This is a genomic window from Curtobacterium sp. 179-B 9B NHS (genome assembly GCF_045370965.1).
Classification (GTDB): Bacteria; Actinomycetota; Actinomycetes; order Actinomycetales; family Microbacteriaceae; genus Curtobacterium.
Genome location: NZ_JBIQDQ010000015.1, coordinates 1 through 57,671 on the forward strand (window position 1 = coordinate 1; position 57,671 = coordinate 57,671).

Annotated in this window: 51 protein-coding genes and 1 tRNA gene (1 of these 52 running past the window's edge); 17 read left to right on the forward strand and 35 right to left on the reverse strand. The window is 72.5% G+C overall.

All coding sequences use genetic code 11. From position 1 onward, the window contains the following. From ACH0A8_RS12490 to ACH0A8_RS12585, 20 genes are all read right to left on the reverse strand, one after another. On the reverse strand, positions 1-2,169 hold a 2,169-nt coding region (locus ACH0A8_RS12490), incomplete at its 3' end, for a transglutaminase family protein (protein ID WP_406907300.1). After that, the gene (locus ACH0A8_RS12495) at positions 2,166-3,578 is read right to left on the reverse strand and encodes a DUF58 domain-containing protein (RefSeq protein WP_251155052.1); all 1,413 of its coding nucleotides are present in this window, start codon (positions 3,576-3,578) and stop codon (positions 2,166-2,168) included. The genes ACH0A8_RS12490 and ACH0A8_RS12495, both read right to left, overlap by 4 nt. Further along, a complete protein-coding gene (locus ACH0A8_RS12500; RefSeq protein ID WP_066654604.1) occupies positions 3,575-4,546 on the reverse strand; it encodes a MoxR family ATPase in 972 nt (323 codons plus the stop codon). Before ACH0A8_RS12500 ends, ACH0A8_RS12495 begins: the two co-directional genes overlap by 4 nt. A gap of 48 nt (positions 4,547-4,594) precedes the next feature. Next, positions 4,595-10,438 (reverse strand): Ig-like domain-containing protein, encoded by a 5,844-nt coding sequence (locus ACH0A8_RS12505; RefSeq protein WP_406907301.1) that lies wholly within the window; start codon positions 10,436-10,438, stop codon positions 4,595-4,597. Then, positions 10,435-11,844: a serine/threonine-protein kinase gene (locus ACH0A8_RS12510; protein ID WP_406907302.1), complete on the reverse strand. Its 1,410-nt coding sequence runs from the start codon at positions 11,842-11,844 to the stop codon at positions 10,435-10,437. Before ACH0A8_RS12510 ends, ACH0A8_RS12505 begins: the two co-directional genes overlap by 4 nt. A gap of 151 nt (positions 11,845-11,995) precedes the next feature. Next, positions 11,996-12,817, reverse strand: a complete 822-nt coding sequence (locus ACH0A8_RS12515; RefSeq protein ID WP_406907303.1) for a PP2C family protein-serine/threonine phosphatase — start codon at positions 12,815-12,817, stop codon at positions 11,996-11,998. 52 nt (positions 12,818-12,869) lie between these two features. Next, positions 12,870-13,595 (reverse strand): FHA domain-containing protein, encoded by a 726-nt coding sequence (locus tag ACH0A8_RS12520; RefSeq protein ID WP_406907304.1) that lies wholly within the window; start codon positions 13,593-13,595, stop codon positions 12,870-12,872. A 2-nt stretch (positions 13,596-13,597) separates the two neighbouring features. Further along, positions 13,598-14,209, reverse strand: a complete 612-nt coding sequence (locus tag ACH0A8_RS12525; protein ID WP_251155056.1) for a hypothetical protein — start codon at positions 14,207-14,209, stop codon at positions 13,598-13,600. 108 nt (positions 14,210-14,317) lie between these two features. Next, entirely contained in the window at positions 14,318-15,091 is a 774-nt protein-coding gene (locus ACH0A8_RS12530) for a peroxide stress protein YaaA (RefSeq protein ID WP_308301847.1), read from the reverse strand. Then, complete coding sequence (locus ACH0A8_RS12535; protein WP_058729238.1) at positions 15,085-15,348, reverse strand: F0F1 ATP synthase subunit epsilon; 264 nt, start codon at positions 15,346-15,348, stop codon at positions 15,085-15,087. Before ACH0A8_RS12535 ends, ACH0A8_RS12530 begins: the two co-directional genes overlap by 7 nt. Before the next feature lies 1 nt (position 15,349). Beyond that, positions 15,350-16,804, reverse strand: coding sequence for a F0F1 ATP synthase subunit beta (atpD, locus tag ACH0A8_RS12540; protein ID WP_066654617.1), 1,455 nt, complete (start codon positions 16,802-16,804; stop codon positions 15,350-15,352). A gap of 46 nt (positions 16,805-16,850) precedes the next feature. Next, positions 16,851-17,753, reverse strand: a complete 903-nt coding sequence (locus tag ACH0A8_RS12545; protein ID WP_069710758.1) for a F0F1 ATP synthase subunit gamma — start codon at positions 17,751-17,753, stop codon at positions 16,851-16,853. After that, a complete protein-coding gene (atpA, locus tag ACH0A8_RS12550; RefSeq protein WP_066654625.1) occupies positions 17,754-19,382 on the reverse strand; it encodes a F0F1 ATP synthase subunit alpha in 1,629 nt (542 codons plus the stop codon). A gap of 109 nt (positions 19,383-19,491) precedes the next feature. Continuing rightward, entirely contained in the window at positions 19,492-20,286 is a 795-nt protein-coding gene (locus ACH0A8_RS12555; protein WP_066654626.1) for a F0F1 ATP synthase subunit delta, read from the reverse strand. Positions 20,287-20,288: 2 nt separating this feature from the next. Further along, positions 20,289-20,843, reverse strand: a complete 555-nt coding sequence (locus tag ACH0A8_RS12560) for a F0F1 ATP synthase subunit B (RefSeq protein ID WP_066654628.1) — start codon at positions 20,841-20,843, stop codon at positions 20,289-20,291. Positions 20,844-20,852: 9 nt separating this feature from the next. Beyond that, positions 20,853-21,089, reverse strand: coding sequence for an ATP synthase F0 subunit C (atpE, locus tag ACH0A8_RS12565; protein ID WP_027465781.1), 237 nt, complete (start codon positions 21,087-21,089; stop codon positions 20,853-20,855). A gap of 62 nt (positions 21,090-21,151) precedes the next feature. Then, on the reverse strand, positions 21,152-21,937 hold the full coding sequence (gene atpB / locus ACH0A8_RS12570) for a F0F1 ATP synthase subunit A (RefSeq protein ID WP_144411309.1): 786 nt from the start codon (positions 21,935-21,937) through the stop codon (positions 21,152-21,154). 179 nt (positions 21,938-22,116) lie between these two features. Further along, positions 22,117-22,596, reverse strand: coding sequence for a hypothetical protein (locus ACH0A8_RS12575; RefSeq protein WP_406907305.1), 480 nt, complete (start codon positions 22,594-22,596; stop codon positions 22,117-22,119). Next, complete coding sequence (locus ACH0A8_RS12580; protein WP_066654629.1) at positions 22,593-23,819, reverse strand: MraY family glycosyltransferase; 1,227 nt, start codon at positions 23,817-23,819, stop codon at positions 22,593-22,595. Before ACH0A8_RS12580 ends, ACH0A8_RS12575 begins: the two co-directional genes overlap by 4 nt. Beyond that, complete coding sequence (locus ACH0A8_RS12585) at positions 23,816-24,490, reverse strand: L-threonylcarbamoyladenylate synthase (RefSeq protein ID WP_066654631.1); 675 nt, start codon at positions 24,488-24,490, stop codon at positions 23,816-23,818. The genes ACH0A8_RS12580 and ACH0A8_RS12585 overlap by 4 nt, the downstream gene beginning before the upstream one ends. Before the next feature lie 25 nt (positions 24,491-24,515). Here ACH0A8_RS12585 and ACH0A8_RS12590 point away from each other — a divergent pair, with 25 nt between their 5' ends. Then, the gene (locus tag ACH0A8_RS12590) at positions 24,516-25,175 is read left to right on the forward strand and encodes an HAD family hydrolase (RefSeq protein ID WP_406907306.1); all 660 of its coding nucleotides are present in this window, start codon (positions 24,516-24,518) and stop codon (positions 25,173-25,175) included. Between the two features lie 123 nt (positions 25,176-25,298). Here ACH0A8_RS12590 and prmC read toward each other — a convergent pair whose 3' ends face one another. The 9 genes from prmC to argS form a co-directional block, all read right to left on the reverse strand. Then, the gene (gene prmC, locus ACH0A8_RS12595; RefSeq protein ID WP_406907323.1) at positions 25,299-26,174 is read right to left on the reverse strand and encodes a peptide chain release factor N(5)-glutamine methyltransferase; all 876 of its coding nucleotides are present in this window, start codon (positions 26,172-26,174) and stop codon (positions 25,299-25,301) included. A gap of 19 nt (positions 26,175-26,193) precedes the next feature. Continuing rightward, positions 26,194-27,276 (reverse strand): peptide chain release factor 1, encoded by a 1,083-nt coding sequence (gene prfA, locus ACH0A8_RS12600; protein ID WP_066654635.1) that lies wholly within the window; start codon positions 27,274-27,276, stop codon positions 26,194-26,196. A gap of 3 nt (positions 27,277-27,279) precedes the next feature. Next, on the reverse strand, positions 27,280-29,496 hold the full coding sequence (gene rho, locus ACH0A8_RS12605; protein WP_406907307.1) for a transcription termination factor Rho: 2,217 nt from the start codon (positions 29,494-29,496) through the stop codon (positions 27,280-27,282). Between the two features lie 177 nt (positions 29,497-29,673). Then, entirely contained in the window at positions 29,674-30,630 is a 957-nt protein-coding gene (thrB, locus tag ACH0A8_RS12610; RefSeq protein ID WP_251155148.1) for a homoserine kinase, read from the reverse strand. 32 nt (positions 30,631-30,662) lie between these two features. Then, positions 30,663-31,742 carry a threonine synthase gene (gene thrC / locus ACH0A8_RS12615; RefSeq protein WP_066654638.1) on the reverse strand — a complete coding sequence of 360 codons (1,080 nt, stop codon included), beginning with the start codon at positions 31,740-31,742 and terminating at the stop codon, positions 30,663-30,665. A gap of 50 nt (positions 31,743-31,792) precedes the next feature. After that, entirely contained in the window at positions 31,793-33,112 is a 1,320-nt protein-coding gene (locus tag ACH0A8_RS12620) for a homoserine dehydrogenase (protein ID WP_066654640.1), read from the reverse strand. 56 nt (positions 33,113-33,168) lie between these two features. Continuing rightward, on the reverse strand, positions 33,169-34,569 hold the full coding sequence (lysA, locus tag ACH0A8_RS12625; protein ID WP_066654642.1) for a diaminopimelate decarboxylase: 1,401 nt from the start codon (positions 34,567-34,569) through the stop codon (positions 33,169-33,171). Between the two features lie 87 nt (positions 34,570-34,656). Beyond that, on the reverse strand, positions 34,657-35,412 hold the full coding sequence (locus ACH0A8_RS12630) for a DUF2993 domain-containing protein (RefSeq protein WP_251155060.1): 756 nt from the start codon (positions 35,410-35,412) through the stop codon (positions 34,657-34,659). A 303-nt stretch (positions 35,413-35,715) separates the two neighbouring features. Further along, positions 35,716-37,386 (reverse strand): arginine--tRNA ligase, encoded by a 1,671-nt coding sequence (argS, locus tag ACH0A8_RS12635; RefSeq protein ID WP_251159739.1) that lies wholly within the window; start codon positions 37,384-37,386, stop codon positions 35,716-35,718. 72 nt (positions 37,387-37,458) lie between these two features. Here argS and ACH0A8_RS12640 point away from each other — a divergent pair, with 72 nt between their 5' ends. Further along, positions 37,459-38,031, forward strand: a complete 573-nt coding sequence (locus ACH0A8_RS12640) for a hypothetical protein (protein WP_400429014.1) — start codon at positions 37,459-37,461, stop codon at positions 38,029-38,031. A 134-nt stretch (positions 38,032-38,165) separates the two neighbouring features. Beyond that, positions 38,166-38,237 (forward strand) — tRNA-Arg (locus ACH0A8_RS12645). A gap of 16 nt (positions 38,238-38,253) precedes the next feature. Here ACH0A8_RS12645 and ACH0A8_RS12650 read toward each other — a convergent pair. Further along, positions 38,254-38,559 carry a helix-turn-helix domain-containing protein gene (locus ACH0A8_RS12650; protein WP_209682366.1) on the reverse strand — a complete coding sequence of 102 codons (306 nt, stop codon included), beginning with the start codon at positions 38,557-38,559 and terminating at the stop codon, positions 38,254-38,256. Positions 38,560-38,606: 47 nt separating this feature from the next. On the opposite strand from ACH0A8_RS12650, the gene map reads away from it, so the two are divergent. Continuing rightward, positions 38,607-39,377 (forward strand): type I methionyl aminopeptidase, encoded by a 771-nt coding sequence (gene map / locus ACH0A8_RS12655; protein WP_400338262.1) that lies wholly within the window; start codon positions 38,607-38,609, stop codon positions 39,375-39,377. Positions 39,378-39,472: 95 nt separating this feature from the next. Here map and ACH0A8_RS12660 read toward each other — a convergent pair whose 3' ends face one another. Then, entirely contained in the window at positions 39,473-39,676 is a 204-nt protein-coding gene (locus tag ACH0A8_RS12660) for a hypothetical protein (protein ID WP_058729997.1), read from the reverse strand. A 343-nt stretch (positions 39,677-40,019) separates the two neighbouring features. Here ACH0A8_RS12660 and ACH0A8_RS12665 point away from each other — a divergent pair, with 343 nt between their 5' ends. From ACH0A8_RS12665 to ACH0A8_RS12685, 5 genes are all read left to right on the forward strand, one after another. Then, on the forward strand, positions 40,020-41,951 hold the full coding sequence (locus ACH0A8_RS12665; RefSeq protein WP_406907308.1) for a TPM domain-containing protein: 1,932 nt from the start codon (positions 40,020-40,022) through the stop codon (positions 41,949-41,951). A gap of 79 nt (positions 41,952-42,030) precedes the next feature. After that, entirely contained in the window at positions 42,031-42,756 is a 726-nt protein-coding gene (locus ACH0A8_RS12670; protein WP_066654658.1) for a PspA/IM30 family protein, read from the forward strand. A gap of 45 nt (positions 42,757-42,801) precedes the next feature. Beyond that, positions 42,802-43,623: an arginase family protein gene (locus tag ACH0A8_RS12675; protein WP_406907309.1), complete on the forward strand. Its 822-nt coding sequence runs from the start codon at positions 42,802-42,804 to the stop codon at positions 43,621-43,623. 78 nt (positions 43,624-43,701) lie between these two features. Beyond that, positions 43,702-45,105, forward strand: a complete 1,404-nt coding sequence (locus ACH0A8_RS12680; RefSeq protein WP_400338269.1) for a dihydrolipoyl dehydrogenase family protein — start codon at positions 43,702-43,704, stop codon at positions 45,103-45,105. Between the two features lie 2 nt (positions 45,106-45,107). Then, positions 45,108-45,464 carry a Fe-S oxidoreductase gene (locus ACH0A8_RS12685; protein WP_406907310.1) on the forward strand — a complete coding sequence of 119 codons (357 nt, stop codon included), beginning with the start codon at positions 45,108-45,110 and terminating at the stop codon, positions 45,462-45,464. 204 nt (positions 45,465-45,668) lie between these two features. Here the strand turns inward: ACH0A8_RS12685 and ACH0A8_RS12690 are convergent, their stop codons facing one another. Continuing rightward, positions 45,669-46,442 carry an ABC transporter ATP-binding protein gene (locus ACH0A8_RS12690; RefSeq protein ID WP_066658332.1) on the reverse strand — a complete coding sequence of 258 codons (774 nt, stop codon included), beginning with the start codon at positions 46,440-46,442 and terminating at the stop codon, positions 45,669-45,671. A 62-nt stretch (positions 46,443-46,504) separates the two neighbouring features. Next, on the reverse strand, positions 46,505-47,434 hold the full coding sequence (locus tag ACH0A8_RS12695) for a siderophore-interacting protein (RefSeq protein WP_066654664.1): 930 nt from the start codon (positions 47,432-47,434) through the stop codon (positions 46,505-46,507). A gap of 60 nt (positions 47,435-47,494) precedes the next feature. On the opposite strand from ACH0A8_RS12695, the gene ACH0A8_RS12700 reads away from it, so the two are divergent. From ACH0A8_RS12700 to ACH0A8_RS12725, 6 genes are all read left to right on the forward strand, one after another. Then, a complete protein-coding gene (locus ACH0A8_RS12700) occupies positions 47,495-48,439 on the forward strand; it encodes an alpha/beta fold hydrolase (protein ID WP_066654666.1) in 945 nt (314 codons plus the stop codon). A 60-nt stretch (positions 48,440-48,499) separates the two neighbouring features. Then, positions 48,500-50,020: an ABC transporter substrate-binding protein gene (locus ACH0A8_RS12705; RefSeq protein ID WP_209682347.1), complete on the forward strand. Its 1,521-nt coding sequence runs from the start codon at positions 48,500-48,502 to the stop codon at positions 50,018-50,020. A 115-nt stretch (positions 50,021-50,135) separates the two neighbouring features. Next, positions 50,136-51,089, forward strand: coding sequence for an ABC transporter permease (locus ACH0A8_RS12710; RefSeq protein ID WP_066654670.1), 954 nt, complete (start codon positions 50,136-50,138; stop codon positions 51,087-51,089). Next, positions 51,086-52,066, forward strand: a complete 981-nt coding sequence (locus ACH0A8_RS12715) for an ABC transporter permease (RefSeq protein ID WP_251159733.1) — start codon at positions 51,086-51,088, stop codon at positions 52,064-52,066. The genes ACH0A8_RS12710 and ACH0A8_RS12715 overlap by 4 nt, the downstream gene beginning before the upstream one ends. Further along, positions 52,063-52,875 carry an ABC transporter ATP-binding protein gene (locus tag ACH0A8_RS12720; protein WP_209682344.1) on the forward strand — a complete coding sequence of 271 codons (813 nt, stop codon included), beginning with the start codon at positions 52,063-52,065 and terminating at the stop codon, positions 52,873-52,875. Before ACH0A8_RS12715 ends, ACH0A8_RS12720 begins: the two co-directional genes overlap by 4 nt. After that, entirely contained in the window at positions 52,872-53,654 is a 783-nt protein-coding gene (locus tag ACH0A8_RS12725) for an ABC transporter ATP-binding protein (RefSeq protein WP_209682341.1), read from the forward strand. The genes ACH0A8_RS12720 and ACH0A8_RS12725 overlap by 4 nt, the downstream gene beginning before the upstream one ends. Before the next feature lie 312 nt (positions 53,655-53,966). Here the strand turns inward: ACH0A8_RS12725 and ACH0A8_RS12730 are convergent, their stop codons facing one another. Beyond that, positions 53,967-55,406, reverse strand: coding sequence for an amidase (locus tag ACH0A8_RS12730; protein ID WP_406907311.1), 1,440 nt, complete (start codon positions 55,404-55,406; stop codon positions 53,967-53,969). A gap of 11 nt (positions 55,407-55,417) precedes the next feature. Beyond that, complete coding sequence (locus ACH0A8_RS12735) at positions 55,418-56,332, reverse strand: NmrA family NAD(P)-binding protein (RefSeq protein WP_406907312.1); 915 nt, start codon at positions 56,330-56,332, stop codon at positions 55,418-55,420. Positions 56,333-56,453: 121 nt separating this feature from the next. Here ACH0A8_RS12735 and ACH0A8_RS12740 point away from each other — a divergent pair, with 121 nt between their 5' ends. Then, on the forward strand, positions 56,454-57,425 hold the full coding sequence (locus ACH0A8_RS12740; RefSeq protein ID WP_251159730.1) for a CPBP family intramembrane glutamic endopeptidase: 972 nt from the start codon (positions 56,454-56,456) through the stop codon (positions 57,423-57,425). Continuing rightward, positions 57,412-57,671 carry the 5' portion of a sensor histidine kinase gene (locus ACH0A8_RS12745; RefSeq protein WP_406907313.1) on the forward strand. It continues 1,135 nt past the right edge of the window, so 260 of the gene's 1,395 nt are visible here — the first part of the coding sequence; its start codon is at positions 57,412-57,414; the stop codon falls past the right edge of the window. Before ACH0A8_RS12740 ends, ACH0A8_RS12745 begins: the two co-directional genes overlap by 14 nt.

Genomic DNA, 57,671 nt, shown 5'->3' on the forward strand with positions numbered 1-57,671 from the left:
GCGCCCGGGCGCGCCGGCGACCACCTCGCGCCGCGTCGCTGCGCCCGGCACCTCGTGCCCGCGGTCGACCAGCGCGTCCCGGTACTCCTCCCAGGCTCCGGTGACCCGGGCACGCGGTGTCGGGGCGCGGCGTCGTCGACGTCGGCGCAGCCGTTTGCGCAGCAGCACCACCGCGAAGGGCAGGAGGACGAGCGCGAGGAACCCGAGGGTCGCGAGCACCCACGGCAGGGCTGCGAGCAGCACCTGCAGCCACAGCGGCGGGACGGGCGGTGTCTCGCGGTCGCTCTGCGGCGGGGCCTGCTGGTCCTGGTCCTGCTGCTCGACGGGCGGCGGTGGGACGACGGTCTCCGGGCGCGTGACGGGTTGCGGCGTCTGGTCCTGCTCGTCCGGGATCTCGCGGAGGACGGGGTTCGGGTCGAGGGTGACCCACCCCCACTGCGCGGTGTCCACCTCGACCCGCGCGGTCACGTCCGACCCGCGCAGGGTCGTGGCCCCGCCCGACGGACCGGCTGCCGCCGAACCCGGTTCCGACGAGGACCTCCGGACGTCCCCGCCCGGGGTGAACCCCATCACCACCCGCGACGGGAACCCGATCTGCCGGGCCATCAGCGCGGCGGCGACCGCGTACTGCTCCTGGTCCCCGATCATGACCGGCGCGGTGAGGAGCTCCTGGATCCGGTCAGCGCCGTGCCCGGACCGGCTGGCCCGGTCGTCGCCGACGCCGTGGCTGACGTACCCGGTGCTGGTGAGCCACCGGACGGCCGCGACGAGCTCCTCGCCGGGCGTCCGTGCGTCCGCGGTCGTCGACTCGACCCGCTCCCGCACCGCGTCCGGCACCCCGGTCGCCGACGGCACGTCGGCGGTCCCGGGACGCGCCGACGCGAGCTGCTCGTCGTCCGGCTGGTCGGGCAGCACGGCCTCGAGGTCGTAGCGCGTGTCCGTCCCCACCCCGCCGACCACCGCACCGGTCGACGTCGCGCGGTCGTAGAAGAAGGACCGGCGATCCTGCTCGGCGTCGGCCCCGCGGAACGTCACCGACTCCAGGTCACCGACGGTGGGCAACCACACGCCACGGTAGGCGGCGACGTCCACCCCGACGCGCACGTCGCTGCCGCGCACGTCGCCCACGTCCACGGTCGTGGGGACCCGTTCGAAGGTGCCGGAGGCCGAGGACCCGTCGTCGCCACCCACACGGAAGACGACACCGTCGTACGTGTCGAGGGTCGCGATGCGCACGAACCCGCCCTGCGGCAGCCCGGTGACGCGCAGCTGCGGTGCGTCGGCAGCACCTGGTTCCTCGTACGACCGGAACGCGCTGAGCGGGCTCACCTCGTCCCGCGGGTCGAACGGTCGCACGACGTCGGTGCGCGCGACGCTTCGGCCGACCGTCGGCGGGGCGACCGACCCGAGACCGGTCGCGACGACCGCAGCGGCCAGGACCGTCCCGGTGCCGACGAGCGCCGGACGCGCGACGGACCGCCACACCGGCACACGGGCGCCGACGGTCGTCGCCACGGCGACGGCCCGGCGCGCGTGCCGGACCGTGAGCGCCCACACGAGCGCGATCCCGCCGAGGCCGACGGCGGTCGCGACCGACAGGTCGAGACGGCTCGGACCGACCACGACGCCCGCCGCGAAGAGGACGAGCGCCGGGATGCTCGCGGTCTCCGGCCGGGAGGCACGGACCGCCACGGTCACGGCCGTCACCGTGGCGACGAGGGTCGTCACGAAGTACGGGACGAGCAGCGACTCGTAGGACCCGACCGGCAGGCTGACGGTGACCAGCCGCTTCCAGTCGAGCGCGACGCCGGCGAAGAGGTCGACGAGTCCGGGTCCGGTCGGCAGCAGCCCCGCCGACTCCCCCGGGACCGCGGCGGGCACCCCGGTCACGGTGAAGACGGCCACGGTGAGGACACCGACGACCGCCGCCGGCAGCCGACCCAGTGCACCGGTCAGCGCGACCGCGGTGCCCGCGACCACGGCGGTGACGCCGGCGGTCACCATCGACCCGTCCCGGTGGACCGGCCACCAGGCGGTGCTCGCCACGGCGAGCAGGAGCCAGACGACCAGGGTGCCGCCGACCGAGCGGACCGGGGCGCGCCGGCGAGCCGCTCGGCGCGTGGCGCGGCGGCCCCTGGTCGGGCGGTCGAGCGGGGGTGCGGCACTCACGCGGCGGCCGCCGTCCGGTGCAACGCCTGGCGGAGGTCCTCGAGGTAGCCGATGGTCAGGACGGTGAGCCCTGCCACCCGGAGCACCCGGGGCTGGGCCTCCGGTTCGCAGGTGACGGCGACGACCTCGACCCCGACGGGGAGGCGCGTGGCGGCGAGCCGGAGCGCGGGGAGCCCGACCGTCGACCCGACGACCAGGAACGCGACGGAGATGCCGGCCGTGTCGTTCCCGACGATCCGGGCGACCTCCGCGACGGGCAGGCACGCGTCGGACAGCCCGACGGTCGCGAACTCGTCGAGCAGACGGGTCGGCGTGACGGTGGCGAGCCGGTGCACCGCGTAGGACGGCCGCTTCGCGTACTCCGACGTGCGCTCGGACACCACGACCGAGACGTCCCGTCCGTCGCGGACCGCACGAGCCCCGAGTGACGCGGCAGCGCTCACCGCCAACTCGAACTCGTCGTCGTCCGCGAACTCGGCCCGACGGCTCGCGAGGGCGACGACCAGGTGCGAGCGTCGGGTGTCCTCGAACTGCCGGACCATGAGCGCGCCGGACTTCGCGGTCGACTTCCAGTGGACGGTGCGCGGGTCGTCGCCCGGGACGTACTCGCGGACGGCGTGGAAGGCGATGTCCGCCGGGGAGAGGTCGGTCGTGGCCTGCCCCTCGAGGTCGCGGACGAGTCCCGTGCTCGTCGACGGGATCGCGATCGTCCGCGGGTGGACGATGACCTGTTCGCGGGCGGTCCACACGACCTCGCGCCGCACCAGCCCCACCGGGTCGGCCCGGACGCCGGTGACCGGTCCGACGTCGAGCACCCCGCGCCGGACCGTCGGCACGGGTACCTGTTCCTCGAACACGCCACCCGGGGCGACGGTCGGCACGGCGACGTCCACGAGTCCGTCGCCGACCGGCAGCTCCACCGTGGTCGGGACCGACGGCAACCGGGCCGGGTTCTCCGCGGTGACCACGACGCCGGCGTCGTCGCCGACCGCCACACGGTGCTGCGGCAGACGCATCCGGACCACGAGCCGGGTCCGCCCGACGAGGGCGACGGCGGCCACGACGGCGAGCACCGCCCCGGCGAAGCCCACGACGACGACCTCGCGCAGACCGAAGCGGTACCCCACGGCGAAGGCGACGACCGTGACGACGGCGACCGTCCAGCCCAGGCCGGTGACCACCGCGGCGACCTCGCCCCACAGACGCCGCACGGTCCTCCAGGCCGTCGCCCACGCCTTCGCGACCCCGACGACGGCGTCGGCGGCGACGCCCTCGCGGTCACCGACGAGTCGGGTGCGCACGTTCGTGAGCCCGGCGACCGTCGTCGTCCGCTCGGCGGCGACGGAGCCGCGACGGGACCTCGTGCTGCCGCGTCGCGTCCTGGTGCTGCCGGGACGGCGGTCGGTCACGACGCCGCTCGGTCGGCGGGCGGCGGGGTCTCGACGAGGAGCTGCGCCACGACGCTGGTGGCGCTGACCCCGTCGAACTCCGCCTCGGCGTCGAGCACCAGGCGGTGTGCCAGCACCGGGACGGCCAGGGCCTTGACGTCGTCCGGCGTGACGTAGTGGCGGCCCTGCACGGCGGCGTACACGCGTGCGGCACGGATCAGCCCCATGGCACCGCGGACGCTGACGCCGAGTCGGACCTCGCTCGCGGCGCGGGTCGCGTCGACCAGGCGTGCCACGTAGTCGGCGATCGTCGGGTCGACGTGGACCGTGCGGGCGAGGGCGGCCATCTCGGTCACGGTCGCTGCGGGGACGACGCTCGGCAGCGGCACCGAGGCGGACGGCGCCGAGGACGTCTCGAGGATCCGCACGGTGGCGGCGTGGTCCGGGTAGCCGATCGAGGTGCGCACGAGGAACCGGTCCAGCTGGGCCTCGGGCAGGCGGTACGTGCCGGCCTGCTCGATCGGGTTCTGCGTGGCGATGACCATGAACGGGGCAGCCAGGCGGTGGTTCACGCCGTCGACGGTCACCGTCGACTCCTCCATCGCCTCGAGCAGCGCGGACTGCGTCTTCGGGCTGGCCCGGTTGATCTCGTCGGCGAGGACGACGTTGGCGAACACCGGTCCGCGGTGGAAGTCGAACTCCTGCGTGCGCTGGTCGTAGACGCTGATGCCGGTGATGTCGCCGGGCAGCAGGTCGGGGGTGAACTGGATCCGGTTGGTCGACCCCTGCACGCTCTGCGCCATCGCACGGGCGAGGCTCGTCTTGCCGGTGCCGGGGACGTCCTCGAGGAGCAGGTGTCCCTCGCTGAGCATGGTCGTCACGGCGAGGCGGATGACGAACGTCTTCCCGAGGAGCACCTGCTCGACGTTGGTCACGATCCGTCCGGCGACGTCGGCGAACCAGGCGGCCTGCTCGGGGGTCATGCTCATGCGGTGGGGTCCTCGTTCTGGTGGTGGGATCGCTGCCGGGTCGTGACCCTAGCCTGCGGAGGAGGTACTCGGGTCGGTACCGGACGGCGGGTCGGACGTGCCGGCGTCCGGGGTGGTGACGGCGCCGCGAGCACCGGTCCGGTCCTGCTGCCCGTTCACGGTCGCCTGCACCACGATCGCGCTGGAGCCCGCGGGGACGGGGTCGCCTGTGGTCCACGCCTTGCCGGTCTCCGGGTTCGTGTCGGAGCAGCTCTCGCTCCCGAGCAGCCCGGGTCGGCAGTACGAGATCCGGTAGCCGTCCGGTGCGATGCGTCCGTTGTTGTCCGGCGGGTTGATGACCGGCGCCTGCCCGACGACCGCGCTGACGACGGACGCGCGCGTGGTGAAGGCGGTCTCCTTCTGCGCGCCGCCGGAGGTGCAGTACTGACCGTCGGTTGCGCAGGCGGTGAACACCACCGTGGTGTCGAGTCCGTAGCCCGTACCGGCTCCGATGGACGCCGGCTCTCGGAGACGCACCCGGGGGCCGCCGTTCATCGAGTAGTAGACGTACTGAGACGACGACTCCGCCGAGACTTCGAGATCCCAATTGGCTGGCGTCGCAGCGTTCTGCACTCGCTTCACCGTGCCCGTCGGGGCGTCGGGCGTCTGGTAGCCCTGCACGCTGGCCGGCTGCGACGCCGTGCAGAAGAGCCCGTTGTCGGCGAGGGCGACGTAGCGGTACTGACTCGTGATGCGGTCGTTCGCGGACGAGCCGTTCCAGACCTTCTCGGCTCCGGCGGTCGAGCACCCGGACGGGATCGGGGTGGACGCCGCGTACTTCGCGATGCGCCAACCGGGGGTCCCGCCGGCCCAGTCGGCCTCGGACGCGCTGAGGGCGACCGCGGTCGTCGAACCGTCCGGCTGTCCCGTGGCCGACAGCTCCGGCGTGCCGGGGGCACCGACGGCCGAGCCGGTGGCCGACGCGTCGTTCCACTGCACCGGGCTGCCGTCGCGGTCGGCGGCGTTCCGGGCGGAGACCCGCACCGTGTACTCGGCGCCGCTCTGCGCGCCCGGGAAGGACGTGCTCGTCGCGGTCCCGACGTTCTTCGTCGTCGACAGCCCCGGACCCTGGACGGACACGACGTAGTTCGAGACGGGCGATCCGCCGTTCGGCGTCGCGACACGGTCCCACGCGACGTCGAGCTGGTCTGGCGTCGCGCTGCTCGGCGTGACGCGCACGCCCTTCGGCGCCGCCGGGACGAAGTCGGCGCTCATCGGCGCGGACTGCGGCGAGGGCTCCGAGTCGCCGACGGCGTTCCGAGCGACGACGGAGAAGCGGTACGACGCGGACGGGTCGATGCCCGTCAGGGTGCAGACCGTCGCGGTGCCGCAGTCCTTCGCGACGCCGTTCGTCCCCTGGACCCGGTAGCCGGTGATCGGTGCGTTGTTCGCCTGCGGGGTGGCCCACGTCAGCGTCAGCTGGCCACCCTGGAACGTGCCGGTCCGGGTGGGCGCGCCCGGCGCGTCGGGAGCGTCCTGGACGGCGATGGTCACGTCGCCCCAGACGTACCGGGACGGGTCGTCCGTCGCGTCGGCGACCTGGTACTGCAGGTGCGCGTCGACGGGTTGGGCACGGTCGCCGACGGTGACCTGGAGCCGGGACCGGTCGGCGCTGGGCGTCACGCTCACGCCGGCGGGGAGACCGCCCGAGAGTCCGCGGATGGCGACGACCCGCAGCCGCTGGTCGGGGAACGGGTTCGTCGCCTGGTCGTTCGACAGGACGTCGATGGTCGCGGTCGTGCCACGCTCGACGACCGCCCGGTCCGCCCCGGGCTGCACGAGCGGCCTGGTCGAACCGACGATTCCGACCCGAACCACCCCGGCGCGCCCTGCGTTCGCGTCGTCCGACACCCCGATGCCGATCGAGGCCGTCGTGTCCTTCCGGGCGTCCTCCGCCACCGAGATCCGGAGCTGCTGGCCCTGCACGGTCGCGGTGGTACCGGCGCCCGGGCGGCTGACCACCGAGTACCGGAGCTCCCGGAGGTCGTCCGGGTACGGGTAGTCCGTCAGCTTCGTCAGGTCGAGGGTGCGGGAGTCACCGGGCTGCAGGTCGATCGACGACCCGGTGAACGCCGGCGGCTGGTTCGACCGGGGTGTCACCTTGATCGGGAGCACGAGCGTCGCGACGCGGCCCTTGCCGCCGTTCGCGCTCGACCCGTCGGTGACCTCGAACGAGATCGACGCGTTGCCGTAGTACAGCTTCGAGGACGCGAACTGCAACGTGGACCGGTCGACGACGAGGTCCTGCCCGTTCGCGTGCGTCGCCTTGACGGTCCCGCGATCGGTGATCTGCGCGGTCCGTCCGTTGGCCGTGACCACGTAGCGGTCGAGCGGGATGCGCACGGTGGCCTCGCTCTTCACGGTCACCGCGCCCACGCTGCGGTCCACCTGCGGCAGGGCGTCGTCGAACCCGGGCACGTGGACGAACCCGTAGGCGACGACGTCGGGGTGGTCGCTCCGGGTGACGGAGAACGGCACGACCTGTGACGCGTCCGTCAACCGGATCTCGATCCGACGGTCGCTCGTGACCCGGGCGGTGTCGCCGTAGCCGTCGACCACCCCGACCTCGAGGCGGGAGGTCGACCCCTCGGCGAAGAAGACGTTCTGCAGGACGTCGACGGTGACGCTCTCGCGACGCAGGATGTCCTGCAGGTCGAGCGTGGTGTCCTCGACCTCGGGACGGAGCGGCGGGGCGTCGCGGTCGACCGTCACCGTCAGGAACGCGGTGCTGGAACCGCCGCTCTCGTTCGTGACGGTGTAGAGCACCGCGAAGTCGCCCTCGGTCACCGAACGCGGTGGCGTGACCCGGACCTGGCTGCGGTGGAGCACCTCGGCGGTGACCCCCGGGGCGGTCGGCTCGGCCGCGGTGACGGACAGCTGCCCGCCCTCCGGGTCGGAGTCGTTCTGCAGCACGCGCACGGTCACGGACCCACCGGGGCGGATGGTGACGTGGTCGGCCTGGGCGACCGGGTTCGATGCCTGCTCCGCACGGGGGCTGATGCCGACCCGGACCGTGCCGGTCGCGCGGGCACCCAGCGCGTCGACCACCGTGTAGGTGAACTCGTCGGTCCCGGCGGAGTAGTCCCCGGCGTCGTAGGTCAGCGCATCGGCGGTGACGTCGCTGACCGAACCCTTCTCGGGGTTGTCGCCGACCCCGACGAGCTGCACCGAGTCGCCGTCCGGATCGGTGCCGTTCAACGGCACGGTGATGCGCACCGCCTGCCCCGCGACCGCGCGCGCCGTCACGGTCTTCGGCACCGGCGGGTTGTTCGTCGCGGCGTCACGCTCGCGCACCGAGATCGAGACGGACGCGTCCGCGTACTGCCCGTCCGGACCGTGGACGCGGTAGACCGCGGTGTGGTTGCCGGGTGTGTCCGGGGCGAGGTACCGGAGCCGGTCGCCGGACACGAAGAGCAGCCCGCCGTCACCGGGCACGTTCTGCACGAGCTGCGGGTCGAGCGTCAGCGGCTCGCCCTCCGGCTGGGTGTCGTTCGCCAGCACGTCGATCTCGGCGACGTCGCCGACCCGCACCGTGGCGGAGTCGGACTGCGCGACCGGCGGCTGGATGCGGTCCGGTCGCGGGATCTCGACGACGGTGATCGTCCCGGTGGCGCTGGCCAGACCGTTCGACTCCGTGTACGCGAAGGTCACCGGTGCGTCGAGCGGCGCGGTCAGGGTGACCCGTACGACGTGCTGGTCGAGGATGCTCGCCTCGACCCCGCTGCCGCGGCCGGGGCCGTCGAGCGCCGTGACCATGAGCACACCGCCGGCCGGGTCGGTGTCCGTCGCGGTGACGTCGGTGTCCTTCGTCGAGAGGGTGGTCACGAACACCGTCTTCGGCGTCGTGATCGGTGGCGTCGAGGCGTCGGGCGGAGCGAGCACGGAGACGCGCACGACGCCGCTCGCGGTCTTCGTGCCGTCCGTGACGGTGTACTCGAGCTGGTGGTCCCCCGCTCCGGCCCCCTGGACGCGGAACGTGCCCGCGTCGTAGGACGGGGTGACCGTCAGGCCGCTCGACGAGGAGACGCTGGTGAGCGTGACGGCCCCGTTGCCCCCGCGGACGTGGTCGAGCGGCGTCACCGTGAACGCCTTGCCCGCGTAGCCCTGCACGGCGAACGCGTCGGCGCGCAGCGGCACGCTCCCCTGGGCGGCGACACGCACGGTCATCGATCCGCGGCCGGGGTCGCGGCCGTCGCTCACGACGAGCTGGACGCTGCGGTCACCGGTGCGACCGCTCGCGTTGCGGAAGTCGAGCAGCCCGTCCGGTGTCGTGGAGACGCGGTCGCCGTCCGCCGAGGCGGACTCCAGGTAGACCGGGTCGCCGTCGGGATCGACCCAGTCCGACAGCACGTCGGTGACGACGTGCCCGTTCTGCACGACGTCCGCCGAGGTGCTCCGGACCTGCCGCGGTGGCTCGTTCTCGGACTCGGGGCGGACGGTCACCCGGACGGTCGCGCTGGCCGACCCGCCGTTGCCGTCGGTGATCGTGTACGGGAACGAGAGCGTGCCGCTGGCCTCCGCCGTGAGCGAGACCTGGAGCCGCTGGCCGTCACCGACGACGGCGACGCTGCCCTGGCCGTCGGGGACGTCGCCGACCTCGCTGATGACGAGTGGGTCGCCGTTGGGGTCGTAGTCGTTGAGGAGCACCGGCAGGCTGGTCGTGCGACCCGGTCGTGCGCCGAGGTCGTCGTCCACCGCCACGGGCGGCTTCTGCTCCTTGTCCACCTGCGGGTCGTCGTCCGACACCCGTTCCTGCTGCCGCTCGTCGTCCTGGTCGACCAGGTCCGCCCAGTTGTCGATGAGCTGTCCACTGCGGCCGATGGCCCACGACCGCCCACTGCGCGGGTCGTTCGCCACGACGGTGTCGCCGTTGTGCACGATCTGCAGGTCGTCGGCGTCGGCGGTCTGCGCGAGCCGCTGGAGGCCGGTGCCCCGACACGAGTCCATCGCCTGTCCGCCCGCCCACGCGGCGTAGGTGCAGGAGCCGACGACGGTCGGTCGTGCCGCTCGACCCGACACCCGGAGCGCGGTCCGGTCCACCTGACCGGAGGCGGAGACGCGCACCAGCCCGGCCGTCCCGGCGACGAGGACCGTGGACGAGGAGTCCGAGGACCGCTGCAGCGCGGGCGATCCACCGACGCGGTCGCCGAGGTCGACGCTGTCCCCGTCGACCGAGAGCTGCCCCGAGGTGCGGTCGAGCACGGCGACGTGGTCCCCGAACGACGCCACCTGGAACTCGTGGCTGCGGTCGAACCGGACCTCCCACCGCCGCTCGACGGTCAGCTCGGTGCCGACGTCGACGAGGGAGGCGCGGCCGGTGCGCGGCGAGTACACCGCGACCCGCTCGTCGGAGGCGTCGAGGACGGCGTCGGCGCCGAGGCTCAGGTCGGCCTTCGTGGACGCGTCGAAGTCGGACAGCTCGGCCGCCGGGGTCGCCCAGAGCTCGCCCGTGTCGCCGTTCCCGACCACCGCGGTGTCCCCCGCGAAGAAGACCTGCGGCGAGCCCGCCGGCAGCGTCACGGCATCGCCCACGGTGGCGTCGGCGACGTCGACCTTCGCGACGGTGCCCTTCGTGCCGTCCACGCTGTACACCTCGGAGCCGCGCTGCACGACCGAGAGGTCGTCGCTCGGGGTGTCGACGGCGGTGTTGAGCTCGAGCACGCCGGTGTTCGCGCGCCCGACGGCGCCGTACTCCGCCGACGGCACCCAGACGGTGCCGTCCCCCAGGTCGACCCGTTGGGTGTGGTACCCCGTGGACACCACCGCGGCGGTCGCGACGACGGCGCCGACGAGGATCGACGCGCAGGCCGTCACCGCCGCGGAACGGTGCTCGGCGAGGAACGCCCGGATCACCCGGCGCTCCCGATCGTGCCGCACTGTTCGGGACTCGCGGCCCCCGTCCTGCCGTCCCGGTTCACCGCGACCGTGATGCACTGCTCGGTACCGGGGTCCCCGGACACGACGAAGGTGGTGCCGGTCTGCTGGCTCGTCGCGCCGGCCGACGTGATGACGTAGGTGTCCCCGGCACGGAGCCCGGGATCGTCCCAGCTGAAGGACACCGAGTCGCCTCCCCCGCGTGCGGTCACGTCGCGCACCGTCGGGACGGACCCCGTGCCGGCGCGCGTCACGAGCAGGACGCTCACCACGGCGAGGGCCGCGACCACGACGACACCGGCCGCGCCGGCGACCACGAGGGTCGAGCGCTTCCGGCGACGCGCGATCGTCGCCGACCCGGTGCGGTGCACGGTGCCGACGCTCTGGACGCCGACCGACGTCCCGCCCTGCACCGCCCGCCGTGTCCGTCGGCGGGCCGCCGCACGCGAGGGTGCCTGCAGTTCCCGCACGACGGTCCGGTCGCCCTCCGACGACGGGGTGGCCACCGCCCACGACTCGACCGCCACGTCGGCCGGGGTCTGCGGGATCCCGAGCTCCGCCTCGACCTGTTGGAGCCCGCGGACGAACTCCATCACGGTGGCGGGACGAGCAGCCGCACGACGGGCCATCGCCGTCGCGAGCAGCCGTTCGAGCGACGGGGGCACGTCGGTCCGGCCGGTCGACCCCACGCCGCCCTTGTCGATCCGGTCCATCAGGTCTGCCGCCGAGTTCCTGCCGCCCGGGACCTCGAACGGAGAGCGCCCCGCGAGCAGCGAGTACACGGTCGCTGCGAGCGAGTAGACCTCGGACTGGACGGTGCCGCGGGACTCGTCCCCCAGCACCTCGGGCGCGGACCACGGGATGGACATGCCCACCGGCTCGTCGGGGTCGGCGCTGCCGATGGTCGCGGCGATGCCGAAGTCGGAGAGGACGGGGCTGCCGTACGCGGTGCGCAGGATGTTCGAGGGCTTCACGTCCCGGTGGAGCACGCCCTCGCGGTGGGCCGTCTCGAGCGCGGAGCCGATGCGGACACCGACGGCCAGGACCTCGGACACGGGGAGCGGCTCGCGTCGGTAGCGCTGGCTGAGCGACGACGAGCACAGCTCCATGACGAGGTAGGGACGGCCGTCGGCCGCGATGCTCGCCTGGAACACCGTGAGGATCGCGGGGTGCGTGCTGAGCCGCGCCATCAGGTTCGCCTCGGCCTGGAACATCTGCCGCACGCGCTCGTCCACGACCTCGTCGAGGAGCACCTTCACCGCCACCTGCCGGCGTGGCATGTCCTGCTCGTAGAGGAAGACGTCGGCGAAGCCCCCGGAGCCGAGGACGTGGACGGGGGTGAACCCGGCGATCACCGGCGGGTCGGACGGCAGGCGTCGGGCCATCAGCGTCGTTCCCTTCCCCGGCCCGCGGCCGGCCCTTCCGTTCGTCGCGGCCAGGCCATTCTACGAAGGGCGATCCGACAGCCGGCGGCCGCGGGCGTCCCTGTGGAGGACGACCATCCCCCACTTCGGGGGTGGTCGTACGGTGCGACGCTCAGTGGCGCGGGAGGGTGTCCTCGACGTCGGAGTCCTCCGGTGCGGCGTCGACCTGCACGACCACCACGGTGACGTTGTCACGACCGCCGGCGACCACCGCGTCCCCGACCAGACGTTCCGCCAGTGCCTGTGCCGCGGGCACCCGGGCCGCGATCCGGGCGATGCCGACGTCGCCGAGCTCCTTGGTGAGGCCGTCGGAGCAGACGATGTAACGGTCCCCCGCGCGGAGCGGCAGCGTCCACCAGTCGGGCTCCGGGGGCTCGCCGAAGCCGACTGCCCGCGTGATGACGTTGCTGTCGGGGTGCTGCTCGGCGTCCTCGGCCCGGAGCAGCCCGGCGTCGACCATCTCCTGCACGACCGAGTGGTCGATCGTCACCCGACGGAGCGCGCCGGACTCGATCCGGTAGGTGCGGGAGTCGCCGACGTTGAAGACCAGCGCTGCCGGCTGCCCGTGGGACGCGACGAGTGCGACCCCGGTCACGGTCGTGCCGGCGCCGAGGGCGTTGCCACCGGCAGCGCGCTCGATGTCGGCGGTCGCGAGCAGCAGCGCGCGCTGGATGTCCTGACGGCTGGTGAAGGCACCGGTGGTGACCTGGTCGAGACGACGGACGACCGCGTCGCTCGCCCGGTCACCCGCGAGGTGTCCGCCCATGCCGTCGGCGACCACGAAGAAGGGTGCGCCGACGAGGTAGCTGTCCTCGTTGTGGTCGCGACGGCGACCGACGTCGGTCGCCGCTCCCCACGAGAGCGTCAGGGGTGTGCCGGCAGCGCCGGGGACGTCGATGGCGTGCTCGGTGGCAGTTCGGCCGAGTTCGGTCACGGTTTCAGGGTCGCTCTCTGGGAGTGGAGGGGCGTGCCGGACGATGGGTCCGTCACGGGGTCGGCGGGAACGGTGGGAGGCCGTCGTCCGGTCCGGCCCGGAGGTGCGGCGACAGGACCTCGATGACGTTGCCGTCACCGATCTCGACGAGCGTACCCGTCAGGACGACGATCGATGCACCCGCCGTCATCCGGAACGGCGCGGCGCCGGGAGGGCGGACGACGGTCCCGTTCGTCGACCGCAGGTCCGCGACGACGGCGGCCTCGCCCTCGGCGTGCAGGAGCACGTGCGACGACGACACCTGGCCGCTCGGTGACGGGACGGTCACCAGGACCGGCCCGCCGTCGACCACGACGCGCGGCGCGGCGGGCCGACGACCCACCACCAGGGGCCGGTCGAGGCGGACCACCCGGCCGCCGACGAGGACCGACGGGGTCCGTCGGACGAGCGGCCGGTCCCCGGCACGTGGTGCTGCCGCTCCGGGCGGCGCCACCGGTGGTGGACCACCGGGTCGAGCGCGCAGGACCGTGTCCTCGTCGGACGGCCCGGCCCCCGGTCGCGCACCGCGCCCGGGCCGGACGACCGTGTCGCCGTACGGGTCGCCGTACGGATCGTCGTCGAGGGCACCGTCGGCGGCCGCAGCGGCGGCGCCGAGGGCACGGAGGCCGGCGCTCCCCGTGCGGGACGGGTCACGACCTGCGTCGGTCGGCAACGGTCGGGCACCGGGGCGCGCACGGATGACCGTGTCGTCGTCCTCGCGCACCGGTTCCCGCACCATGGTCATCCAACCGTAGACGATCCGGTCGACCCCGTGGGGGTGCCCCACGCCGGTCCGTGGCCGGACCGGACCGCGCGCAGGACCAACCACCCGAAGGGGTCGTCCGGTCGGGAGTCGAGGGCGTGCCGGGCACGGACCTCCGCACGGGCGGACGACCCGAGCGCCCAGGCGCACCAGGCGCCCAGCGCCAGCGCACCGGCCGCCCCCACCGCGACGTCGCCGCCCGGGGCTCCGTCCGCACGCCAGGTCCGCCATGCCGAGGCACACCGGTCGCCGGCCAGCCGGAGTCGCGCGCGGTCCGGCTCCGGACCCGACCCGCCGAGCGCGGGCGGCGTCGGATCGCGGAACGGGTCGAACGGCACGACCGTCCGGGGGTCCGGCCGGTCACGCGCGGCCAGGAAGCCGACCAGCGCGAAGCGGGTCGCGAGGGCGCCGCACGCCGTCGCGACCGCGACCGCCTGCGGTCGGGCGAGCGCTTCCGCGCCGGTGCCTCCACCGGTCGCCGCCTCCGGCGCCACGAGGGCGACGCAGGCGGCACGCAGCGTGACCGCGGCCGCGATCTCGCGCGGGTAGCGCACCAGGGTGGGTGGGAGTCCGTGTCTCGTCGAGGTCATGCACGAGATCGTGACGGGAGGAGCGCCTCCAGACCGGCGCGCCCCGACCCGTCTGTGGACGGCCACGGCCGTCCGGGAGGTTGTGCAGGAGCGAGCGCTGCTCCGCCGTCAGACCCGCGCGGGCTCGAGGCTCTCCGCGACCAGGTCCCAGCCGTCGTCGGTCCGCTCCACCACGACGCCGTGCTCGCCCGCCCACCGCAGGAGCGATGCCGGGTCGCCGACGTCCGCACCGGTCCGTGCGAGCAGCGCGGTCAGTCGACCCTTCGCCGTCTTGTTCCAGTGGTTGAGCGCCCGACGTCGTCCGCCGCCGTCGACACTGACCACCCGTAGGACGACCGCGTCGTCCACGGGTCCGAGCGACCGGTAGCCCTCGGAGCGCAGGTCGAGCACGAGACCGCCGGTCCGAGCGCCGAGCACGTCGCTGGACGGTCCCGGCCAGTGCTTCGCGAGCCGGAGCGCACCGAGCCTCGAGTCGTGCGAGAGCCGGTACGCCGGGATGTGGTCGCCCGCACCGATCGGTCCGAACATCGCGGACTGGACCAGCACGTGGTCCGTCCACCAGCGACGTGTGGCGTCGTCCGCGCCCGTGGCGTCGAGCGGGTCGTAGAGCACGCCCGTGTAGCGCTCGACCGCCGGCAGTGTCGGCGCGGTGTCGAGCTCGAGGTTGCGGAGGCGCTCGGCCACCGACTTCGGTCCGAGCTTGAGGGCCGTCCGTGCCGTGGACTCCTCGGAACTGACGGAGCGGGCCGCGGTGATCACCGCGGCCCGCTCGTCGGCCAGTTCCGGGAAGGACAGCGCACCCAGGTCGAGGGTGCGTGCCGTGTCCCCGCCCTCCCGCTTCGTCTCGGACGGCGGGAGGAGGACGGTCAGTCCGGTCAGGATGCCAGCGCGGCCTGCCGCGCCACGATCGTGACCGTGTCGTGCTCGACCGACAGGAAGCCGTCCTCGGCGTCCGCCGTCACCGTCGAGCCGTCGGCCCGGGTGATGCGGACCTGGCCCTGCGCGAGGGTGGCGAGCAGCGGCTCGTGCCCCGCGAGGATGCCGATCTGGCCCTCCGTCGTGCGTGCCACGACCATGGTGGCGTCGCCCGTCCAGACCTCACGGTCCGCCGAGACGACGCTCACGGTGAGTGCCGCCATGTCAGCGGTTCTCCTTCTGGATCTGCGCCCACTTCTCTTCGACGTCGTTGATGCCACCGACGTTGAAGAAGGCCTGCGTCGCCACGTGGTCGAACTCGCCGTCGGCGATCGCGCGGAAGGACTCGATCGTGTCCTTGAGCGGGACCGTCGAACCCTCGACACCCGTGAACTTCTTGGCCATGTAGGTGTTCTGCGAGAGGAACTGCTGGATGCGACGAGCGCGCTCCACCGTGATCTTGTCCTCTTCGGAGAGCTCGTCGACACCGAGGATCGCGATGATCTCCTGCAGCTCCTTGTTCTTCTGCAGGATCTGCTTGACGCGCGTCGCCGTCTCGTAGTGGTCGGCACCCAGGTACCGGGGGTCCATGATCCGCGACGTGGAGGTCAGCGGGTCGATGGCCGGGTACAGACCCTGCGACGCGATCTCACGCGAGAGCTCGGTCGTGGCGTCGAGGTGCGCGAACGTGGTCGCCGGAGCCGGGTCGGTGTAGTCGTCGGCCGGCACGTAGATCGCCTGCAGCGAGGTGATCGAGTGACCACGCGTCGAGGTGATGCGCTCCTGGAGCACACCCATCTCGTCGGCGAGGTTCGGCTGGTAGCCCACCGCGGACGGCATGCGACCGAGCAGCGTCGAGACCTCGGAGCCGGCCTGCGTGAACCGGAAGATGTTGTCGATGAAGAGGAGCACGTCCTGCTTCTGGACGTCGCGGAAGTACTCCGCCATCGTCAGCGCCGACAGGGCCACGCGCAGACGCGTTCCCGGCGGCTCGTCCATCTGGCCGAACACGAGGGCGGTCTTGTCGAAGACACCCGCCTCTTCCATCTCGCCGATGAGGTCGTTGCCCTCACGGGTGCGCTCGCCGACACCGGCGAACACCGACACACCACCGTGGTCCTGCGCGACGCGCTGGATCATCTCCTGGATGAGGACCGTCTTGCCGACGCCCGCACCACCGAAGAGGCCGATCTTGCCACCCTGCACGTACGGCGTGAGGAGGTCGATCGACTTGATACCGGTCTCGAACATGGTGGTCTTCGACTCGAGCTGGTCGAAGGCCGGGGCCTTGCGGTGGATCGGCCAGCGCTCGGTGATCTCGAGCTTCTCGTCGGTGTTGAGCACGTTGCCCAGCACGTCGAAGACCTTGCCCTTGGTGACGTCGCCGACGGGGACCGAGATCGGGGCGCCCGAGTCACGGACCTCCTGACCACGGACCAGGCCGTCGGTCGGCTTCAGCGAGATGGCGCGGATCAGGTCGTCGCCGAGGTGCTGCGCGACCTCGAGGCCGATCTCCTGCGACGAGTCACCGATGGTGATGGTCGTGTACAGGAGGTTGTACATCTCCGGGATGGCGTCGTGCGGGAACTCGATGTCGACGACGGGACCCGTGACACGGGCGATCCGGCCGACACCGGGCGCCGACGACGTCTCGACCGCGGTGGTGGCGGTGTCGGTCATGGCTGGTGCCTTCCTGAGGGGTTCTGTCCGCGAGCTTCGCGGACCACTACTTCTTCTTCGACGAGAGGGCGTCGGCGCCGCCGACGATCTCGGAGATCTGCTGGGTGATCTCGGCCTGACGCGCGTTGTTCGCGAGACGGGTGAACTCGCTGATGAGCGAGTCGGCGTTGTCACTGGCGGACTTCATGGCCTTCTGCCGGGCGGCGTGCTCGGAAGCAGCCGACTGCAGCATGGCGTTGAAGATGCGGCTCTCGATGTAGACCGGGAGCAGCGCGTCGAGGACGGCGTCCGCATCGGGCTCGAACTCGTAGAGCGGCAGGGGCTCACCGTTCGACGGCTCCTCCACACCCTCGACGACCTCGAGCGGGAGCAGGCGCACGACCTGCGGCTCCTGGGTCGCGAGGCTGATGAACCGGTTGAAGACGATGTGGATCTCGTCCACGCCGCCCTCCGCCGTGTCCTGGAGGAACTTCGACACGACCGCGTCGCCGATCTCCTTCGCCGTCGAGAACTCCGGCTGGTCCGTCCCGCCGATCCACTGCCGCTCGGACGGGCGCTCGCGGAACGCGAAGTACCCGACCGACTTGCGACCGACGAGGTAGAACACGACGTCCTTGCCCTCGCTGCGGAGCAGGGAGGCGAGCTCCTCGCCCTGCTTGAGGACGTTCGAGCTGAACGCGCCGTTCAGGCCGCGGTCCGAGGTGAACAGCACCACGGCTGCGCGGGTCGACGACTCGGGCTCGGTGGTCAGCACGTGGTCGACGTTCGAGAACGTCGCCACGGCCGACACGGCCCGCGTCACGGCCCGCGAGTACGGACCGGACGCGGCCATGCGCGCCTGTGCCTTCTGGATCCGCGACGCCGAGATCAGCTCCATCGCGCGGGTGACCTTCTTCGTGGTCTTCGCCGACTTGATGCGCTGGCGGTAGACCCGGACCTGTGCCGCCATCTAGCGACGACCCTTGACGATCTGCTCCTGGTCGACGTCCTCGGCCTGGGCCGCGTCGAACGACTCCGAGCCGAGCGTCTTGCCGTCGCTCGTCTGGAAGCCCTTCGTGAAGGCGTCGATCTCGCGGTCCATCGCGGCGACGGTCTCGTCGCTGAGCTGGTTCGTCTCACGCAGGGTGGTCAGGACGTCGGAGTTGCGACGCAGGTGCTCGAGCAGCTCGGCCTCGAAGCGGAGCACGTCGGGGACGGGCACCTCGTCGAGCTTGCCGTTCGTGCCGGCCCAGATCGAGACGACCTGCTCCTCGACCGGGTACGGCGAGTACTGCGGCTGCTTGAGGAGCTCCGTCAGGCGCGCACCACGGTCCAGCTGGCGACGCGACGCCTGGTCGAGGTCGGACGCGAACATCGCGAACGCCTCGAGCGAGCGGTACTGCGCGAGCTCGAGCTTGAGCGTGCCGGAGACCTTCTTGATCGACTTGACCTGGGCGTCACCACCCACGCGGGACACCGAGATGCCCACGTCGACGGCCGGACGCTGGTTCGCGTTGAACAGGTCCGACTGCAGGAAGATCTGGCCGTCGGTGATCGAGATCACGTTGGTCGGGATGTAGGCCGAGACGTCGTTCGCCTTGGTCTCGATGATCGGGAGACCCGTCATCGAACCGGCACCGAGGTCGTCGGACAGCTTCGCGCAACGCTCCAGCAGGCGGGAGTGCAGGTAGAAGACGTCACCCGGGTAGGCCTCGCGGCCCGGCGGACGACGCAGGAGGAGCGACACCGCACGGTAGGCCTCGGCCTGCTTCGACAGGTCGTCGAAGATGATCAGGACGTGCTTGCCGCCGTACATCCAGTGCTGGCCGATGGCCGAACCGGTGTAGGGGGCGAGGTACTTGAAGCCGGCCGGGTCGGAGGCCGGGGCGGCGACGATGGTGGTGTACTCCATCGCACCGGCGTCCTCGAGCGCACCCTTGACGGAAGCGATCGTCGAGCCCTTCTGGCCGATGGCGACGTAGATGCAGCGGACCTGCTTGTCCTCGTCGCCCGACTCCCAGTTGGCCTTCTGGTTGATGATCGTGTCGATCGCGATGGCGGTCTTGCCGGTCTGGCGGTCACCGATGATCAGCTGACGCTGACCGCGGCCGACGGGGATCATCGCGTCGATGGCCTTGATGCCGGTCTGCAGCGGCTCGTGGACCGACTTGCGGGACATGACGCCCGGGGCCTGGAGCTCGAGGGCACGGCGACCCTCGGCCTGGATCTCGCCGAGACCGTCGATCGGGTTGCCGAGCGGGTCGACCACGCGGCCGAGGAAGCCGTCGCCGACGGGAGCCGAGAGGACCTCGCCGGTGCGGGTGACCTCCTGGCCCTCCTCGATGCCGCCGAACTCGCCGAGCACGATGGCGCCGATCTCGTCCTCGTCGAGGTTCTGCGCGAGACCGAGGGTCCCGTCCTCGAAGCGGATGAGCTCGTTCGCCATGACGCCGGGCAGGCCCTCGACGTGCGCGATGCCGTCGCCCGCGTCGGTGACGTGCCCGACCTCGGCCGTGGAGGCCTTCGTCGGCTCGTAGTTCGAGACGAAGTCCTTCAGGGCATCACGGATCTCATCGGGGCTGATGGTGATGTCTGCCATGGGATTTTCCTTGTTGGTTTCCGGGGCCCTGCGGCTCCGAGAGGGTGATGCTGCCCGGTGATGGACAGTTCCCGTTGTGGACTTGGAGGGGTCGGCTTCGACGGTACGCTCAGCCGGCCAGCTGGAGCCGGAGCTCCGACAGGCGCGTGGACACCGTGCCGTCGATGACGTCGCCACCGACCTGCACGCGCATCCCGCCGACGACCGCGGGGTCGACGACCTGGTTGACGCTGATGTCCTTGCCGTACCGCTCGCTGATGCCGCGGGCGACGCGAGCCGCCTGACCGTCCGAGAGCGGGGCCGCGGTGGTCACCGTGGCGACGAGCTTGCCGGCCTGGTCGGCCACGATGCGCGAGGCATCGCGGACGATCTCACCGATGCGGCGGCCGCGCGGCTGCTGCACGAGGTGCTCCAGGATCGCGGTGGTCTGCGCCGAGACCTTCGAACCGACGAGCCGCTGGACGAGCGCAGCCTTCTCCGACGGGCTGCCGAGCTTCGTGCCCAGTGCCAGCTCGAGCGCCGCGTCCGAGCGGACGGCGGTCTCGAAGGAGAACAGCTCGGCCTCGATCGACGTCTCCGACGATGCGGTTCCGGCGACGGCGCGGATGCCCGCGTCCTCGACACCCGCGAGCAGGTCCGACGGCGAGGACCAGCGCGAGCCGGCCACCGCGGTCAGCACCGCACGCGTCGCCTCGGACTGACCGGCGAAGACGCGGTCGATGAGGACCTTCTTGCCGACGACGTCCGCGGTCGGGTCCGCCAGCAGTCCGAGCAGCTGGGACGAACCGGCGATCGCACGCCCGGTGGAGAGGATCTCGATGCCCGTGGCGAGGTCGACCGACCCGCCGAGGTCAGCGAGGACCGCCCGCGTGGACGAGAGTGCGGACCGCGTGGCGCTCCGCATGCTCAGCGCTCCCCGGCCGGCTGGCCCTGGGACGCCTCGAGGTCGGCGATGAAGCGGTCGACGACCGCAGCCGACTTCGCGTCGTCCCGGAGGGACTCACCGATCACACCGGAGGCGAGGTCGAGGGCGAGGGTGCCCACCTCGCTCCGCAGCGACTGGAGCGCGCTCTGCCGCTCGGCCTCGATCTGCGCCTGGGCGTTGGCGGTGATGCGTGCTGCATCTGCCTGCGCCTGCTCGCGGACCTCGTTGCCGATCGCGGTCGCGTCGGCACGGGCCTGCTCGCGGATGCGCGAGGCCTCGGCACGCGCGTCGGCGAGCTGCTTGTTGTACTCGTCGAGTGCAGCGGCGGCCTGCTCCTGAGCGGCCTCCGCCTTCTTGATGCCACCCTCGATGGCCTCGGTGCGCTCATCGAGCATCTTCGTGATGCGCGGCGTCACGACGCGCCACATCACGAGGAAGATGATGACGAAGGCCACCGCGGACCACACGATGTCGTACACCGGTGGGATCAGCGGATTGTGGGTCTCCTCCGCCGCGATGATGAGTGCAGTCTGCATCGAGAAGCCTTAGTTGGTGAAGATGAAGTACGTCGCGATACCGATGAAGGCCAGGGCCTCCGTGAAGGCGATACCGATGTACATGAGGGTCGTCAGACGGCCCTGGAGCTCGGGCTGGCGAGCGACGGACTCGATCGTCTTGCCGACGACGATGCCGACGCCGATGGCCGGACCGATCGCAGCGAGGCCGTAGCCAACCGTCGCGATGTTGCCGTTGATCTCCGCGAGAACGGTCGTTGCGTCCACGTGTTTTCCTTTCGAGTGCGGCCCGACGGATGTCGTGCCGTATGGGGGTCAGAAGGGGTCGGTCAGTGCTCGTCAGCCAGCGCGAGCTGGATGTACACAGCGGTCAGCAGCATGAAGACGTACGCCTGCAGCAGCGCGACGAGGATCTCGAAGAAGCTGAACGCGATGCCGAACGCCAGGGTCCCGATGCCGAAGAGCTTGAAGAGGCTCTCGGCGTCGAAGAAGAAGAACCAGGTGGCCGAGAAGAAGAGCACCAGGAGGAGGTGACCCACGACCATGTTCATGAGCAGTCGCAGCGTCAGCGTCACCGGACGGAGCACGAAGGTCGAGACGAGCTCGATCGGCGTCACGATGATGTAGAGCGGCCACGGGACACCGGGCGGGAAGAGCGCGTTGCGGAGGAACGTGCCCGGGTGCTTGCGGAGGCCCGCGTAGATGAACGCGACGTACGCGACGATCGCCAGGATCATCGGCATCGCGATGCGGCTCGTACCGGCGATGTTCATGAACGGGATGAGACCCGTCAGGTTCATGAACAGGACACCGAAGAACACCGTGGCCAGGAGCGGCAGGAAGCGCTTGCCGTCCTTCTCACCGAGGTTGTCGAAGGTGTTGCGGCGGACGACGTCGAACGCGTACTCGATGAAGGCCTGTCCGCGGTTCGGGACGAGCTTCAGGGCACGGGTCCCGACGAACGCGAAGACGAGCAGCACGGCCACCGCGAACAAGCGGATGAGGACGATGCGGTCCATCTCGATCGGGGTCCCGGCGAAGAAGATCGGGTCCGGGAAGAACTCGTTGATCGACGGACCATGGAATTCGGCGGCCTTGCTGCTCCCCGCCGCCACGGTGTTGGCCGCGGCGGTGAGGGACAGGGGAAGAGCGTGGGATAGCAGCGCTGTCTCCTGTGTCGGCGCGCGCACACACGGCACGCGATGGTGGACTTTGTGGAGGCTCGTCCGCTCCGAGCGAGGCTCCGGACGCGGACTTCGAGAAGCCTATCAGGTGCGAGAGGCTTCTCGGGCTCTCAGGGCCGTGGGGTGTCGTTCCCAGGATCGACCGCGTCGCCGGGCAGGTGCACCCCGATCGGGATGCGGGCCTTGGCGACCGCCACCACGTCGATCACGAGCGACCCGACGACGCCCGCGATGATCACCACGGCGAGCACCGGGAAGTCCACCCAGGCGCGGTCGCGCAGTGCGAGCAGGACCACCAGGAAGAGCACGAACTTCAGGATCCACGTCCCCATCACGATCCCGAAGAAGGCGCCCGAGATCATCTGCCCCTTCGACACCCGGAGGGCGACGAGCACCGAGACCGCGGTGAGCCCGAGGAACACCACGCTCAGCACGGCGCCGAGCAGGCCACCGGCGAGTCCCGGCGTCCCGGCGACGACGAGCCCGACGGCTCCCCCGACGACGGCCAGGCCGACGGCGAGGAGGGCCGCCCAGAGGAGGATCCGGCGGAACACCGGCCGGACGTGGTCGAGGGCGTTCGGTGCGGTCACGAGGGGTCTCCAGGGATCGTTCGGTCGTTGGCGGCGCGGTCGAGCGGATCGAGGCTGGCGTCGACGACGGTGTTCGAGCGGGTGGCGGCCTGCGCGGCGAACTCCGCGCGCTTCCGGCCGAGCGGGGCGAAGGTGGCGATCGCGCACACGGTGAAGCCGATCGCGACGACGGTGACCACCCAGTACCACTCGACGAAGAGGAACAGCAGGCACCCGACGGCGACGGTGGCCGTCCACGCGTAGAAGATCAGCACGGCGTGGAAGTGGGAGTGCCCCATGTCGAGCAGACGGTGGTGCAGGTGCTTCCGGTCGGCCGAGAACGGCGACTTGCCCGCGCTGAGCCGACGGGTGACGGCGAGCCCGAAGTCGAGGATCGGCACGATCAGGATCGCGAAGGGCAGCAGGATCGGGATGAACGCCGGCAGCAGGGCCTGGCGTGTCGAGATGACCGCGGGGTCGATGTTGCCCGTCACGGACACGGCGCTCGTGGCCATCAGGAACCCGACGAGCAGCGCGCCGGCGTCGCCCATGAAGAGCTTCGCCGGGTGCCAGTTGAGGACGAGGAACCCCGTGCAGGCACCGACGAGCACCGCCGTGAGCAACGAGGGCAGGTTGAAGAAGAACTCCGTCTGCACGACCACGCGGTTGATGAAGAACGTGTAGAGGAAGAACACGCCGCCGGCGATGATCGCGACCCCGGCGACCAGGCCGTCCAGACCGTCGATGAAGTTGACGGCGTTCATCACGAGCACGACGGCGAGCACGGTGAAGATCAGGCTCATGTAGGACGACCCGACCCCGAGCGTGTTGCCGATCGGCAGCGACACGATCGCCACGCCCTGCCAAGCCAGGATCCCCGCAGCGATGATCTGCCCGGCGAGCTTCGTCATCCAGTCGAGGTCCCAGATGTCGTCGGCGACACCGAGCACCACGATGATCGTCGCACCCGCGAGCACCGCGATCACGCGCCCGGGTTCCGAGAACACGAGCCGGAAGTAGTCGGTCCCCGCGATGGAGGGGAAGAGGAACCAGGCCGCCAGCAGCGACACGATCACGCCGAGGTACATCGCGATCCCGCCGAGCCGCGGTGTGGGCGTGCGGTGCACGTCGCGCTCGCGGACCTTCGGGTACCAGCCGTAGCGCAGGCCGAGCTTCCACACGGCCCAGCTGCAGACGAAGCTCACCACGGCCGCGATGGCCCCGGCGAGCAGGTAGTACTTCACGTGACGAGGTCGGCTCCGACGACCCGGACGATGTCCTCGTCGGCGATCACCCCGTGTCGGACGATCGTCAGCTTCCCGCCGGTCGAGAGGCCGGTCGCGTCGACGATGGTCGACCCGGTCGAGGCGGCGAAGCCGTCGTGCACCGCGAGCGGTCCCCCGTCGAGGTAGACCGACACGCTGTCGCCGAGCATCGACTCGGCCCGGTCCACGTCCATCGCGGCAGGGTCACCGGTCGAGTTCGCGGAGGAGACCGCGAGCGGTCCGACCTCCTGCAGCAGCTCGAGGGCGATGCGCGAGTCCGGCATGCGGAGCGCGACGGTCCCCCGGGTCTCCCCCAGGTCCCAGTCCAGCGACGGTTGCGCGCGCAGGATGACGGTGAGCCCGCCGGGCCAGAACTCGTCGACCAGGTCGCGGACCTGCTGCGGGATCTCGGTCGCCAACGCCTCGAGCGTCGGCGGTCCGGGGATCAGCACCGGGGGCGGCGACTGGCGGGTGCGGCCCTTGGCGTCGAGCAGGCGCTGGACGGCGGTCGCGCTGAAGGCGTCCGCCGCGACGCCGTAGACGGTGTCGGTCGGGACGACGACGAGTTCTCCCCGGCCGAGGGCGGCACGTGCGAGCCGCATCCCGGTCAGGAGCCCGTCGGGGTCGGTGCAGTCGTATCGGGAGGCCATGACTCGACGATGATAGTGCGACACAATGGACGGCATCGTGAACGAGACGCCCGCGCCCCGACTCCTGTTCCTCTTCGACATGGACGACGTGCTCGTCCGGTACGACTGGCGGGTCCGGATGGCGGCCCTCGGTGAGTACACCGGACACTCCTTCGAGGAGCTCCGCCGACGCTGGTGGGACTGCGGCCACGAGTCCCGTGCCGAGGCCGGGCACTTCCCCGACGGGGACACCTACCTCGCCGCCTTCGCCGAGGCGATGGGGTGTGCGGTGCCCGAGGCGGACTGGGCGCGCATCCGCGGCGCGGCGATGACCGAGCTGCCCGAGCGCATCGAGGCCGTCCGGATCGCGTCCGAGCACGGCCGTGTCGGCCTGCTCACGAACAACGGTCCGCTCGCGGGCCGGTGGATCGGGAGGTGGGCACCGTCGTTGCCGCCGCTCTTCGGCGAGCACCTGGACACGACGAGCAACTTCGGCGCGCGCAAGCCCGAGCCCGAGGTGTTCGAACGGGCGCTCGCGCACCACGGTGTGCCCGCCGAGCGCGCGTTCTTCGCCGACGACATGCCGGTCAACGTCGAGGCGGCCCGCTTCCTCGGCATCCACGCGGTCCTGGTCGAGGAGCACACCGACCTGCGCAGAGCGGTCCGCGCCTTCGTCGCAGCCCAGCAGCGGGTCGCCACCGCCTGACCCGTCACGTCCGCGACAAGCGACGAGCGCGGTTCCTCGCAGCGCTGTACCGCTGCGCAGCTCCGCCGAGGTCGCGTCGTGCGGGCACCGGGACGACGGCCGGGAGGCCCGGAGCCACCCCGCCTAGCGGGTGGCGGTGGTCGTGCGGTCGCGCCCCGTCAGGTCGACGTGCGTCTCCGGGGACCGGAACCCCCGCCGTGCGAGCACGTCGCGCACGCCGGCGCCCTGCTGCTCGGCGTGCTCGATGACGAGGAGCCCTCCCGGGACGAGTAGCCGCCAGGCGGTGTCGGTGAGTGCCCGGACGGCGTCGAGCCCGTCGAGTCCCCCGTACAGCGCGAGCGCCGGGTCGTGGTCGCGGACCTCGGGGTCGACGGGCACCATGTCGTCGGGGACGTACGGCGGGTTCGAGACGACGACCGAGACCGTGCCGTCGAGCTCCGGGAGCGCGTCGGCGAGGTCGCCCTCGACCAGTCGGACGGTGCCGCCGTGCGCGTCGATGTTGCGCCGGGTCCAGGGCAGCGCCTCGGGTGACCGCTCGACCGCGTAGACGAGGGCGTTCGGCACCTCGGTGTCCATCGCGACGGCGATCGCCCCGCTGCCGGAGCCGAGGTCCACCGCCACCGGCTCGGCCACCGCGGTCGCACGCAGTGCGTCGATGCCGAACTGCACGACGCCCTCGGTCTCCGGCCGGGGCACGAAGACGCCCGGCCCGACGGACAGCGTCAGCGCCCGGAAGTGCGCCTCGCCCGTGATGTGCTGCAGCGGCTCGCGGGTGGTGCGACGGGCGACGGCGTACCGGAAGCGCTCGACGTGCTCCGCCGCGATGGCGCCGCCCGTCAGGGCACGGGCCTGCACGGCACCCCGCGACGTGTCGGTCGCCCAGGCGAGCAGGAGTTCGGCGTCGACGCGCGGGGTCGGGACACCGCGCGCGACGAGCGCAGCGGTCGCCTCGTCGAGGAGGCGATCCGCTGCGGACGTGGGACGACTGTCGGAGGTGATCCGTGCCTCCAGACCGGGCCTAGGCGTCCTGGTCGCCGATGGCGGCCAGGCGTGCCTCTTCGTCCGCCTGGATGGCGGACCGGACGACGGGCTCGAGCGCACCGTTCATCACGCGGTCCAGGTCGTACGCCTTGTACCCGGTGCGGTGGTCCGCGATGCGGTTCTCCGGGAAGTTGTACGTGCGGATGCGCTCCGAACGGTCCATGCCGCGGATCTGCGACTTGCGCGCGTCCGAGGCGATGGCGTCGAGCTCCTCCTGCTGTCGCGCGAGGATGCGGGCGCGCAGGACGCGCATGCCGGCCTCACGGTTCTGCAGCTGGGACTTCTCGTTCTGCATCGCCACCGTGATGCCCGTGGGCAGGTGGGTGATGCGGACTGCGGAGTCGGTCGTGTTGACCGACTGCCCGCCGGGGCCGGACGACCGGTAGACGTCGATCTTGAGGTCGTTCTGGTTGATCTGGACCTCCTCGGGCTCGTCCACCTCGGGGAACACCAGCACGCCGGTGGTCGAGGTGTGGATGCGTCCCTGCGACTCGGTCGCCGGCACGCGCTGCACCCGGTGCACACCGCCCTCGTACTTCAGGTGCGCCCAGACGCCCTGGGACGGGTCGGTCGCGTTCGACTTGATCGCGACCTGCACGTCCTTGTAGCCGCCGAGGTCGCTCTCGGTCCGCTCGAGGAGCTCGACCTTCCAGCCCTTCGTCTCGGCGTAGTGCGAGTACATGCGGAGGAGGTCGGCCGCGAAGAGCGCCGACTCCTCACCGCCCTCACCGCCCTTGATCTCCATGATGACGTCGCGGCCGTCGTCCGGGTCCCGCGGGATGAGCAGCCGGCGGAGTCGCTCCTGGCGCTCCGACAGCTGCTCCTGGAGCGCCGGGACCTCGTCCGCGAACGCCTCGTCCTCGCGGGCGAGCTCCTGGGCGGCGGCGAGGTCGTCCCCCGCCGCCTGCCAGGCCTCGTACGCGGCCTTGATCTGGTTGAGCTCGGCGTACCGCCGGTTCACCTTCTTCGCGCGGGCCGCATCGGCGTGGAGCGCGGGGTCCGACAGCTGCTGCGTCAGGTCCTCGTGTTCCGCCAGCAGCCCGGCCACCGACTCGAACACGCGTTACTCCTGGTGGCCGTCGTGGCGACCGCCGGTCGTGGGGACCGACTTCTGCACCTGGACCAGGAACTCGACGTTCGACTGCGTCTCCTTGAGGTTGCGGAGGACGACGTCGAGCGCCTGCTGCGGGTCGAGCCCGGCGAGGGCACGGCGCAGGCGCCACGTGATCTTGACCTCGTCGGCGGAGAGGAGCTGCTCCTCGCGCCGGGTGCCGGAGGCGTTGATGTCGACGGCCGGGAAGATCCGCTTGTCTGCGAGGTGCCGGTTGAGGCGGAGCTCCATGTTGCCGGTGCCCTTGAACTCCTCGAAGATGACCTCGTCCATCTTGGAGCCGGTCTCGACGAGCGCGGTGGCGAGGATGGTCAGCGAGCCGCCGTCCTCGATGTTGCGCGCAGCGCCGAAGAACCGCTTCGGCGGGTACAGGGCCGCCGAGTCGACACCACCGGAGAGCACGCGGCCGGAGGCCGGCGTCGCCAGGTTGTAGGCGCGGCCGAGACGGGTGATCGAGTCGAGGAGCACGACGACGTCGTGGCCCAGCTCGACCAGGCGCTTCGCACGCTCGATGGCGAGCTCGGCGACCGTGGTGTGGTCCTCCGCCGGACGGTCGAAGGTCGAGGCGATGACCTCGCCCTTCACCGAGCGCTGCATGTCGGTGACCTCTTCGGGCCGCTCGTCCACGAGCACGACCATGAGGTGCGCCTCGGGGTTGTTCTTGGCGATCGCGTTGGCGATGGCCTGCAGCACGACGGTCTTGCCGGCCTTGGGCGGCGAGACGATGAGGCCGCGCTGACCCTTGCCGATCGGTGCGACCAGGTCGATGATGCGCGTGCTGAGCTTCGCCGGCTCGGTCTCGAGGCGGAGACGCTCGTTCGGGTACAGCGGGGTCAGGTCGTGGAACTCGACACGGGCCGCTGCCTCGTCCGCGGTCTGGCCGTTGACCGAGTCCACCTTGACGAGCGCGTTGTACTTCTGGCGCGCCTGCTGCTCGTTGTCGCGCGGCTGCTTGATCGCACCGACGATCGCGTCGCCCTTGCGCAGGTGGTACTTCTTCACCTGGCCGAGGGACACGTAGACGTCGCTCGGTCCCGGCAGGTAGCCGGTCGTGCGGACGAACGCGTAGTTGTCGAGGACGTCGAGGATGCCCGCGATCGGGATGAGGACGTCGTCCTCGGTGATCTCCGGCTCGAACTCGTCGTTCTGGCCGCCGCGGCCGCGCTTGCGGTCACGCTGACGACGACCGCGGCCGGCCTCGGCCTCGTCGGCGTGCTGCTGCTGCTGCTGCTGGGCGTTCTGCTGCTGGCCGTTCTGCTTCTGCTGGCCGTTCTGCTTCGGCTGACGGTCGTCCTGCTTCGCGTCGCCGGACTTCTGCTCGTCCTGCTTGCCGTTCTGCTTCTGCTGCTGACCGTTCTGCTGGCCGGCGTTCGCCTGGCCGCCGTTCTGCTGGCCGCCGTTCTGCTGGCCGCCCTGCTGGTCACCGCTCTGCTGTTCGGTGCCCTCGGCGTTCTGCCCGCGGCCACGACCGCGACCACGGCTGCGACGTCCGCGGCGCGAACCGCCCTCGCCCTGCTGGTCGGCCTGGTCGCCCTGGTCCGTCGCCGAGGTCGGCTGCGCGCCGGTCGCCTCGTCGGTCTCGGGGGCAGCGGCCTGCTCGGCGCCGTCCCGCTGCTGGCCGCCGTCCTGCTGGCCGGCGTCCTGGTTCCCGCGGCGGCCGCGGCGGCGACCGGACTGCGCGGCCTCCTCCGCGTCCTTCTCGGCACGGACCTGGTCGAGCCCCGCGAGCAGGTCCTCGGTGCCGGTGTGCCCGTGGTTCGTGTGCTCCGCGGCCGAGGTCTGCGCGGTGTTCACCGTGCCGGCCGAGGAGGCGCGGCGCGAGCGGCGACCGCGGGGCTCCGGAGCCGACTCCGTCTGGTCGGCTGCGGCGTCGTCGGCGGCCGGCGAGGTCGCCGGTGCGGCCAGCGTCGGCTGCTCGGCGGGGGTCTCCTGCGCCGCGGGTGCGGCCTCCGCGGCGGCGGGTGCCTCGTCGGCCGGCGTCTCGGCAGCGGGGGCGGCGTCGTCGGTCGCGAGGCGCTTGTCCTCGATCGACGCGATGAGGTCGCCCTTGCGGAGCTTCGAGAGCCCCGTGATGCCGAGCGAGGAGGCGATGCGCTGGAGCTCCGGGAGACGGAGCGCGCGCAGGTCGCTGGGGATCTCCACCGGGGTGGAGTCGTTGACGTTCGTCAAGGTCGGTGTTTCCTTTCGAACCGCAGAACGCGGAGAGTTTCCACCGTCCCGGCGCATGGGTGCGCTGCGACCGCCGTTCAGACGACGGACCGGGATTCGGTGATCTGAAAGAGAGTGCCCCCGCGCACCGGACCCTGCGCCAGCGCCGACGGATCCGGTTCGGATCGGTCTGTGCGCCTACGCTGGATCGGCTTCGAGCGCCGAGTGCGGCACCACTGTAGCACCACCGAGGTCCACGGCCAGCATGAGCGCCCGCCAGTCGGACTGCGCGTGTCGCGCCACCAGGTCGGCCGCGGTGAGGCGCTGTGCCGGGTCGCTGCCCAGCACGAGCAGGCTCGGCCCGGCGCCGGAGACCACCGCGGCGAGCCCGTGCTGCCGCAGCAGACCGATCAGTGCGTCGGTCTCCGGCATGGCGCTCGCACGGTACGACTGGTGCAGCCGGTCCTCGGTCGCGGCGAGCAGCAGCTCCGGGCTCTGGATGAGGGCGGCGACGAGCAGCGCCGAGCGCGACACGTTGAACGCGGCGTCCTCGTGCGGCACGCTCGCGGGCTGCAGGGACCGCGCGAGCTTCGTCGAGAGCGTCGACGTCGGCACGAAGACCACCGGCGAGACGCCTCGGTGCACCAGCAGGCGCTTGACCGCGGGACCCTCGGCGGTCATCCACGCGATCGTCAGACCACCGAAGAGCGCCGGAGCGACGTTGTCGGGGTGGCCCTCCATCTCGGTGGCCAGGGTGAGCAGGGTCGACGCGTCGAGGTCGACGACCCCTTCGAGCAGGCCGCGGGCCGCCATCAGCCCGGCGACGATGGCGGCGGCCGACGAGCCCATGCCGCGGCCGTGCGCGATCGCGTTCACGGCGTGCAGCTCGAGTCCGGGCTGCTCCACACCGGCGTGCTCGAGGCCACGACGAACGGCCTGCACCACGAGGTTCGACTCGTCGGTGGCGACCTCACCGGCACCGACGCCCTCGACGATCACGGTCGCGCCGGGCTCCGGGCGGACGCGGACGACCACCTCGTCGTAGACCGACAGCGCCAGCCCGAGCGAGTCGAAGCCCGGGCCGAGGTTCGCGGAGGTCGCCGGGACCCGCACACGGACCGCCCGTCCGGCCGGTACAGCGCTGCGGGCGGTCACGCCCTCCCCCGGTCCGGACGAGCGGTCGACGCTCACGCGGAGCCGACCAGTCCGAGCACCTCGGCGACCGACTTCGTGTCGACCGGGACGCTCGTCGGTGCGACCTCGCCGCCGTCCTCCGTGCGGAGGGCCCACTGCGGGTCCTTCAGGCCGTGGCCGGTCACCGTGATGACGACCTTCGCGCCCTGCGGCACGACACCGGCGTCCGCACGCTCGAGCAGCCCGGCGACGCCGATGGCCGACGCGGGCTCGACGAAGACCCCGACCTCGGCGGACAGGATGCGGTGCGCGGCGAGGATGCCCTCGTCGGTGATGGCACCGAAGTAGCCGTCGGTCTCGTCACGCGCCTCGAGCGCGTACTGCCACGACGCCGGGTTGCCGATGCGGATGGCGGAGGCGATGGTGTCCGGGTGGCGGACGACCTCGCCGGAGACGATCGGGGCGGAGCCGGCGGCCTGGAAGCCGAACATGCGCGGCATCCGCGTCGAGCGGCCCGCGGCGACGTCCTCGCGGTAGCCGCGGGAGTACGCGGTGTAGTTGCCCGCGTTGCCGACCGGCAGGAAGTGGAAGTCCGGGGCGTCGCCCAGCACGTCGACGACCTCGAACGCGGCGGTCTTCTGTCCCTCGATGCGGTCGTTGTTCACCGAGTTGACCAGGTGCACCGGGTAGTTGGCGGCGAGGTCGCGCGCGATGTCGAGGCAGTCGTCGAAGTTGCCCTGCACCTGCAGCAGCTGGGCGTCGTGCGCGACGGCCTGGCTGAGCTTGCCCATCGCGATCTTGCCCTCGGGCACGAGCACCGCGGCGGTGATGCCCGCGTGCGTGGCGTAGGCGGCCGCCGAGGCGCTGGTGTTGCCGGTCGACGCGCAGATGACGGCCTTCGCGCCGTGCTCGACGGCCTTCGAGATCGCCATCGTCATGCCGCGGTCCTTGAACGACCCGGTCGGGTTCATGCCCTCGAACTTGACGTACACGTCCGCGCCGGTGCGCTCCGACAGGCGTCGGGCCGGGATGAGCGGCGTGCCGCCCTCGCCGAGGGTGACGACGGGCGTCGCCTCGGTGACGTCGAGACGGTCGGCGTACTCGCGCAGGACTCCCTGCCACTGGTGGGCCATCAGGCTCTCCTTGTTCGGTGTTGTGCAGTCGGGTTGCTGACGGTGCGGGGCTAGGCCCCGACCACCCGCAGGACGCTGGTGATCTCGACGACGACGTCCTCGCTCCGGAGCGCGACGACCGTGGCGGCCAGGTCGGACTCGCGGGCGAGGTGCGTCCCGATGACGAGGTTCGCGGTGCCGGCCGTGCCGTCGCCCGGGTCGGTCGCGGCGGACTGCTCGACGGTCTCGACGCTCACGCCGTGCTTCGCCAGGACGCCGGCGACGGTGGACAGCACGCCGGGGGCGTCGGCCACGTGCAGCGTGATCTGGTAGCGGGTGCGGACCGTCCCGATCGGGAAGACCGGCAGCGCCGACTGGGTCGACTCCGCGATGCCGGGGCCGCCGATGACGTGACGACGGGCGGCGGACACCAGGTCGCCGAGCACGGCCGACGCGGTCTCGACGCCACCGGCACCGGCGCCGTAGAACATCAGGTCGCCGGCGGCCTCGGCCTCGACGAACACGGCGTTCTTCGCCCCGTGCACACTGGCGAGCGGGTGCGACTCCGGCACGAGCGCCGGGTAGACACGGGCGCTGACGCCCTCGACGCCGTCCTCGTCGGTCAGGCGCTCGGCGGTCGCCAGGATCTTCACGACGTAGCCGGCCTTCCGCGCGGCGCGGACCTGCTCGATCGTGACGGCGGTGATGCCCTCGCGGTGCACGGCGGCCAGGGGCACGGAGGTGTGGAACGCGAGCGAGGCGAGGATGGCGGCCTTCTGCGCGGCGTCGTAGCCCTCGACGTCGGCGGTCGGGTCGGCCTCGGCGTACCCGAGCTCCGTGGCGGTCGCGAGGGCCGCCTCGAAGGTCGAGCCCTCGCGGTCCATCAGGTCGAGGATGAAGTTCGTCGTGCCGTTGACGATGCCCATGATCCGCTCGATGCGGTCGCCCGCGAGCGAGTCGTGCAGCGGCCGGATGATCGGGATCGCGCCGGCGACCGCGGCCTCGTAGTAGAGCTGTGCGCCGACCTGCTCCGCCGCGGCGAAGAGCTCGGGGCCGTGCGTGGCGAGGAGCGCCTTGTTGCCGGTGACGACGTCCGCACCGGACTGCAGCGCCTGGAGCACCAGCGTGCGCGCGGGCTCGATGCCGCCGATCAGCTCGACGACGATGTCCGCGCCGAGGATGAGCGACTGCGCGTCCGTCGTGAAGAGCTCCTTCGGCAGGTCCACGTCGCGCGGAGCGTCGAGGTCCCGCACCGCGATGCCGACGAGCTCGAGTCCGGCACCCGCGCGCGAGGCCAGCTCGTCGCCGTGCTCGAGGAGCAGGCGCGCCACCTGGGAACCGACGGAGCCGGCTCCGAGCAGCGCGACGCGGACGTTGCGGTATTCGATCATGTGGTGCGCATTCCTGTGGGGCGGGCGGCAGCCCGGTCGGGTCGGGGTCAGCGGCGTCAGCCGGCGACGACCCCCGTGTCGCGGGCGAGCAGGTCGTCGATCGACTCGCCACGGACGAGGATACGGGCTGCGCCGTCCGCGACCGCGACGACCGGCGGACGGCCCACGTGGTTGTAGTTGCTGGCGAGGGACCAGCAGTAGGCACCGGTCGCCGCGACGGCGAGCAGGTCACCGCGGTGCACGTCGCCCGGCAGGTACTCGTCGTTCACGACGATGTCGCCCGACTCGCAGTGCTTGCCGACGACCCGGGTCAGCACCGCCGGGGCGTCCGAGCTGCGGGCGAGCCGGGCCGTGTAGTCGGCGCCGTACAGCGCCGGACGGGCGTTGTCGCTCATGCCGCCGTCGACCGACACGTAGGTGCGGGTCGCCGAGGAGCCGTCCTCGGTCTCCAGCGAGACGGGCTTGACGGTGCCGACGCGGTACAGCGTGGTGCCGGCCGGGCCGACGATGTAGCGACCGGGCTCGACGGCGATCTCCGGGACGGGGATGCCCCGCTCGGTGCAGGCGTCGGCGACGATCGTGGCGAGGGCCTCGGCGACGTCCTCGGGCGCGAACGCCTCGTCTGCCTCGGTGTAGTCGATGCCCCACCCGCCGCCGAGGTTCAGCTCCGGGACCGGACCCGTCGCCACGAGTTCGGCGTGCACGTCCATCAGTCGCCGAGCTGCCTCACGGAACCCGGACTCGTCGAAGATCTGGGACCCGATGTGCGAGTGGAGCCCGACGAAGGCGAGCGACGGCTCTGCCCGGACCGCCGCCGCGGCGGCGACGGCCTCGCTCAGGGGGATGCCGAACTTCTGGTCCTCACGCGCCGTGGCGAGGTACTCGTGCGTCGAGGCGTGCACGCCGCTGTTGATCCGGATGCGCACGCGCTGGACCGTGCCGGCGTCGGCGGCGGCACGCGCGACGCGGCCGATCTCCTCGTGGCTGTCGAGGACGATCGTGCCGAGGCCGACCTCGACCGCGCGGGCGATCTCGGCGTCCGACTTGTCGTTGCCGTGGAAGCCGAGCAGCGCGGGGTCCGCTCCCCCGGCCAGCGCGACGGCGAGCTCACCGGCGGTGCACACGTCCAACCGCAGTCCGGCCTCGGTCATCCACGCGGCGACCTGGGTCGTGAAGAACGCCTTGGCGGCGTAGTACACGTGGGCCCGCGTGCCGATGCGGGCGAACGCCTCGGTGAAGGCCGTGCGGACCCTCGACGCGCGTGCCTGGACGTCCCGCTCGTCGACGACGTAGAGCGGGGAACCGAACCGGGCGACCAGGTCCGACGCCGTGATGCCGCCGACGGCGAGCTCACCGTCGTCCGTCCGCGTGGCCGAGGCCGGCCAGATGCGCGCGGTCAGCGCGGAGGCGTCGGCGGGGAACCGCAGCCGCGGCGGGGCAAGGGGGTTGGCGCTCACGGGACCCGATCCTACCGAGCCGCCACGGGCCTCCAGGCCGGTGTTACGCCCGTCGACCGCGGTGGTGACGCGCCGGGATCGACGGCGTCAGCCGCAGTCGCCGACCGTGCGCAGGCCCTGCTCGGTCAGCGGCAGCGAGTCGGCGGTGACCCGGACGGTGGCCTCGGCGGAGGTCACGTCGACGGACCGGACCCGGAGCTGCTCGGGCAGGAACTGCGCCGTGCAGACCTGCACCGGGACGCCCGTGACGCCGGGGATGCGGTCGACCTTCAGGCCGAGGTCCGAGTTCGTGATGCGGACGCTCTGCGGGGTGATCGTGACGCCACGGCCGTCCTGCTGCGCCACCACGTCGCCGGTGGCCGCGTAGCCGATGTCGTACCCGAGCACCGCGGTCGAACCGGACAGCTCGACGCCGCCGTCGACGAGCCGGAGCCGCTCGAACAGCGGGCTGTACTTCGCCAGGTCCTGCACGCTCGTCGCGGCGAGGGTGACGTGGCCGTCGACGTCGTGCACGTCGCCCTTGCCGTCCACCGGGACGTCGCGAGCGGTGACGTCGGCGGCCAGCGGGACCCCGTCGACGGTCAGCCGGTCCGAGGTGATGTCGACCCGGTCGAGCGTGCCGGCGAGCAGCTGCGGGACGACGATGCCCTCGGCGTGTGCGGTGACCTCGCCGGTGGCGCCCTCCGGGAGGGACTGCTCGACCTGGTCGGCGATGATCCGGTCGACGACGCCCCGGAGCACGAACTCCGCGACGACGACGAGCGCGGCGAGCACGAGCACCAGGACGACGAGGACGACGGGCCAGCGACGGCGCTTCCGGGAGGGCTCGGTGGCGACGGACATGCGTCCCACCCTGCCAGGTGCTCCCCGCAGCCGGCCTGGAGGCGCGGTGTGCGCCCGGTGTGCGCGCTGCGGCGGGCGGGGCGCGCCGCAGCGCGACGTGCTCGCGCACGAGCGGAAGCACGTCGCGCCACGTGATCACCTGGCGCGACGTGCTTCCGGTTGTGCGGACGCGTGCAGGGCGCGCCGGCGACGAACCATTGAAACGACATCGAACCAGGCGGATCGCCTGGTTCGATGTCGAGAACGTGGTTCGACGCGACGCGACGCGACGCGACGCCGCGCAAGCGCGCGCCGCGCGCCGCGCTACATGCGCTCGGGCGCGCTCACCCCGAGCAGGCCGAGACCGTTGCGGACGACCTGCCCGGTCGCGTCGTTCAGCCACAGGCGCGTGCGGTGCAGGTCCGACACGGCCTCGTCGCCGAGCGGCGTCACCCGGCAGGAGTCGTACCAGCGGTGGTACAGCCCGGCGAGCTGCTCGATGTACCGCGCGATGCGGTGCGGCTCGCGGAGCTCCGCGGCCTGGCGCACCACGCGCGGGTACTCGGCGAGGGCTCCGAGGAGGGCGCTCTCCGTCTCGTGCGTGAGCAGGGACGCGTCGAACGCGGAGCGGTCCACGCCCGAGGCCGCAGCGTTGCGGGCGACCGACTGCGTGCGGGCGTGGGCGTACTGCACGTAGAAGACCGGGTTGTCGTTGGTGCGCTTGGTGAGCAGGTCGAGGTCGATGTCGATCGAGGTGTCGCTCGCGAACCGCACGAGGGCGTAGCGACCGGCGTCGACACCCACGGCGTCGACGAGGTCCTCCATCGACACGATCGTGCCGTTGCGCTTCGACATGCGGAAGGGCTGGCCGTCCTTGAGCAGGTTCACCATCTGGCCGATGAGGATCTCGAGGTTCTTGCCGGGCTCGTCACCGAACGCCGCGCACATCGCCATCATGCGACCGACGTAGCCGTGGTGGTCCGCGCCGAGCATGATGAGGTTGCGCTCGAACCCGCGCTCGCGCTTGTCGAGGTAGTACGCCAGGTCGCCCGCGATGTACGCCGGCTGCCCGTCGGACTTGATCACGACGCGGTCGCGGTCGTCGCCGAAGTCGGTCGTGCGGAGCCAGAGCGCACCCTCGGCCTCGTACATCTTGCCGAGGGACTGCAGCCGCTCGATGGCCCGCTCGACGGCCTTCGACTCGTGCAGCGAGTTCTCGTGGAAGTAGACGTCGAAGTCCACGCCGAAGTCGTGCAGCGAGGACTTGATGTCGGCGAACATGAACTCGACGCCCTCGCGGCGGAACAGCTCCTGCGCCTCGTCGCGCGGCAGGTCACGCACGTCGGTGCCGGCGGGCAGCGTCGCGATGACCCGCGCGGCGATCTCGCCGATGTAGGCACCGCCGTAGCCGTCCTCCGGCGTGGGCTCCCCCAGCGCCGAGGCGACGAGCGACCGGGCGAAGCGGTCGATCTGTGCGCCGTGGTCGTTGAAGTAGTACTCACGGGTGACGAGGCCGCCCTGCGCCTCGAACACGCGGGCGAGCGAGTCACCGACGGCGGCCCAGCGCACACCGCCCATGTGGATCGGACCGGTCGGGTTCGCGGACACGAACTCGAGGTCGATGGACACGCCCTCGTACAGGTCGCCGTGTCCGAACGCGTCGGCCTGGTCGACGATCGTGCGGGCGATCTCACCGGCGGCGGCGGCCTCGAGCGTGATGTTGATGAAGCCGGGGCCGGCGACGTCGACGGACGCGACACCGTCGAGCTCGGTCAGCTCGCCGGCGATCTCGGTCGCGAGCTCGCGCGGGTTCGTACCGAGGCGCTTCGCGAGCTGCATCGCCGCGTTCGAGGCCCAGTCGCCGTGCGCACGGTTCTTCGGCCGCTCGAGGGCCACGTGGGACTCCCCGATGGTCACGGTGTCGGACGCGCCTCGTCGCTCGACGATCCCGGTCAGGATCGACAGGTACGCGGCGGAGAGTTCGGCAGGAGTCACGAGGGTCGAGTCTACCGGGACGCCCAGGTGCCTCGCGGGCCGGTGCCGGACGGCGTGCAGCATCATGGCTGGATGACCTCCCGCAGCCGTGTCCGGGCGATCACCGTCGCCCTGCTCTCCGTGTCCGCCGCCGTCGCCCTGTCCGGCTGCACGGGCGGGTCCGACGACGCGGCCCCGAGCGCGAGCGCCACCCCGATCGGCACCGCCGTGCGGCAGACGTGCGCCGAGCTGCTGCCCACGAGCGTCCTCGCCGTCTACGGCAAGACCTTCGAGCAGGACACGACCTGGACGCCCGCGAAGGGCACGCCGGCCGCGACGATCGCCCGCCAGCGCGGCCGGGTCTGCCACCTCGTCGCCACCGACGACCCGTCGACGACGATCACGCTCGCCGTGGCGCACCTGCCTGAGAAGTCGCTCACGACGCTCAAGGACGCCCTCTACGAGCGCGGTGGGTCCGTCCCGACCTACCGCGTCGAGGGCTACTACGCGCTGGACGACGGCGTCGGCCGCGCGGACGCCTTCCCGGATCCGTACTGGGTCACCACCGAGTCGACGCTGTACACCGAGCCCGGCGGGGCGCAGCCCGTCGTGGACGCGGTGCGCTCCGTGCTGCTGCCGTCCGCGTCTGCCAGCCCGGCGGGCTGACGGCACCGCAGCCGGACGGGAGGCACGGTGCGGGCCCGTGCCGCGCCTCCCGTCCGACGGCGGTCGCGACACGGACGCGACACGCGCTGTCGGGACCGGCTCGCGTTACCTGCTACGGTTGATCTCACCCACGAGCCCCCATAGCTCAGGGGATAGAGCACTGCCCTCCGGAGGCAGGGGCGGAGGTTCGAATCCTCCTGGGGGCACATCGAGCCCCCGGCGTCATCGCCGGGGGCTCTCCTCGTGCACGGGGTGCGTCGCCCGGTCCGGGGCCACCCGTTCCGCCTCGGGGTGCACCTCGTCCCAGAGCGCGTCGAGCGACAGTCGAACGACGCTCGCGACCGCGGCGATCGTGGCGAACGACGGCGTCGCGATGCGACCGGTCTCGATCTTCCGCAGGGTCTCGGGCGACACGCCCGCATCGAGGGCGACGTCGAGGATCGAGCGCTCACCCCGAGCGCGACGGAGCAGTGCGCCGAGCCGGCGACCGCGTTCCAGCTCGGCGGGGCTCAGCGGGAGTCGGACCATGGCGCCGATACTAGTACCGGCCAGACAATACCGGTACGATCATCGGCATGATCGAGATCCTCTCTCCAGCCGAGGTCGACCGGGCCCGCCGCACCGGCGCCCTCGTCGGCACGATCCTGCAGACCCTCCGGGAGCGGACGACGGTCGGCACGAACCTGCTCGAGGTGGACGGGTGGACCCGGACGATGATCGAGGACGCCGGCGCGGTCTCCTGCTACGTCGACTACGCCCCCTCGTTCGGTCGTGGCCCCTTCGGTCACCACGTCTGCACCGCGGTGAACGACGCGGTGCTGCACGGCCTGCCGCACGACCGCGAGCTCGCCGACGGCGACCTGCTCACCCTGGACCTCGCGGTGACCCTGGACGGGATCGCCGCCGACGCGGCGATCAGCTTCGTCGTCGGGCGCGCCGACCCGGCGGACACCGCCCTGATCGACGCCACCGAACGGGCGCTGGCCGCCGGCATCGCCGCCGCGGGCCCCGGCGTCCGGACCGGGGACGTGTCGCACGCCATCGGCGAGGTCCTCACCGCCGCGGGCTACCCCGTGAACACCGAGTTCGGCGGGCACGGCATCGGCTCGACGATGCACCAGGACCCGCACGTGGCGAACACGGGTCGGCCGGGGCGCGGCTACACCCTGCGACCGGGGCTGCTCCTCGCGCTCGAGCCCTGGGTGATGGCGGACACGGACGAGCTCGTCACCGATCCCGACGGGTGGACGCTGCGGAGCGCGACGGGGGCGAGGACCGCGCACACCGAGCACACCGTCGCGATCACCGAGGACGGCGTCGAGGTGCTCACCCGTCCCGGCAGCTGACGCGGTCGAAGCCGGCCACTGCGCCTCCGCGTCAGCGTCTCCGCGCCTCCACGTCAGCGCGAGGCTGGAGCGGTCGCCGCGGACCCGGCGCGGGCTCAGGCGTGCGTGAGCGCGATGAGCGCGACGTTCATGGTGCTGTAGGCGCCCTCGGAGCGCGTGGCCTGTCGGACCCGGCCCCGGAGGACCTCGTAGCGGCCGTCCTGCTCACGGACGAAGCCGATGACACCGCTCGCCGGTGTCGAGACGCGGTGGTAGCCGTCCTCCAGTGGGACGACCTCGGTGCTCGTCGTACGCTCCATCGCTTTCCCCTTCCGCTCGTCGTCGAACGATGGCCTCCACCATACCCCGGTCCGGGGTACAAGTCCTCCACATGACCGACGTCGCCGGGGGTCGTCCGAGGATCCACCCGCTGTGTGCGTGCTCTGGATAGCATCGGGGCGACGGCGCCCGTGCGGGGGCCGTCGGGGGCGCAACGTGGGCTCCCGGACGACGGATGGAGGACGGATGCGAGCGGCTCACCACGGATCGCGCACCGACGATGGATCGGCCCCTCGGGCGCTCGGTCGGCATCGCGAAGGCCCCCACGCGGCCGTCCGCGGCGCCCGCTCGGCGATCACACGCGCCGTGGGTCGGATCGGTGCCGTGCTCCTCGCGGCCGGACTCGTGATCACGCCCACCGCAGCAGCCCACGCGACGGACCCGGTCGACCTGGGCGGCGCCTACGTGGTCGACGAGGCCGGTGCCCTCAGCAGCGGTCAGCGGACCCAGGTCGAACGGGCGGTCCAGGACCTCTACGACCGGACGCAGACGCAGCTCTACGTGGTCTACGTGCCGACCTTCACGAACCCGACCGACCACGCCGCCTGGGGTGACGCCCTGATGGAGCGCAACCAGATCGACTCCGACGCGATCGTGCTCTCCGTGGCGGTCGACGACCGGATCGCCGACATCCAGCAGACGAACGCGACCGCACTGTCGAGCAGCGACGTCGAGTCCGCCTACCAGCAGGACGCCGTCCCGCAGCTGCGGGACGGCGACTGGGCGGGCGCCGCCGTCGCCCTCGCGGACGGACTCGTCTCCTCGCAGGCCCCGCCGGACCTCACCTGGCTGTGGGTCCTGCTGCTCGTGGTCGTCGTCGGTGCGGTCGTCGCCGTCATGGTGATCCGCACCCGCAACAAGCGACGCACCGCCGAGGCCGCACGAGCGCAGGAGGCGTCCCTCGCCGGGCTCGAGCGCAAGGCGGGCGCGGCGCTGGTCACCATCGACGACGAGCTCCGGACGGCCGAGCAGGAGGTCGGCTTCGCCACGGCACAGTTCGGCGAGGACGCGGCGAAGCCCTTCGCCGAGGCCGTCGCGACCGCGAAGCGGAACGTGCGGCAGGCGTTCTCCTACCAGCAGCAGCTCGACGACGAGGTACCGGACTCTCCGCAGCAGCGCGCGCAGTGGGCGAACCAGATCGTCGCCATCTGCGAGCAGGCCCACGCGTCCATCGACGAGCAGACCGAGGCCTTCGACCACCTGCGGTCCCTCGAGGACGGGGTCGAGGACGCCGCGACCGCCCTCGCCTCCGCGGTCGCGGCAGCCCCGGTCGAGCTCGACGCCGCCCGCCGCGCGCTCGACCGGGTGCGCGGGTCGTACGGCGGCCGGACCCTGGCGACGGTCTCCGACAACGTCGACCAGGCCGAGCAGGTCCTCGGCTACGCGACGGAGCGGTCGCAGGCGGCGACCGCGGCCATCGCGTCCGGGGACAAGGGCGAGGCGGTCATCGCCGTGCGCGACGCCCAGCACGCGCTCGCACAGGTGCAGCAGCTGACCGCGAGTGCGACCGGCGCCGAGCGCACCTTCGCCGAGGCGACCGCCCGGGTCCAGGCGATGCGCGCGGACATCGAGGGAGACGTCGCCGCAGCCCGTTCGATGCGGTCCGGCGACCCGGCCCTCGCGGCCGCGGTGACCCGTGCCGACACCGTCCTCCGCCAGGGCTCCGACCCGCGCGACCCGATCGCCGCCGTCGACGCGCTGACGAAGGCGAACACCGAGATCGACGCCGCACTGGCCGCCGCGCGCGGTGCACAGGAACAGCAGCAGCGCGCACGCCGCGCCCTCGACGACGCCCTGCGCGACGCCCGGGCCCGGATCAGCCAGGCGCGCGACTTCATCTCGCTCCGCCGGGGAGCCGTCGGTACGACGGCCCGGACGCGCCTGTCCGAGGCCGAGCGCGCGCTCGACGACGCGGTCGACCTCGCCACGAGCGACCCCGCCCGCGCCCTCGGGGCTGCACGCGCCGCCGAGCAGTACGCCGCCGCGGCGATGGACGCGGCGAACGACGACATGGGCGGATGGCCCGGGCAGGGCGGCGGCGGCAACGGCGCACAGCTCGGGGGCCTCGTGACCGGGATCGTGCTCGGCGGCCTCCTCGGCGGACGCGGCGGCAGCTACGGGGGCGGCTCCTTCGGCGGTGGGGGCTTCGGCGGCGGCGGGGGCTTCAGCGGCGGTGGGGGCTTCGGCGGCGGCGGGGGCTTCGGCGGAGGCGGCGGAGGCGGCGGCGGGGGCTTCTCCGGCGGCGGCCGCTTCTGACAGCCGACACCACCCCCTCGGGACACACGACCACCAGGACCAGCAGCACCACGAGAGACCTTCCACGAAAGGGAACACAATGGCAAAGCAGACGATTCTCGGCCGGATCTCCTCGCTCATCCGGGCGAACGTGAACCAGCTCATCGACGACGCCGAGGACCCGCAGAAGATGCTGGACCAGCTCGTCCGCGACTACACGAACAACATCGCCGACGCGAAGACGGCGATCGCGCAGACGATCGGCAACCTCCGTCTGCTCGAGCAGGACCACGAGGAGGACAAGCGCGCGGCGACCGAGTGGGGTCAGAAGGCCGCCAACGCCTCGGCCGCCGCCGACAAGTACCGCGCCGAGGGCAAGACCGCGGACGCGGACAAGTTCGACAACCTCGCGAAGATCGCGATCGGCAAGCAGATCGCGGCCGAGCAGGAGGTCAAGGACAACGAGGGCCCGCTCGCCACGCAGAACGAGCAGGTCGAGAAGCTCAAGTCCGGGCTGGCCGGCATGGAGCAGAAGCTCGAACAGCTCAAGGCCAAGCGCGACTCGCTCGTCGCCCGTCAGAAGACCGCCGAGGCGCAGTCCAAGGTCAACGACGCCATCGGCAACATCGACATCACCGATCCGACGAGCGACCTCAACCGCTTCGAGGAGAAGGTCCGCCGCGAGGAGGCGAAGGTCCTCGGGCAGCAGGAACTGCAGTCGTCGAGCCTGGACGCGCAGTTCGAGAGCCTGGAGGACGTGGGTCGCGACGCCGAGGTCGAGGCACGTCTCGCCGCGCTGAAGAACGGCGGGTCCGCGGGTATCTGACGCGGAACTGCGGACGGCGCCGGACCCTGCTGCCAGACTGAGACGATGCAGTTCCTCGTCGTCGGTCAGTGGCAGGGTTCGGCGTCGTCGCGCGCGATGCGCCTCGGCGACGGAGCACAGGCCATCGCAGCCGATCTCCCCCGCGCCGCCACGACCGTCGTCGACGTGCCGGCCGGCGCGGGCGACCGGCTCGAGACCGCCGTCGCCCGCTACACCTCGGTCCGTGCCGTGGCCGACCGCGTCGCCGAGGAGACCGGCGTCGCGAGCGAACCCGTCCTGGTGGTCGGTGGTGACGGGTCGAGCGTGCTCGGCGCCTCCGTGCTCGTGCGTCCGGACACCGCGTTCGTGCGCATCGCCGGATCGAGCGGCTACCGGTCGCTGAACCGCGCACAACCCGTCGCAGCCGAGACCGCCGTCCTGCGCCTGCTCGTCGACCGCCCGGAGGACCTCTTCCCCGACCTGCCGGTCCTGGACCCGGCCAGGGTCGTGCTCGCCGGGGTCCGCGGAGTCGAGGACGCCGAGATCGCCGCCCTCGACCGGGTCGGGATCACCCACCTCGACGTGGACGCGGCGACGCCGGACGCGATCGCGGCCGCGGTCGGGTCCACCGGTGCCGAGCGCGTCTTCGTCCACGTCGACCTCGACGTGCTCGACCCGGCCGAGGTGGACGGACTGCTCGAGCCGGTGCCCTTCGGGCTCGACGCCTCCGGTCTGGTCGAGCGCATCCAGGCCGCGACGCGGGGACGGCGACTCGTCGGGGCCGCGCTGACCGGCTTCGCACCGGTGGATCCCGACCGAGCGGTCGACGACCTGGGCGTGATCCTGCGTGCGGTCGGTGCCCTGACGACCGCGTCCCGCACCGCCTGACCAAGGCTGACCGGTCCTCCGGATCCGCGCCGCGCCGCACACGGCCGACGCCCCGCCGCTCCGCGTAGGTTCGGGAGCATGACGGACTACGACCTCATCGTGATCGGCGCCGGCGCAGTCGGCGAGAACGTGGCGGACTACGCCCACAAGCGCGGCCTGTCGGTCGCCGTGGTCGAGGCCGAACTGGTCGGCGGTGAGTGCTCCTACTGGGCGTGCATGCCGTCGAAGGCGCTCCTCCGCAGCGGCCACGCGGTCGCGGCTGCGAAGCGCGTCGACGGTGCCGCGCAGGCGGTCACCGGGCACGTGGACGCCGCGAAGGTGCTCGCGCGCCGCAACTCCTTCACCTCCGACTACCAGGACGACAGCCAGGTGGCCTGGCTCGAGTCCGCCGACATCGCCCTGATCCGCGGCCACGCCCGCATCACCGGCGAGAAGACCATCGAGGTCGGCGGCGAGACGCACGCCGCACGCGCGGCCGTCGCCGTCGTGACCGGTTCGCTGCACCAGCTGCCGGACGTCCCCGGTCTCGCGGACGCGCAGCCGTGGGGAACCCGCGAAGGCACCAGCGCCCAGCAGGTCCCGGAGAGCCTGCTCGTCATCGGTGGCGGAGTCGCCGGCTCCGAGCTCGCGACCGCGTGGGCATCCCTCGGGTCGAAGGTCACCCTGGTCGCCCGGCACGGGCTGCTCGGCGGCATGGAGCCGTTCGCCGGTGAGCTCGTCGCCGACGCGATGCGGGAACTCGGCATCGACGTCCGCACCGGTGTCAGCCCGACGCGGGTCGACCGCGACGAGCACGGCCTGGTCACCACGACGCTCGACGACGGCACCACGGTCGTGACGAGCGAGGTCCTCGCGGCAACGGGTCGGAAGGCGCACACCGCCGACCTCGGCCTCGAGTCCGTGGGGCTCACCCCGGGCGACTGGCTGCAGGTCGACGACACGATGCTCGTGCAGGGCACCGACTGGCTCTACGCCGTCGGCGACGTCAACCACCGCGCACTCCTCACCCACCAGGGCAAGTACCAGGCACGCGCCGCCGGCGAGGCCATCGCCGCACGGGCGCAGGGCCGCCCGGTGCACGCCGAGCCCTGGGGCGCCCACGTCGCGACCGCCGACCACGCAGCCGTCCCGCAGGTCACGTTCACCGACCCCGAGGTGGCGAGCATCGGCCTGACCGAGGCCGCGGCACGCGAGCAGGGCATCGACGTCCGCGCGGTCGAGTACGACCTCGGTGCGATCGCCGGCTCGGCGCTGCAGGCCGACGGCTACACCGGCCGGGCGAAGATGGTCGTCGACGAGTCCCGCGGCGTCGTCGTCGGCGTGACCTTCGTCGGACAGGACGTCGCCGAGATGCTCCACGCGGCGACGGTCGCGGTCGTCGGCGAGGTCCCCGTCGACCGGCTCTGGCACGCGGTCCCGGCGTACCCGACGATGAACGAGGTCTGGCTCCGCCTGCTCGAGACCTACGGCCGACCGGAGTAGAGGTGCGCAACCCGCTCCTCGACTCCCCCGTCTCGCGCGCCGGTTGGGTGTTCGCCACCGCGGTCGGACTGGCCGTCGGGGTGCCCTTCTCGACCGGGCGGATCCGGGTCGAGGACGGGTTGGTCGTGTGCACGGGGCTGCCGCGCTGGGCGTTCCGGCGCGGCGGCACGTGCGTCGGATCGGTGTACCTGACGCGGGACAACGACGGCCCGCGCGTGCTGCGGCACGAGCGGGTGCACGTGACGCAGTGGCGTCGCTACGGCATGCTCATGCCGCTGCTCTACGCCCTCGCGGGGCGCGACGCCGCCCGCAACCGCTTCGAGGTGGAGGCCGGACTCGAGGACGGCGGCTACCGCTGACCCGGTGACCCACCACCGGACGGGAGGCGCACGGCGGGTCCGCCCCGTGCCTCCCGTCCGGCAGGCGGCCCGTTCCGAGCCACCGAGCGGGCCGGATCCGTCACACTCGCCACCCCGGACCGACGGATCGCGCCCGCTCGACGAAGCCGAGCGGCGCGTCCCGCCCGCTCGGGCCAGGCAGCACCCGCGCCGAGCCGTCGGCGGTCAGGCGACGCGCCGGCGCGGCACCACCAGGGGTGTCCCGGTCTCCGGGTCGGGCACGACCACGCAGGGCAGTCCGAAGACGTCCTCCACCAGTTCCGAGGTCAGCACCGCGGCCGGCGTGCCCTGTGCCACGATCGCCCCGTCGCGCATCGCCACGAGGTGCGTCGCGTACCGGGCGGCCTGGTTCAGGTCGTGGAGCACCGCCACGACGGTGCGGCCCGCCGCGTGCAGTGCCGAGGCGAGCTCGAGCACGTCGTACTGGTGCGCGATGTCGAGGAACGTCGTCGGCTCGTCGAGCAGGACGATGTCGGTCTCCTGCGCCAGCACCATCGCGATCCACACGCGCTGCCGCTGCCCACCCGAGAGCTCACCGACGCTCCGGTCGGCGAGCGACACGGTGTCGGTCTGCTCCAGCGCGGCCTGCACGGCGGTGCGGTCGGAGCCGGACGACGGGTGCAGCAGGTCCTGGTGCGGGAAGCGGCCGCGGGACACGAGGTCCCGGACGGTGATGCCCTCGGGTGCGACGGGCGTCTGGGGCAGCATGCCGACCCGACGGGCGACGGCCTTCGGGCGGAGCGAGTCGATCGGGGTGCCGTCGAGGAACACCGTGCCGGCGCTCGGCCGGAGGGTGCGGGCGAACGCCTTCAACAGGGTCGACTTGCCGCAGGCGTTCGGACCGACGATCACGGTGAGTTCCCCGTCGGGCACGTCGACGTCGAGCGACGACACCACGGTCCGGTCGTCGTACGCCAGGGTCAGCCCGCGCGCCCCCAGGGCCGTCGTCGGGACGGGACCACCGGCTCGCCCGGACGGCGCCGGGGCGGACGCTGCCGTGTTCAGTGCTCGGCCTTGCCGTGCCGCCAGTACCCCATGAACGCGACCTGCCGACGGTCGAGTCCGACGCCGCGCACGAGGTGTCGGCGGAGCTCCTTCACGCAACCGGCCTCGCCCGCGATCCAGGCGTACACCGGTCGTTCGTCGAGCGCGGCCGGCACGTCCCAGAGCACCTGCTCGTCGACGTCCACGTCGGCCAGGTCCACGGCGCCGCGCACCGGCTCCGCCACCGAGGCGGCCCCGGTCGTGACCTCGGCGGCCCAGGCGTGCACCTGGTCCGTCATCCGGACCCCGTGCGAGGCACCGTTGCGGGCGATCCACCGCACCTCGACACCGGCGGGTGCGGTGACCGGCAGCCGGTCGGCGTCGGTCGGGACCTCGATGAAGACGTGTCCGACGGTCGCCACGTCGAGTGCCTCGAGGATGGCGCAGATCGCGGGAGCGGCGGTCTCGTCCCCGGCGAGCAGGATCCGGGTCGCGCTTCCCGGCGCGAACTCGGCGGCGCCGCTCGGCAGCTCGGCGGGCGAGGACGGCACGGCCGGACCGACGATGCGGAGCTCGTCCCCGACACGGCACGCCGACACCCACCGCGAGGCCGGTCCGGTGTCCCCGTGCGCCACGAAGTCGATGTCGAGCTCGCGGGCGTCCGGACGGAAGGACCGAACGGTGTAGGTGCGCAGCGGGTTCCGCTCGGCGTCGGGCAGTGCGCGCCACGCGCCGTACCAGTCGTCACCGTCGGGCAGGTCGGTGAACCCGTGTCCGGGGATCGGCAGGACGACCTTGATCCGCTGGTCGAGCCCGACCGCGGAGAAGTCCGCGAGCGCGTCACCGGTGAGCGTCACCCGGACGAACGACGGGGTGAGCGCCGACACGGCCGCGACGCGGACGGAGAAGACTCGGTACCGGGCTGCCACGAGGTACGAGTATGGCATGCCTTACCTAAGGCTTCCAGGGTGCAACGGGGTACCCGACGGGGTGCGAGGATCGGACCCGTGCACGAACCCGACGACGAATTCTCGGACCTGGCCGCGCTGGCGGCTGCGAGCGGCGTGACGGAGCCGCTCCGCGCCTCCCGGCAGGTGGTCCGGACCGACGACGGACGCGAGACCGCGGCGATCCGCTGGGACACGGCGGACGGCCGGGAGGCACGGATCACCTACCTGCACGGGCTCGGCATCGACGCGCACAGCTTCGACCAGACCGCGATCGCGGTCGGGCAACCGGCGGTCGCCCTCGACCTGCCCGGGCACGGCCGGTCGTCCTGGCGGGACGACGCCGACTACGGCGCGAGCGCGACCGCTCCGCAGGTGCTGGCCGCGCTCGACGCCCTCGGGGTCCCGCCGGGCGTGGTCGTCGGCCACTCGCTCGGTGCCATCCTCGCCGCCCGCCTGGCCGCGACCTCACCCGAGCGCGTCACCGGCCTGGTGCTCGTGGACATGTCCCCGGACTTCGCGCAGCGCGCCGTCGACCGCATCGCCCGGGCGCTGGAGGACGAGACGCCGTTCGCATCGCTCGACGAGGTCGTCGACCGCGCCGTCGAGGCCCGCGTCGGGGACGACCGCGCGGTGCTCCTCCGCGAGGCCCGGCACACCACCCGGCTCGGCGAGGACGGCCGGCTCGTCCGCCGGCACCACTTCCCCCACCTGCCCTCGGGCCGGACGGCGTCGGTGGGGCGGTTCGCCGACGCGTGGCCCGACCTCGAGGCCCTCGCCGTGCCGGTGCTGCTCGTCCGGGGTGACCGCGGGTACGTCTCGCCGAAGCTGCACGCCGGCTTCACCGAGCGGCTCCCGGACGCCGAGGTCGTGACGGTGACGGCACGGCACGCGGTGCAGAACCAGGCCCCCCTCGAGCTGGCGTCGGCGATCCGGGCATGGGGAGCACGGCACCGGTTGTTGCACGAGGTCCAACAACCGTCATCCGGCCCCGAACGCCGGTAACCTCGTGCGAGCGCGCCGCGACGACCGTCGCCCCACGCGCCCGGAAGGAACCCACAACCCATGAGTCCGCTCCTCCCCCGCCGCGGTGGCCGTGCAGCACGCGTCGCCCTGGCCGCCACCGCGGTCGCCGTCGCCTCGGCCCTGACGCTCACCGCCTGCTCGGGCTCCGACAGCAGCAGCGGTGGCGACGACGCCACCGTGCGCGTCGGCCTCGTGCTCGAGCCCACGAGCCTCGACATCCGCACGCAGTCCGGTGCCGCGCTCGACCAGGTGCTCATCGACAACGTGTACCAGGGCCTGGTGGGCCGGACGGCGGACGGGGAGATCCGCGACGTGCTGGCGTCGAAGCACGAGGTCTCGTCGGACGGGAAGACGTACACGTTCACCCTCCGCGACGGCACGACCTTCCAGGACGGCAAGCCCGTCACCGCCGCCGACGTCGTCTGGTCGCTGCAGCAGGCGAAGGACAACGCGTCCTACGTGGACTCCGCCAAGCTGGCGGGCGTCTCGTCGATCAGCTCCCCGTCGGACGGGGTCGTCGAGCTGCAGCTCGAGGCGCCGGACTCCGATCTGCTCTTCAACCTGACCGGCCGCGCCGGGCTCGTGCTCGAGCAGGCCGCGACGAACGACCTCTCCGACAGCGCCAACGGCACCGGACCGTACGAGGTGTCGGCGTGGAAGCAGGGCGACTCGCTCACCTTCAGCCGGAACGACGACTACTGGGGCACCGAGCCGAAGGTCGCGAAGATCGTGTTCCGGTACATCACCGACCCGTCGACCGCCGTCAACGCGATGGCCAACGGCGACCTCGACGTGCTGAACCCCGTCGACGGCACCCTGCAGGGCCAGCTGCAGGGCAACCCGGACATCGAGCTGCACCGCGGGAAGACGACCGACAAGTACACGCTCGCCTTCAACGACGCCCAGGCGCCCTTCACCGACGAGCGGGTGCGCCGGGCGATCCGGCAGGCGATCGACCCGAAGGCGCTCATCAAGGCCATCGGCGGCACGGGCGTCGAGCAGGGCGGACCGATCCCCGAGCTCGACCCCGGGTACGAGGACCTGACCGACATCGACGCGTACGACCCCGACAACGCGAAGAAGCTGCTGGCCGAGGCGGGGAAGACCGACCTGGACCTGACCCTCACCTACGCCAACGTCTACCCGGCGACGATCGGTGACGTGCTGAAGTCGCAGCTCGCCGACGTGGGCATCACCCTGAAGGTGGAGCGGGTCGACTTCGCGACGTGGCTCGACCAGGTCTTCACGAAGAAGGACTTCCAGCTCTCGGTGGTCGACCACGTCGAGGCCCGCGACTTCGGCAACTGGGCGAACCCGGACTACTACTTCGGGTACGACAACCGCGAGGTGCAGCGGCTCTACGCGGAGTCGATCGCCGCGACCTCGCAGACCGAGAAGGAACAGGCGCTCCGCAAGGCTGCGCGCATCGTCAGCGAGGACGCCGCCGGCGAGTGGCTGTACACCGCGACGGAGATCACGGCCGTGCGCAAGGGCGTGACCGGGTTCCCGGTCGACGGCGGCAACTCGCGACTCGACCTGGCCGGACTGGCCGTCCGGTGACCACTGCCCTGCCGGTCGCCGGGCGCAGGTCCGGCGACACGGTCCGGCCGGTCGCCGGGCGCCCGTCCGGCGCTGCGCTCCGGGCTCGCGCCGCCGCCCCCGTAGCATCGGACGCGTGACCCGGTTCCTCGTCGGGCGACTGCTGCTGCTCGTCGTCGGCCTGCTCGTGGCGAGCATCATCGTGTTCGCCACGCTGCGCGTGCTGCCCGGCGACGTCGCGCAGATCGTCGCCGGCACCCAGTCGACGCCGGCCCAGGTCGAGCAGCTCCGGCAGCAGCTCGGCCTCGACCGGCCGGTCGTCGTGCAGTACCTCGACTGGATCGGCGGTGTGCTCCGCGGTGACCTCGGCCGGTCGCTCGTGACGAACGGCGCCGTCGGGCCGGAGATCGCGCAGAAGCTCGCCGTCACGCTGCCGCTCGCGGGGATGTCGCTCGTGGCCGCCCTCGTGCTCGGCGTCCCGCTCGGGGTGCTCGCCGCGGTGCTGCGCCGTCGGGCCGGCGGTGCGGTGATCGGCTTCGTCGCACAGGCGGTCGCGGCGGTCCCCGTGGTCTGGGCCGGCATGCTCCTCATCGCGCTGTTCGCCGTCACGCTGCACTGGCTGCCGACGCAGGGCTTCCCGCTCGACGGGTGGGACGAACCCGGTCGCGCGTTCTCGTCGCTCGTGCTCCCCGCGCTCACCATCGGCGCCGTCGAGGGTGCCGTGATCCTGCGCTTCACCCGCTCCGCCACGCTCACCGTGCTCGACGCCGACCACGTCCGGACCGCGGCGGCGATCGGCCTGACGCGGACGCGGGCGCTCCTGCGGCACGGCCTGCCGTCGGTGGCGCTCACCGTGCTGGCCGTCCTCGGCGTGCAGATCGCCGGCCTGCTGGTGGGGGCCGTCGTCGTCGAGCAGCTCTTCTCGCTCCCGGGGGTCGGACGGATGCTCGTGACCGACGTCGGGCGACGCGACGTCACGAAGGTGCAGTCGGAACTCCTCGTGCTCACGAGCCTGGTGCTGGTCGTCGGCTTCGCGGTCGACGTCGTGCACCGTGCGCTCGACCCCCGGCAGCGGGAGGTGGGCGAGTGATCCGCCGTCTGCTCGCCCGACCCACCGGGTGCTTCGCCGTCGTCGTGCTGACGCTCCTCGTCGTGCTCGCCGCGGTGTCCCTCGTGTGGACGCCCCAGGACCCGTTCCGCGCCGACCCCTTCCAGCAGTGGGCGGCACCGAGCCCCGCGCACTGGTTCGGCACCGACGCCGCAGGGCGGGACATCGCGAGCTACCTGCTCGCCGGTACCCGGACGACCGTGCTCGTCGCGGTCGGCTCCGGCGTCGTCGCGAGCCTGGTCGGCATCGTCCTGACGGCGATCGGCTCGCTGACCACGAGGTGGGTCCGCGAGGGCACCGCCGTCCTCCTCGACATCCTCGTCGCGTTCCCCACGCTGCTCACCGCCATGCTCCTGACGGCGGTGTTCGGCGGGTCGCTCGGCGTCGTGGTGGTGAGCGTCGGGCTGTCGTTCGGCGTGACGATCGCCCGCGTCGCGCGTGGTGAGATCCGCCGCATCGCCCGGAGCGACTACGTCGTCGCCGCACGGGCCTCCGGCGTCGGGCCCCTCGGCGTGCTCACCCGCCACCTGGTGCCGAACGCGGCGCCGCTGTTCACCGTGCAGCTCTCGCTCGCGATGGCGACGGCGGTCCTCGCCGAGGCCGGCCTCTCCTACCTCGGCTACGGCGCGGGGTCGGACACGGCGTCGTGGGGCAACCTGCTCGCCGACCTGCAGACGTACATCGGCGTGCACCCGTGGAGCGCGACCTGGCCGGGCGCCGCGATCGCCCTCGTCGTCGCCGCACTCTCGCTGCTCGGCGACGCGGTGCGCGACGCGACCGACCCGCGCCTGACCACCGGCGACCGAGCGGCCACCGGCACGCCGGCTGCAACGGGCACCCCGACCGACGACGACCCGGCCCCCGGCGAGCCGACCGACGACGACCCGGCCACCGACGCCCCGGGCGCAGACCGACGCGCACCGGACGGCACCACGACGACCCCGGGGGTGACGGCGTGAGCGACCACCGGACCGGACGCGACGGTCTCGAGGTGACCGGACTGACGGTCCGCATCGCGGGGCGGACGGTGCTCGACGACGTGACGTTCACCGTGCCTCCCGGCCGACGCGTCGGCGTGATCGGCGCGTCCGGATCCGGCAAGTCGATGACCTCGCTCGCCCTGATGGGCCTCGAACCGACGGGGGCCGAGGTGACCGGGAGCATCCGCCTCGACGGCACCGAGCTCGTGGGGATGCGCGATCGGGACCGTGCGCGCCACCGCGGATCCGGCATCGGCATGGTGTTCCAGGAGCCCGCGACCGCCCTGGACCCGCTCCGCCGGGTCGGTGCGCAGGTGGCGGAACCGCTGCGACTGCACCGTGGGCTGGACCGCCGTGCGGCCGCCACCGCCGCGGTCGCACTCGCCGACGCCGTCGGACTGCCCGACCCCGCCGCGCTGCTCCGCCAGTACCCGCACCAGCTGTCCGGTGGGCAGCGGCAGCGCATCTGCATCGCGATGGCGATGGCCGGCTCCCCCGCCTACCTCGTCGCCGACGAGCCGACAACCGCGCTCGACGTCACCACCGAGGCCCGGATCCTCGAGCTCTTCGAACGGCTCTCGACCGAGCGCGGGACCGGCATGCTCTTCGTGACGCACGACCTCGCGGTGCTCGCCCGCATCGCCGACACCGCCGTCGTCCTCGATCACGGCCGCGTGGTCGAGCAGGCATCGGTGCGGTCGCTGCTCGACGCCCCGCAGCACCCGGCGACGGCGGCCCTCGTCGACGCCGCCCGCGCCACCGCCCGCCGCACCGGAGGCCCCGCATGACCGACGCGCTGCACGCCAGCGGCCTCCACCGCACGTACCGCCTGCCACGCCGTGGCCCCTTCGAACCCGGGCCGGTGCGGACCGCCGTCGACGGGGTCGACCTGACGGTCGCCTCCGGGGCGCGGCTCGGCATCGTCGGTGAGTCCGGTTCCGGCAAGTCGACGCTGGTGCGGCTGCTCGCCGGCCTGGAGGCACCCACCGCGGGCTCCGTGACGGCCGGCGGTCGTCCCGTGGTCGCGTCGGCCTCCGCGGCCGCGATGCGCTGGTTCCGTCGCGAGACCGGGGTGGTGTTCCAGGACCCGTACGCGTCCCTCGACCCGCGGATGCGCGTCGGCGCGATCGTCGCCGAGCCGCTCCGTGCGCTGCAGCTACCGGGTGACCACCGCGCGCTCGTGGCCTCGGTCCTGGAGCGCGTCGACCTGCCCGCCGACGCCGCCGACCGGTACCCGCACGAGTTCTCCGGCGGGCAGCGGCAGCGCATCGCGATCGCCCGTGCGGTGGTGCACTCCCCGCGGATCCTGTTCGGGGACGAGCCGATGAGCGCCCTCGACGTGGTCGTCCGCGCGCGGGTGATCGACCTGTTCCGCTCGCTCGCCGACGACCTCGGGCTGACGCTCGTGCTCGTGTCGCACGACATCGGCGTGGTGCAGCGGCTGTGCGACACCGTGGCGGTGCTCTCCGAGGGGCGGATCGTGGAGCAGGGGCCGGTGTCGCTGCTCGACGACCCGCGGCACCCGGTGACGCGGGCACTGGTGGCCGCGGCGCCGACGCTGCCGTAGGGGCGCGGCGGTGGTCGGGGGTCGGCGTCGTCGGCGGTCATCATCGGCGGTCGGCGTCGGTGGGGGTCGGTCAGCGGGCGTCGCGCGGGCGGAGTGGGCGATGCGACACTTCCGCTGTCGTACGACGACCACGGTGTCGCTCGGCCCGACAGCCGCGACCGGGCTCCGGTCAGGACGACAGATGCGCTGTCGTACGACGACCACGATGTCGCGCCATCCTCCCGAGCCGCGACATCGCACGCGTCGATCGACGTGCGCATCGTCGCAGTCGCGACGCGCCGACGCCGGTGACCAGCCCGCGTCAGCCCGGCGTCACCACGTCGCCGGGTGCCGCCGCTGCCACCGCAGCCGTCGCTCGAGCTGCGCCCCGATCGCGAGCAGCACGCGCTCCCCGCCCGGGCGTCCGATGAGCTGCACACCCATCGGCAGGCCCGCCCCGTCCGGGTGGTCGTCGTCCGTCACCCCGACCGGCAGCGTGATCGCGGGCAGCCCCGACACGTTCGCCATCGAGGTCCAGGGCGAGTAGGCGCACTGCCGCCGGAAGTCCTCCTCGGGGTCGTCCCCGTACCAGCCGAGCGGCCGCGGGGTCAGCGCCAGCGTCGGGGTGAGCACGGCGTCGTACGGCGCGAACGTCCGGATCAGCCCGGCCGAGAACGCGTCGAGCGTCGTCATCGCGTCGAGCACCTGCGTCGCGGTCAGCGCACGTCCGCGCTCCACCAGCCACGACACCAGCGGGGTGAGCGCGGACAGGTCGATGCCGGGCACGCGGGGCAGCCCCCCAGCGCCGGACTCCCACGCCACCCGGAACGCGTCGGCGTACGGCAGCCGGGGCATGGCGACGTCCTCGACCCCGTGCCCGACCTCGCCGAGCACCCGCACGGCGGTGTCGACCGCTGCCCGGGCGGCAGGGTCGACCACGACGTCGACGGTGTCGTCCCACGGCGAACCGTCGAGCACGCCGACCACGAACCGCCCCTCGCCGCGCACCGCAGCGGCGGTGAAGGGCCCGTCCCCGACGTCGGGCGTGACCAGCGCGTACGGCGAGGGCTCGGGCAGCCCGGTCGGTGCGACCAGGGCGTCGAGGAGCATCCCGGCGTCGGCGACGTTCCGCGTGATCGGCCCGGCGACGCTCAGCCCGCCGAGGCCGGACCGACCGGGCATCGACGGGACCCGGCCGCGGCTCGGCTTCAGTCCGACGAGACCGGTCGCTGCGGCGGGGATGCGCACCGATCCCCCGCCGTCCGTCCCCACGGCCGCGGGCACGAGTCCGGCGGCGACGGCCACGGCGGTGCCGCTCGACGATCCTCCGGGCGCCCGCGTGGTGTCGTACGGGTTCCGGGTGGTACCGATGCGGGTCTCCGACGACGACGACATGCCGAACTCCGGCGAGGTCGTCTTGCCGAGGCTCACCGTCCCCGCTGCGGCGAGCGCCGCCACCAGGGGGTGGTCGGCGGTCGCGGGTGTCACCGGCAGCGCGGCGGAGCCGTGCCGGGTGGGCACACCGGCGCGGTCGTACAGGTCCTTGTCGGCGGTGGGCAGGCCCCAGAGCGGCCGGGAGGTCGGGAGGAGCGTCCCCAGTCGCGCCGCGTGCTCGCGTGCGGTGTCGGCGGTGACGGCGACGAACGCCCCGAGGGACGGGTCGAGCCGCTCGATGCGGGCGAGGTAGTGCTCGGTCACCTCGAGCGCGGTCGCGTCCCCCCGACGGATCCAGTCCCAGAGTTCCTGCGCCGAGAGGTGGTGGAGTTCGAACACGGTCCCCGAGCCTAGGCCTGCAGGTGCACGGCGAGCACGTCCCGCACCGTCGTCCAGTCGTGCGGCCCGTAGCGGTCGTTCGCGACGTGGTGGAGCTCGGCCTCGCCGCTGAACATGCTGACGAAGTACTGCATCCCCTGCCAGGCGGGGAACGGCTCCGCGTCGTCGGCCCGCGAGAGCCGTCGTCCGACGCGTGCCATCGCGGAGAGCGTCCCGGAGGTCCCGGCCCACTGCGTGCGGAACCGGGTGCCGGTGAGCCGCGAGAGGGTGTCGGCGACGCGCCGGGCGGTGACCCGGTCGCCGGCGACCTCGACGACCCGCGGTGCGTCGGGGTCGAGGGCGACGCGCGCGGTGACCCAGGCGGTGTCGTCCTTCGTGGTGAAGTCGAGCACCTGGTCCGGGGACGACCAGTACAGGACCGTGCGACGGTCGAACAGGATCATCGGGGCCTGTCCGGTGAGCATGTCGGTGAACGCGCCGTTCAGCACGGAGGTCGCCCGGATCGGTGCGGCGTCCAGTGTCGCGGCGAACTCGCGACGCAGCTCGAAGTTCCGGTTCGTCCCGGGGGTGATCGCGCGGTAGTCGGCCGAGTAGTCCGACGGGACGAACCGCGGGACGCCGGCGTCGACCGCCGCGGCGAGCAGCGCGGTCTGTGCGTCGACGACCACGGAGCGAGTGCCGCTCACCGCCGAGACGACGACGTCGACCCTGGCGAGCGCCGTCACGAGTCCGTCGTGGTCGTCGTAGGCGGCGCTGACGACGGAGACACGGTCGGACCGTGCGGTGAGTCGGTCGGCCGCGGGCCCGGTGGCGGAGCGGCTCAGTGCTCGGACCCGGACGTCGGGGTCGGCCGCGAGGAGCGCGTCGACGATGCGGGAGCCGAGGTCCCCGGTGGCGCCGGCGACGAGGACGGTGGTGCTGGTCATGCACCCGACGCTACGCACGGGCGTCCGGCTCCGTCCGTCACCTGCATCCTTCGGTGGAACTCCCGGTGGTGCATCCCTCCGCCGGTCGTCCCGACGAACGGTCCTCCCTAGCGTCGGTGTCATGACGAACACGACCGAAGTCCGGCCCGGAGCCGGCACCGCTGCACCCCGTGCGACGGGGGTCCGGGGTGTGGTGTCCCGGCACCCGCTCGCCTCCTTCGCCACCCTGGCGCTCGGCCTCAGCTGGCTCGCGTGGGTGCCCTACATCCTGAGCCCGCACGGCCTGGGCGTGTGGGACCTGCACTTCCCGGAGTTCCTCGGCACGGCCCAGTTCACCGGGATCCTGCCCGGCGCGCTCCTCGGCCCGCTCGGCGGTGCGTTCGTGGTGACCGCCCTCGCCGACGGCCGTCCGGGGCTGCGGCGCTGGGTCGGTCGGCTCTGGCGGTGGCGGGTCTCCTGGTACTGGTACGCACTGGCACTGGTCGGCGTCCCGGCGCTCATCGTCCTGACGGGTCTGCCGTTCTCCGGCGGGAACGTCCAGGCACCGACCGCCCTCGCCCTGCTCGCCCTCGTGCCGGGTCTCGTGGTGCAGCTGTTCACCACCGGCCTGTCGGAGGAGCCCGGCTGGCGCGACTTCGCCCTCCCCCGACTGCAGGACCGCTTCGGACCGCTCGGCGCCGCCGCGGTGCTCGGTCCGCTGTGGGCGCTGTGGCACATGCCGCTGTACCTGTCGGACTGGGGCGGGTGGCCGGACGCGCACTGGTCGGAGCCGGTCGTCTTCGCGCTCTTCACGATCACGTTCAACGTCGTGATGTCGTGGGTGTTCAACCGCACCGGCGAGAGCCTGCCGATCGCACTGCTGCTGCACGTCGGCGTGAACAACACCATCTCCACCCTGTGGGCGGACATGTACCCGGGGATGACCGCGGGCACGATGATGCACGGGCTCACGATCGTCTCGACGGTGGCCGCCGCCGTCCTGCTGGTCGCCACCCGGGGCCGGCTCGGGTACGACCGCCGGCCGGGAGGCTCGGACCACCTCCCCGCGTCGACCTCCGCCTGCCTCGTAGGATCGAACGATGGCACCCGCTGAAGCGAGTGCGGCTCGCGTCGCCGCCGACCCCCGCACCGCGCGGGAGGTCAACGGCGACCGTCGCCTGCGCCGCACCGACGTCCTGGTCGCGGTCGCCACCGCCGTCGTCTCGCTCGCGCTGCTGCTCGGGCTGCCGCCGCTGGATGCAGCCGATCCGGACACGCTGGGTCGACCGCTCACGTCCCCGGCTGTCGGGAGCCTGCCGTGGATCGTCCTGCTGCTGGGACTCCTCGGGCAGTCCGCGGC

Bases quoted from the DNA above. Each gene is read 5' to 3' on its own strand.
- ACH0A8_RS12500 (WP_066654604.1), bottom strand. From the start codon at position 4,546: ATGAGCATGACCCCCGAGCAGGCCGCCTGGTTCGCCGACGTCGCCGGA.
- ACH0A8_RS12510 (WP_406907302.1), bottom strand. From the start codon at position 11,844: ATGGCCCGACGCCTGCCGTCCGACCCGCCGGTGATCGCCGGGTTCACC.
- ACH0A8_RS12520 (WP_406907304.1), bottom strand. From the start codon at position 13,595: ATGGTGCGGGAACCGGTGCGCGAGGACGACGACACGGTCATCCGTGCG.
- ACH0A8_RS12525 (WP_251155056.1), bottom strand. From the start codon at position 14,209: ATGACCTCGACGAGACACGGACTCCCACCCACCCTGGTGCGCTACCCG.
- ACH0A8_RS12535 (WP_058729238.1), bottom strand. From the start codon at position 15,348: ATGGCGGCACTCACCGTGAGCGTCGTCTCGGCGGACCGTGAGGTCTGG.
- atpD (WP_066654617.1), bottom strand. From the start codon at position 16,804: ATGACCGACACCGCCACCACCGCGGTCGAGACGTCGTCGGCGCCCGGT.
- ACH0A8_RS12545 (WP_069710758.1), bottom strand. From the start codon at position 17,753: ATGGCGGCACAGGTCCGGGTCTACCGCCAGCGCATCAAGTCGGCGAAG.
- atpA (WP_066654625.1), bottom strand. From the start codon at position 19,382: ATGGCAGACATCACCATCAGCCCCGATGAGATCCGTGATGCCCTGAAG.
- ACH0A8_RS12555 (WP_066654626.1), bottom strand. From the start codon at position 20,286: ATGCGGAGCGCCACGCGGTCCGCACTCTCGTCCACGCGGGCGGTCCTC.
- ACH0A8_RS12560 (WP_066654628.1), bottom strand. From the start codon at position 20,843: ATGCAGACTGCACTCATCATCGCGGCGGAGGAGACCCACAATCCGCTG.
- ACH0A8_RS12585 (WP_066654631.1), bottom strand. From the start codon at position 24,490: ATGGCCTCCCGATACGACTGCACCGACCCCGACGGGCTCCTGACCGGG.
- ACH0A8_RS12590 (WP_406907306.1), top strand. From the start codon at position 24,516: ATGGACGGCATCGTGAACGAGACGCCCGCGCCCCGACTCCTGTTCCTC.
- thrC (WP_066654638.1), bottom strand. From the start codon at position 31,742: ATGGCCCACCAGTGGCAGGGAGTCCTGCGCGAGTACGCCGACCGTCTC.
- ACH0A8_RS12620 (WP_066654640.1), bottom strand. From the start codon at position 33,112: ATGATCGAATACCGCAACGTCCGCGTCGCGCTGCTCGGAGCCGGCTCC.
- ACH0A8_RS12630 (WP_251155060.1), bottom strand. From the start codon at position 35,412: ATGTCCGTCGCCACCGAGCCCTCCCGGAAGCGCCGTCGCTGGCCCGTC.
- ACH0A8_RS12640 (WP_400429014.1), top strand. From the start codon at position 37,459: ATGACCTCCCGCAGCCGTGTCCGGGCGATCACCGTCGCCCTGCTCTCC.
- ACH0A8_RS12650 (WP_209682366.1), bottom strand. From the start codon at position 38,559: ATGGTCCGACTCCCGCTGAGCCCCGCCGAGCTGGAACGCGGTCGCCGG.
- map (WP_400338262.1), top strand. From the start codon at position 38,607: ATGATCGAGATCCTCTCTCCAGCCGAGGTCGACCGGGCCCGCCGCACC.
- ACH0A8_RS12660 (WP_058729997.1), bottom strand. From the start codon at position 39,676: ATGGAGCGTACGACGAGCACCGAGGTCGTCCCACTGGAGGACGGCTAC.
- ACH0A8_RS12670 (WP_066654658.1), top strand. From the start codon at position 42,031: ATGGCAAAGCAGACGATTCTCGGCCGGATCTCCTCGCTCATCCGGGCG.
- ACH0A8_RS12675 (WP_406907309.1), top strand. From the start codon at position 42,802: ATGCAGTTCCTCGTCGTCGGTCAGTGGCAGGGTTCGGCGTCGTCGCGC.
- ACH0A8_RS12680 (WP_400338269.1), top strand. From the start codon at position 43,702: ATGACGGACTACGACCTCATCGTGATCGGCGCCGGCGCAGTCGGCGAG.
- ACH0A8_RS12695 (WP_066654664.1), bottom strand. From the start codon at position 47,434: ATGCCATACTCGTACCTCGTGGCAGCCCGGTACCGAGTCTTCTCCGTC.
- ACH0A8_RS12705 (WP_209682347.1), top strand. From the start codon at position 48,500: ATGAGTCCGCTCCTCCCCCGCCGCGGTGGCCGTGCAGCACGCGTCGCC.
- ACH0A8_RS12725 (WP_209682341.1), top strand. From the start codon at position 52,872: ATGACCGACGCGCTGCACGCCAGCGGCCTCCACCGCACGTACCGCCTG.
- ACH0A8_RS12735 (WP_406907312.1), bottom strand. From the start codon at position 56,332: ATGACCAGCACCACCGTCCTCGTCGCCGGCGCCACCGGGGACCTCGGC.
- ACH0A8_RS12740 (WP_251159730.1), top strand. From the start codon at position 56,454: ATGACGAACACGACCGAAGTCCGGCCCGGAGCCGGCACCGCTGCACCC.